At 52.7% G+C, this 55677-nt stretch carries 63 protein-coding genes (2 of these 63 only partly in view); 35 read left to right on the top strand and 28 right to left on the bottom strand.

Features of this window, described 5'->3' with window-relative positions:
* The 6 genes in view from FZX13_RS05425 to FZX13_RS05400 are tightly spaced (at most 4 nt apart) and all read right to left on the bottom strand, a layout consistent with a single transcriptional unit that may run on beyond the window.
* Nucleotides 1-283: the 5' portion of a hypothetical protein gene (locus FZX13_RS05425; protein ID WP_226408009.1), read on the bottom strand. The gene continues 281 nt to the left of window position 1, outside the view; the window shows 283 of its 564 coding nt (coding positions 1-283); the start codon lies at nt 281-283; its stop codon lies off the left edge, out of view.
* Nucleotides 262-984, bottom strand: coding sequence for a TIGR02466 family protein (locus FZX13_RS05420; protein WP_226408007.1), 723 nt, complete (start codon nt 982-984; stop codon nt 262-264). The genes FZX13_RS05425 and FZX13_RS05420 overlap by 22 nt, the downstream gene beginning before the upstream one ends.
* Nucleotides 971-3082: an ATP-binding cassette domain-containing protein gene (locus FZX13_RS05415; protein WP_226408005.1), complete on the bottom strand. Its 2112-nt coding sequence runs from the start codon at nt 3080-3082 to the stop codon at nt 971-973. The genes FZX13_RS05420 and FZX13_RS05415 overlap by 14 nt, the downstream gene beginning before the upstream one ends.
* Nucleotides 3079-5298 (bottom strand): peptidase domain-containing ABC transporter, encoded by a 2220-nt coding sequence (locus FZX13_RS05410; RefSeq protein ID WP_226408002.1) that lies wholly within the window; start codon nt 5296-5298, stop codon nt 3079-3081. Before FZX13_RS05410 ends, FZX13_RS05415 begins: the two co-directional genes overlap by 4 nt.
* Entirely contained in the window at nt 5299-6639 is a 1341-nt protein-coding gene (locus FZX13_RS05405) for a hypothetical protein (RefSeq protein WP_226407988.1), read from the bottom strand.
* A 4-nt stretch (nt 6640-6643) separates the two neighbouring features.
* The gene (locus tag FZX13_RS05400) at nt 6644-8140 is read right to left on the bottom strand and encodes a TolC family protein (protein WP_226407986.1); all 1497 of its coding nucleotides are present in this window, start codon (nt 8138-8140) and stop codon (nt 6644-6646) included.
* Nucleotides 8141-8228: 88 nt separating this feature from the next.
* On the opposite strand from FZX13_RS05400, the gene FZX13_RS05395 reads away from it, so the two are divergent.
* Nucleotides 8229-9173, top strand: coding sequence for a hypothetical protein (locus FZX13_RS05395; protein ID WP_226407984.1), 945 nt, complete (start codon nt 8229-8231; stop codon nt 9171-9173).
* On the top strand, nt 9170-12256 hold the full coding sequence (locus FZX13_RS05390) for a DUF4135 domain-containing protein (RefSeq protein ID WP_226407982.1): 3087 nt from the start codon (nt 9170-9172) through the stop codon (nt 12254-12256). Before FZX13_RS05395 ends, FZX13_RS05390 begins: the two co-directional genes overlap by 4 nt.
* A gap of 45 nt (nt 12257-12301) precedes the next feature.
* On the opposite strand, the gene FZX13_RS05385 is transcribed toward FZX13_RS05390, so the two are convergent.
* Both FZX13_RS05385 and FZX13_RS05380 read right to left on the bottom strand, forming a co-directional pair.
* Nucleotides 12302-12547: a Nif11-like leader peptide family natural product precursor gene (locus FZX13_RS05385; RefSeq protein WP_226407980.1), complete on the bottom strand. Its 246-nt coding sequence runs from the start codon at nt 12545-12547 to the stop codon at nt 12302-12304.
* Nucleotides 12548-12970: 423 nt separating this feature from the next.
* The gene (locus FZX13_RS05380) at nt 12971-13606 is read right to left on the bottom strand and encodes a putative 2OG-Fe(II) oxygenase (RefSeq protein ID WP_226407978.1); all 636 of its coding nucleotides are present in this window, start codon (nt 13604-13606) and stop codon (nt 12971-12973) included.
* 80 nt (nt 13607-13686) lie between these two features.
* Between FZX13_RS05380 and FZX13_RS12945 the strand changes: the two genes are divergently transcribed.
* A complete protein-coding gene (locus FZX13_RS12945; protein WP_370630780.1) occupies nt 13687-14277 on the top strand; it encodes an aspartyl/asparaginyl beta-hydroxylase domain-containing protein in 591 nt (196 codons plus the stop codon).
* A gap of 10 nt (nt 14278-14287) precedes the next feature.
* On the opposite strand, the gene FZX13_RS05370 is transcribed toward FZX13_RS12945, so the two are convergent.
* Nucleotides 14288-14983, bottom strand: a complete 696-nt coding sequence (locus FZX13_RS05370; protein ID WP_226407976.1) for a phytanoyl-CoA dioxygenase family protein — start codon at nt 14981-14983, stop codon at nt 14288-14290.
* Between the two features lie 173 nt (nt 14984-15156).
* Here FZX13_RS05370 and FZX13_RS05365 point away from each other — a divergent pair, with 173 nt between their 5' ends.
* Nucleotides 15157-15879: a sulfotransferase gene (locus tag FZX13_RS05365; protein ID WP_370630779.1), complete on the top strand. Its 723-nt coding sequence runs from the start codon at nt 15157-15159 to the stop codon at nt 15877-15879.
* A gap of 1180 nt (nt 15880-17059) precedes the next feature.
* Here FZX13_RS05365 and FZX13_RS05360 read toward each other — a convergent pair.
* The 3 genes from FZX13_RS05360 to FZX13_RS05350 form a co-directional block, all read right to left on the bottom strand.
* A complete protein-coding gene (locus FZX13_RS05360; protein ID WP_226407974.1) occupies nt 17060-17362 on the bottom strand; it encodes a hypothetical protein in 303 nt (100 codons plus the stop codon).
* Nucleotides 17363-17557: 195 nt separating this feature from the next.
* Complete coding sequence (locus tag FZX13_RS05355) at nt 17558-17827, bottom strand: hypothetical protein (protein ID WP_226407972.1); 270 nt, start codon at nt 17825-17827, stop codon at nt 17558-17560.
* A 25-nt stretch (nt 17828-17852) separates the two neighbouring features.
* On the bottom strand, nt 17853-18314 hold the full coding sequence (locus tag FZX13_RS05350) for a L,D-transpeptidase (RefSeq protein WP_115025387.1): 462 nt from the start codon (nt 18312-18314) through the stop codon (nt 17853-17855).
* Nucleotides 18315-18399: 85 nt separating this feature from the next.
* On the opposite strand from FZX13_RS05350, the gene FZX13_RS05345 reads away from it, so the two are divergent.
* Nucleotides 18400-19563 (top strand): hypothetical protein, encoded by a 1164-nt coding sequence (locus FZX13_RS05345; RefSeq protein WP_226407960.1) that lies wholly within the window; start codon nt 18400-18402, stop codon nt 19561-19563.
* 1 nt (nt 19564) lies between these two features.
* On the opposite strand, the gene FZX13_RS05340 is transcribed toward FZX13_RS05345, so the two are convergent.
* Nucleotides 19565-20038, bottom strand: a complete 474-nt coding sequence (locus FZX13_RS05340; RefSeq protein ID WP_115095309.1) for a CBS domain-containing protein — start codon at nt 20036-20038, stop codon at nt 19565-19567.
* A 31-nt stretch (nt 20039-20069) separates the two neighbouring features.
* Here FZX13_RS05340 and FZX13_RS05335 point away from each other — a divergent pair, with 31 nt between their 5' ends.
* Complete coding sequence (locus FZX13_RS05335; RefSeq protein WP_115025251.1) at nt 20070-20606, top strand: CDP-alcohol phosphatidyltransferase family protein; 537 nt, start codon at nt 20070-20072, stop codon at nt 20604-20606.
* Here FZX13_RS05335 and FZX13_RS05330 read toward each other — a convergent pair.
* Entirely contained in the window at nt 20575-21495 is a 921-nt protein-coding gene (locus FZX13_RS05330) for an NAD-dependent epimerase/dehydratase family protein (protein WP_226408287.1), read from the bottom strand. The genes FZX13_RS05335 and FZX13_RS05330 overlap by 32 nt on opposite strands.
* A 71-nt stretch (nt 21496-21566) precedes the next feature.
* Between FZX13_RS05330 and hisA the strand changes: the two genes are divergently transcribed.
* The 15 genes from hisA to FZX13_RS05255 all read left to right on the top strand — a co-directional run bounded on the left by hisA (nt 21567) and on the right by FZX13_RS05255 (nt 34296).
* On the top strand, nt 21567-22334 hold the full coding sequence (gene hisA / locus FZX13_RS05325) for a 1-(5-phosphoribosyl)-5-[(5-phosphoribosylamino)methylideneamino]imidazole-4-carboxamide isomerase (protein ID WP_115025385.1): 768 nt from the start codon (nt 21567-21569) through the stop codon (nt 22332-22334).
* Between the two features lie 128 nt (nt 22335-22462).
* Nucleotides 22463-22831, top strand: coding sequence for a Fur family transcriptional regulator (locus FZX13_RS05320; RefSeq protein ID WP_226408286.1), 369 nt, complete (start codon nt 22463-22465; stop codon nt 22829-22831).
* Between the two features lie 67 nt (nt 22832-22898).
* Entirely contained in the window at nt 22899-24497 is a 1599-nt protein-coding gene (locus FZX13_RS05315; RefSeq protein ID WP_226408284.1) for a DUF3685 domain-containing protein, read from the top strand.
* Between the two features lie 15 nt (nt 24498-24512).
* Nucleotides 24513-25079, top strand: coding sequence for a thylakoid membrane photosystem I accumulation factor (locus FZX13_RS05310; protein ID WP_226407948.1), 567 nt, complete (start codon nt 24513-24515; stop codon nt 25077-25079).
* A 64-nt stretch (nt 25080-25143) separates the two neighbouring features.
* Entirely contained in the window at nt 25144-26304 is a 1161-nt protein-coding gene (locus FZX13_RS05305) for a F420-0:Gamma-glutamyl ligase (protein ID WP_226407946.1), read from the top strand.
* 38 nt (nt 26305-26342) lie between these two features.
* On the top strand, nt 26343-27374 hold the full coding sequence (locus FZX13_RS05300; RefSeq protein WP_226407944.1) for a hypothetical protein: 1032 nt from the start codon (nt 26343-26345) through the stop codon (nt 27372-27374).
* Nucleotides 27374-27850, top strand: a complete 477-nt coding sequence (ruvX, locus tag FZX13_RS05295; RefSeq protein ID WP_226407942.1) for a Holliday junction resolvase RuvX — start codon at nt 27374-27376, stop codon at nt 27848-27850. The genes FZX13_RS05300 and ruvX overlap by 1 nt, the downstream gene beginning before the upstream one ends.
* Nucleotides 27851-27870: 20 nt before the next feature.
* Nucleotides 27871-28425: a DUF3727 domain-containing protein gene (locus FZX13_RS05290; RefSeq protein ID WP_115025245.1), complete on the top strand. Its 555-nt coding sequence runs from the start codon at nt 27871-27873 to the stop codon at nt 28423-28425.
* Nucleotides 28413-28934, top strand: a complete 522-nt coding sequence (locus tag FZX13_RS05285) for a YqeG family HAD IIIA-type phosphatase (protein ID WP_226407940.1) — start codon at nt 28413-28415, stop codon at nt 28932-28934. Before FZX13_RS05290 ends, FZX13_RS05285 begins: the two co-directional genes overlap by 13 nt.
* Nucleotides 28931-30004, top strand: a complete 1074-nt coding sequence (gene proB / locus FZX13_RS05280; RefSeq protein ID WP_226407939.1) for a glutamate 5-kinase — start codon at nt 28931-28933, stop codon at nt 30002-30004. Before FZX13_RS05285 ends, proB begins: the two co-directional genes overlap by 4 nt.
* Nucleotides 30005-30039: 35 nt before the next feature.
* Complete coding sequence (gene lpxD, locus FZX13_RS05275; RefSeq protein ID WP_226407937.1) at nt 30040-31083, top strand: UDP-3-O-(3-hydroxymyristoyl)glucosamine N-acyltransferase; 1044 nt, start codon at nt 30040-30042, stop codon at nt 31081-31083.
* 32 nt (nt 31084-31115) lie between these two features.
* On the top strand, nt 31116-32189 hold the full coding sequence (gene leuB / locus FZX13_RS05270) for a 3-isopropylmalate dehydrogenase (RefSeq protein ID WP_226407935.1): 1074 nt from the start codon (nt 31116-31118) through the stop codon (nt 32187-32189).
* Nucleotides 32190-32253: 64 nt separating this feature from the next.
* Nucleotides 32254-33156 (top strand): phosphoribulokinase, encoded by a 903-nt coding sequence (locus FZX13_RS05265; protein ID WP_115025240.1) that lies wholly within the window; start codon nt 32254-32256, stop codon nt 33154-33156.
* A 67-nt stretch (nt 33157-33223) separates the two neighbouring features.
* On the top strand, nt 33224-33511 hold the full coding sequence (locus FZX13_RS05260; RefSeq protein WP_166017371.1) for a hypothetical protein: 288 nt from the start codon (nt 33224-33226) through the stop codon (nt 33509-33511).
* Nucleotides 33499-34296 carry an A24 family peptidase gene (locus tag FZX13_RS05255; protein WP_226407933.1) on the top strand — a complete coding sequence of 266 codons (798 nt, stop codon included), beginning with the start codon at nt 33499-33501 and terminating at the stop codon, nt 34294-34296. The genes FZX13_RS05260 and FZX13_RS05255 overlap by 13 nt, the downstream gene beginning before the upstream one ends.
* A gap of 12 nt (nt 34297-34308) precedes the next feature.
* On the opposite strand, the gene FZX13_RS05250 is transcribed toward FZX13_RS05255, so the two are convergent.
* Nucleotides 34309-34851, bottom strand: coding sequence for a ferritin (locus FZX13_RS05250; protein WP_226407932.1), 543 nt, complete (start codon nt 34849-34851; stop codon nt 34309-34311).
* Between the two features lie 186 nt (nt 34852-35037).
* Between FZX13_RS05250 and accD the strand changes: the two genes are divergently transcribed.
* From accD to FZX13_RS05235, 3 genes are read left to right on the top strand one after another with little or no spacing between them, the layout of a single operon-like run.
* Nucleotides 35038-35919 carry an acetyl-CoA carboxylase, carboxyltransferase subunit beta gene (gene accD / locus FZX13_RS05245; RefSeq protein WP_115025236.1) on the top strand — a complete coding sequence of 294 codons (882 nt, stop codon included), beginning with the start codon at nt 35038-35040 and terminating at the stop codon, nt 35917-35919.
* The gene (locus FZX13_RS05240) at nt 35916-36287 is read left to right on the top strand and encodes a hypothetical protein (protein ID WP_226407930.1); all 372 of its coding nucleotides are present in this window, start codon (nt 35916-35918) and stop codon (nt 36285-36287) included. Before accD ends, FZX13_RS05240 begins: the two co-directional genes overlap by 4 nt.
* Nucleotide 36288: 1 nt before the next feature.
* A complete protein-coding gene (locus FZX13_RS05235) occupies nt 36289-37368 on the top strand; it encodes a Gfo/Idh/MocA family protein (RefSeq protein WP_226407928.1) in 1080 nt (359 codons plus the stop codon).
* A gap of 143 nt (nt 37369-37511) precedes the next feature.
* Here FZX13_RS05235 and FZX13_RS05230 read toward each other — a convergent pair whose 3' ends face one another.
* Entirely contained in the window at nt 37512-37811 is a 300-nt protein-coding gene (locus FZX13_RS05230) for a hypothetical protein (protein ID WP_226408346.1), read from the bottom strand.
* Here FZX13_RS05230 and FZX13_RS05225 point away from each other — a divergent pair.
* From FZX13_RS05225 to fba, 3 genes are all read left to right on the top strand, one after another.
* Nucleotides 37729-38478, top strand: a complete 750-nt coding sequence (locus tag FZX13_RS05225) for a histidine phosphatase family protein (RefSeq protein WP_226407917.1) — start codon at nt 37729-37731, stop codon at nt 38476-38478. The two genes, FZX13_RS05230 and FZX13_RS05225, sit on opposite strands and share 83 nt — an antisense overlap.
* A gap of 297 nt (nt 38479-38775) precedes the next feature.
* Nucleotides 38776-39843, top strand: a complete 1068-nt coding sequence (locus FZX13_RS05220; RefSeq protein WP_115025232.1) for a class I fructose-bisphosphate aldolase — start codon at nt 38776-38778, stop codon at nt 39841-39843.
* Between the two features lie 126 nt (nt 39844-39969).
* Complete coding sequence (gene fba, locus FZX13_RS05215; protein ID WP_115025231.1) at nt 39970-41043, top strand: class II fructose-bisphosphate aldolase; 1074 nt, start codon at nt 39970-39972, stop codon at nt 41041-41043.
* Between the two features lie 67 nt (nt 41044-41110).
* Here fba and FZX13_RS05210 read toward each other — a convergent pair whose 3' ends face one another.
* Genes FZX13_RS05210 through purS form a run of 4 tightly spaced genes read right to left on the bottom strand, consistent with a single transcriptional unit; the run spans nt 41111 to nt 44175 of the window.
* The gene (locus FZX13_RS05210; protein ID WP_226407915.1) at nt 41111-42298 is read right to left on the bottom strand and encodes a CARDB domain-containing protein; all 1188 of its coding nucleotides are present in this window, start codon (nt 42296-42298) and stop codon (nt 41111-41113) included.
* A gap of 4 nt (nt 42299-42302) precedes the next feature.
* Nucleotides 42303-43268, bottom strand: coding sequence for an LD-carboxypeptidase (locus FZX13_RS05205; RefSeq protein ID WP_226407913.1), 966 nt, complete (start codon nt 43266-43268; stop codon nt 42303-42305).
* Nucleotides 43268-43924 carry a phosphoribosylformylglycinamidine synthase subunit PurQ gene (gene purQ, locus FZX13_RS05200; RefSeq protein WP_226407911.1) on the bottom strand — a complete coding sequence of 219 codons (657 nt, stop codon included), beginning with the start codon at nt 43922-43924 and terminating at the stop codon, nt 43268-43270. Before purQ ends, FZX13_RS05205 begins: the two co-directional genes overlap by 1 nt.
* Nucleotides 43921-44175 (bottom strand): phosphoribosylformylglycinamidine synthase subunit PurS, encoded by a 255-nt coding sequence (gene purS / locus FZX13_RS05195; RefSeq protein WP_115095360.1) that lies wholly within the window; start codon nt 44173-44175, stop codon nt 43921-43923. The genes purQ and purS overlap by 4 nt, the downstream gene beginning before the upstream one ends.
* Before the next feature lie 55 nt (nt 44176-44230).
* Here purS and FZX13_RS05190 point away from each other — a divergent pair, with 55 nt between their 5' ends.
* Nucleotides 44231-44635 carry a hypothetical protein gene (locus FZX13_RS05190; protein WP_226407909.1) on the top strand — a complete coding sequence of 135 codons (405 nt, stop codon included), beginning with the start codon at nt 44231-44233 and terminating at the stop codon, nt 44633-44635.
* Between the two features lie 160 nt (nt 44636-44795).
* On the opposite strand, the gene FZX13_RS05185 is transcribed toward FZX13_RS05190, so the two are convergent.
* The 4 genes from FZX13_RS05185 to FZX13_RS05170 are packed head-to-tail and all read right to left on the bottom strand — an operon-like array spanning nt 44796 to nt 46973.
* Nucleotides 44796-44948 carry a hypothetical protein gene (locus FZX13_RS05185; RefSeq protein WP_226407907.1) on the bottom strand — a complete coding sequence of 51 codons (153 nt, stop codon included), beginning with the start codon at nt 44946-44948 and terminating at the stop codon, nt 44796-44798.
* A complete protein-coding gene (locus FZX13_RS05180; RefSeq protein ID WP_370630778.1) occupies nt 44948-46042 on the bottom strand; it encodes a mechanosensitive ion channel family protein in 1095 nt (364 codons plus the stop codon). The genes FZX13_RS05185 and FZX13_RS05180 overlap by 1 nt, the downstream gene beginning before the upstream one ends.
* Nucleotides 46039-46656 carry a DUF938 domain-containing protein gene (locus tag FZX13_RS05175; RefSeq protein WP_226407905.1) on the bottom strand — a complete coding sequence of 206 codons (618 nt, stop codon included), beginning with the start codon at nt 46654-46656 and terminating at the stop codon, nt 46039-46041. Before FZX13_RS05175 ends, FZX13_RS05180 begins: the two co-directional genes overlap by 4 nt.
* Before the next feature lie 2 nt (nt 46657-46658).
* Entirely contained in the window at nt 46659-46973 is a 315-nt protein-coding gene (locus tag FZX13_RS05170) for a helix-turn-helix transcriptional regulator (protein ID WP_226408280.1), read from the bottom strand.
* A 63-nt stretch (nt 46974-47036) separates the two neighbouring features.
* On the opposite strand from FZX13_RS05170, the gene FZX13_RS05165 reads away from it, so the two are divergent.
* The 5 genes from FZX13_RS05165 (at nt 47037) to FZX13_RS05145 (ending at nt 50901) form a co-directional block, all read left to right on the top strand.
* A complete protein-coding gene (locus FZX13_RS05165; protein ID WP_226407903.1) occupies nt 47037-48059 on the top strand; it encodes an ArsJ-associated glyceraldehyde-3-phosphate dehydrogenase in 1023 nt (340 codons plus the stop codon).
* The gene (gene arsJ, locus FZX13_RS05160; RefSeq protein WP_115025224.1) at nt 48056-49309 is read left to right on the top strand and encodes an organoarsenical effux MFS transporter ArsJ; all 1254 of its coding nucleotides are present in this window, start codon (nt 48056-48058) and stop codon (nt 49307-49309) included. Before FZX13_RS05165 ends, arsJ begins: the two co-directional genes overlap by 4 nt.
* On the top strand, nt 49306-49803 hold the full coding sequence (locus FZX13_RS05155; RefSeq protein WP_226407901.1) for a thermonuclease family protein: 498 nt from the start codon (nt 49306-49308) through the stop codon (nt 49801-49803). Before arsJ ends, FZX13_RS05155 begins: the two co-directional genes overlap by 4 nt.
* A gap of 89 nt (nt 49804-49892) precedes the next feature.
* Nucleotides 49893-50114 carry a hypothetical protein gene (locus FZX13_RS05150; RefSeq protein ID WP_226408278.1) on the top strand — a complete coding sequence of 74 codons (222 nt, stop codon included), beginning with the start codon at nt 49893-49895 and terminating at the stop codon, nt 50112-50114.
* 49 nt (nt 50115-50163) lie between these two features.
* Entirely contained in the window at nt 50164-50901 is a 738-nt protein-coding gene (locus tag FZX13_RS05145) for a hypothetical protein (RefSeq protein WP_226407899.1), read from the top strand.
* Between the two features lie 187 nt (nt 50902-51088).
* On the opposite strand, the gene FZX13_RS05140 is transcribed toward FZX13_RS05145, so the two are convergent.
* Nucleotides 51089-51301, bottom strand: a complete 213-nt coding sequence (locus FZX13_RS05140) for a hypothetical protein (protein WP_170951270.1) — start codon at nt 51299-51301, stop codon at nt 51089-51091.
* 207 nt (nt 51302-51508) lie between these two features.
* On the opposite strand from FZX13_RS05140, the gene FZX13_RS05135 reads away from it, so the two are divergent.
* Nucleotides 51509-51811, top strand: coding sequence for a hypothetical protein (locus FZX13_RS05135; protein ID WP_226407897.1), 303 nt, complete (start codon nt 51509-51511; stop codon nt 51809-51811).
* Nucleotides 51812-52099: 288 nt separating this feature from the next.
* Here the strand turns inward: FZX13_RS05135 and ppk2 are convergent, their stop codons facing one another.
* From ppk2 to FZX13_RS05120, 3 genes are all read right to left on the bottom strand, one after another.
* On the bottom strand, nt 52100-53014 hold the full coding sequence (ppk2, locus tag FZX13_RS05130) for a polyphosphate kinase 2 (RefSeq protein ID WP_370630792.1): 915 nt from the start codon (nt 53012-53014) through the stop codon (nt 52100-52102).
* Between the two features lie 92 nt (nt 53015-53106).
* Nucleotides 53107-54432, bottom strand: coding sequence for an ATP-binding protein (locus tag FZX13_RS05125; protein ID WP_226407895.1), 1326 nt, complete (start codon nt 54430-54432; stop codon nt 53107-53109).
* Nucleotides 54410-55135: a response regulator gene (locus FZX13_RS05120; protein ID WP_170951268.1), complete on the bottom strand. Its 726-nt coding sequence runs from the start codon at nt 55133-55135 to the stop codon at nt 54410-54412. Before FZX13_RS05120 ends, FZX13_RS05125 begins: the two co-directional genes overlap by 23 nt.
* 136 nt (nt 55136-55271) lie before the next feature.
* Between FZX13_RS05120 and FZX13_RS05115 the strand changes: the two genes are divergently transcribed.
* Nucleotides 55272-55677, top strand: partial view of an EF-hand domain-containing protein gene (locus FZX13_RS05115; protein ID WP_226407893.1) — the 5' portion only. It continues 59 nt past the right edge of the window; 406 of the gene's 465 nt are visible here — the first part of the coding sequence; the start codon lies at nt 55272-55274; its stop codon lies beyond the right edge, outside the window.

The following is a 55677-nucleotide window of genomic DNA, read 5'->3' as shown; positions in this document are numbered from 1 at the left end:
GGGCTGAACGTCTACCTGCATCAATATGTATAGGCCATTGACTTGTTTCTTTCTTTCCCCCATCAATTGAAAAAATACTTACTTCTGAATTGAAAAATGGATAATTTCTGTGCAAGCTCGCCAGTTCATTGATACTTTCTACTTTTAAATAGTTGTTGGGCTGACCCCCATTTTGCAATAATAGTTTGGAATATATAGACTTGAAATCTATATTTGCGAGCTCATCATGATTTTCTAGCACATAATAGGTTGTCAAAATGATCAAGTTTGAAATGCCCGCCAATGATTAATTGATGGAGGAAGATTTTCAATTTGACCAGATCCTAAATCTGTTGAAGCTGTTAACGTAAAGTCAAAGGAGAAGGAAACTCTTTGTTTTTTACCTGTGTATTTTCGTACTTCATGCTTTATGGATGAAGGAAAAATAACAAGCAAGCCTGTGTATGGCTTAATACCATTCACGCAGAATTTATTTTTCCAAAAGTCAACACCTGTAGAATTTGAAGGAAGACCCAAATCAATGGGCGAATAAAAGATAAGTTCTCCACCACTTCCTTCTGGAACATCAAAATAATATACAGCGGAAAGATCCGAATTTGAGTGATGATGGGAATCAACACTTGTACCACTCTTAAGAAAGACAGGCCATGATTTTTGATGATAGACTTGTAATTTATCGGACATCTTTGAAAAGGAACGTAGATACTCAAGGACGGATATTTCAATCTCTTTGATTAATTCTTCGAATATATCTAGATTATGCATTGCCCCCATTCCCTCTACATCTCCCGTATAACTGGATGTAGTGCTGCTCTTAAAGTATCCATCTTGCATTTCTTCGAAGCTAGAAATGATTACTGATCGCGTTTCTTGTGACATTAAAATATCACGCTGGTAAATATTAATAGAAAAGAGTTGAAACGAATGCCCTTTCTTTTTTTGACAAAGCTCATCCGTGAGCCTTTTGAAATTAATTTTGGCCACTGATTTCTGCTTTTCCCCCCTTAATTTTATAAATTATATCAGCACTTCTGATTGTTGAAAGTCTATGAGCAACGCTTATTAGAGTAACTTTCTGGTCTATTAGATTACCAAGTAATGCTTCTTGCTGTCTTGGGTCCAATGCACTAGTGGCCTCGTCAAGGAGCAATATCTTAGGCCGACTGATTAAGGCTCTTGCGATGCATAGTCTTTGTTGCTGTCCTCCAGATAGCGATGATCCTCCGTTGGCAAGCACCGTGTGAAGTTTCATCGGCATTGCATGGACTTCATCTGCAATCTTGGCTTGCTCTAAAGCATGCCATACTTGATCTTCGCTGTATTCCAATCCACCACACATATTTTTGAAAATTGAGGCGGGGAAGAGTGTTAAATCTTGCATAACGACCCCAATATCGCGTCGGTAGCTTCTGATATTTATTTTTTTGATATCGACATGATCAATTAAAATCCTTCCTTCTGTTGGTTCTTCTAACCCAAGCAACAACCTGATTAAAGTCGATTTACCACATCCACTCTTGCCCGTAATGGCTGTGTATTTTCCCATCTCGAATTTGACTGATAAGTCATTAAATATATTTGAAAATCCTTCCTTATATCTGTAAGCGATTCCATCGAAAACTATAGCATCTTGGAGGTTATGTACTGTACTTGATTGCGAATAACCATCGTCGATTGCTGATGCGAACAATGGCTTTGCTCGATGCCATTGCACATATACTTCCGACAGAGATGACCCAAAAAGCAATGTGATCTGACTTATACCGGTCAGCAACCCTTCAAATGCCACTAAAAAGGTGATATAGGATCCAGTTATCTGAGTTAATTCGCTGGATAAAACTTGAGATGGATATAGATTTAACCTGAAATATATATAAAAGAAAAGCACAGATAGTGATAGCGATCTTGAAAAAGAAACGACATATGTTGCGGCATCTTCCCATGACTGAGACTTAAGATTGATGACTGCGAGCTCTTTAATCTCTGTCAACCATTTATAGATTAAGTTAAGTTCTCGCCCTGCAGATTTAAAGGGCGTTATGTTTAGAACTGCCTGGAGTGCAAAGTTGAGAGTATCAGCCTCTTGTTGATAGACTTGTAGTTGTAACTTGAATTTTTGATATATGATTAACGCAAGGCTTCCAATCAACAAACCAACAACCGGTAGACACAAAAGCGTAGCTATTGGAGCGCTTATCAGCATCACTATTAAATACAATACAGTAAAAATTGATGCTAAGAATGATTGAAGTACCGCTGCGGTCAGGATATTTCGTATTTTTGTGATGGCGTCAACACGTGAATTCAAGTCTCCCGTATTAAACTGGCTAATTAATGTTAGAGGCAATTTAACCAGGCGATCCCATAAAGCAACTTGAAGACTTAGGTCTGTGATTGTCTCTAACTTGATTAGCAATAAGTTCTGGATAAAGATGGAGAAGGAAGATATTCCAAGCACTAGTAAAAAACCTAGCGAGCAATTGAGAAGTAAACCTACTTCTGAATAAGGAATAATAACGTCAGTTAGTGGCCCCGTAAATAATGGTAGAAGCAAATACAAGCAGGTTGTAAATAGAGCGACAAACATCAACAATATTATTCTTCTGACTTGACCATTGAATGTGAACGTAAAAATCTCGAATATGTTTAAATTGGCATCTTTCAGGCTGCCGTACAGCTCAAATGCATTACTTATCTTTTGTCTTGCTGCTTCTATGTCCGATATGTAGCAATTGTTTTTGGCTGAATAGAATACCATCCTCTCTTCGCGCTCGAAGATGCAAATATAATCATTGTCGGTACAACCAATAGTAGATGGTATTGTTGTTTTGAAATCATAGCTTTCTAAGTTGACCTCTCTGTAAGTAAGATTGTTATTATCTAGAAAGTTTTTCAGTGGCTCACTTCTATTTACTTTGAATTTTGCATAATCTATGTGGTCCACTCCTTTAGACCTTAAGATTGTTGATACTGCTCTGACTGCCATAGACAAATAATTTTCTCCAGCCTGTTCAATATCAAATTTATTCGCAAGAGGCAATACTTTGCTAGATAGGTTCGGAGCTTCGCTTTGATATTTCATGACTGGATATCCTCCATTTTCAAAAGTTGAGCAAATTCGCTATCGGGTTTTTTCTTCAATTCATCCGGTGTCCCATTTTCGATAATCAAGCCTGACTTCAGGACGAAGACTCGATTGCTCATGACGGCAGATCGCAATCGATGAGCAGCTGACACGATTCCAATATCAAGCTGCCAAAGTTGATTTAACAATCTCTCTTCACTGGCTGCATCCAGCGAAGCTGTGGCTTCATCCAGCAGCAACCATTTCGGCTTTCTAATTAGTGCCCTTGTCAACTCCACCAGTTGTTTTTGACCGCCGCTAATATTGGAAGCACCATCTTTAATTACGTAATCCAATCCACCTGGCATGATGTTTATGAGTTCGTCCAAGCCAGTAATAGCAGCTGCTTCATGAATCTGCTGATCTTGAATGTTTTCAGAATTAAAAAGTGTAATATTATCCCTCAGGCTTGCATTAAATAGGTTCGAATGCTGTGTTACATAAGAGATATCATCTCGTAATTCGAATGCTGATTTTCCGCCCCATTTTTGCCCATCAATAACTAGCCTTCCATCTGTGTTCTCTAATAGACCGGATAGTAATTTCATCAAAGTACTTTTACCTGATCCACTTGGCCCAACAAAAGCTATCTTTTCAGTTGCATCTACAGTAAAATTAATGTCACTTAGTATATTTGGCAATGACTCTGCGTATCTAAATCCCAAATGATCCGCTTCAATTCTTGAATGATTGCTGGTTAATTTCCTGTCATTTGGCTTTCTATTTGCTTCGTCAATCTGTTGTTCTGATATTTGATTAATACATGTATTTGGATCATCACTATTTGCAATCAGGTCATTGTATCGTCCTAATGCTCCATCAAGAACCTGCAGCTTGCTATTGAACATGGATAAATCAGCCAATGGTGTAGTTACAATTGACACTAAGAATTGAATAGCCAGTAGACTTCCAACAGTCATGTTGTCGTATTTAATAACAAGTAGTGCTCCTACAGTGAATATACTAATGTTGATAACAAAAACTGAAAGTCTTGATATTATCGTTGACTGTGCTATTAACTTTGAAAGATTCTGCGTCTGCTCGATAGACTCAGTGTAAGAATTCAACCATCGTTCGAGAAAATCAAATTCGGCACCACATGCTTTCAATACCTGTATATTCGATATTCCTTGAAGAGTAATTGCAGTGGCTTGAGCTTTTACTATTGAATAGGTTACGTTTGCATCTAGACGGCTTCTCAGCATATATCTGAGCACAATGTAATTAATTATAATTATTCCGAGAAATATCATAGCAAGAATTGGGCTTGCCAGAGCAACAACCAGAATGACTAATAACGAATTGATAATTGATCCGATAAAATCTAATATGTTTCGGCAGATCATATTACTGATATCGAAGCAAAACATTGCTCTTTGGCTCAATTCACCCGCGAACCTTGTGTCATAAAATAGCAATGGAACAGATAATAGCTTTTGGGTCAGCTCATATCCGCTCTTCATCACCATCTTAAATTCAATTCTTCTTAGCACTAATGTGTTAAGTATCTGTATCAATACCAATGCTATTGCAGCAAGAATAATCATCCAAGATGTCCCAAGTGCAAGATCGATTGCACCATTGAGAAGAACATTGTCGACAAAATATGAAATTCCGCCTGCTATAAAAAGCATTGGAAGAAGTGTCGTTACTTTTAAGAAAGAAAAAATTGCAGTCTCGGCTTTTAAACTTCTTAAAAAGTCTGTGACCAACAATAAATTATTCTTTTCTTCTCCGTCTGCAATAAATTCCTTATCTGGAGTCAATTCAATGATGACGTTGCTAAAGCAGGCTTGAAAGAAACTCTCTTTCACACGATACCTACCATGAGCGGGATCACTAACGTAAGCAAATCCCTTATCGAATCCTTCTAGCACCATGAAGTGGGACTGCTTCCAAAAAATAATGCATGGATAGTTAGCAATTTCTTTTGCGACAAACAAATTTCCCTTAAATATCTTTGTGTTTAAGCCATTTTTTTCAGCCCCTTTTTTGATTAATTCAGCTGTAGCCCCATCCCGCGTGACGCACGTCTGAATCCTTAATAACTCCATTGAGACATACTTCCCAAAGTATTTGAGAATTGTGCACAATGAAGCAGCACCGCACTCAATACCTTCAAATTGGATTGTGCATTTTGTCTTAACTTTGTTTCTACTTAGTGTTGTATTCATCTACTTCCCCTGCTCGGACTTTGGTCTTGCTTCTTTAGGAGGAGCAGGTGTTAAGCCAAGGATATTCCGTAGGCCTGGCACAATCATCTCTATAGGAGTGATGGTACCAGTTATGACTTCCATATCAACTTTATCCCCGATTTCTATCGTCGGTGGTTTCTCACCTGGTGAAGCATTTGTCCATGTGTAGTTTCCATCTTTATTTTCTAAAAGTTCAACCTTGACCATCGTCGGCGATACAAAATTATATTCCAAGAATTCACTAAATCCGCTTAGACCGAGATAGGACTCGGCTTGCTTTGAGACAACAGATAAATTATCCCTTTGTACGACTCTTGCTTCTATTCCTCCATAGATTGTTCGAGGATAACCAGGAAGACTAATAAGCCCTCTATCATTTGTTTGCAAGGTGGATACATCTTTTGCGTTAAAGAATATAGGTATTTCCCGTGGCTTTGAGTTCGCATTCTTACTGTAACTTAGAACTAGATTTCCTGGAGATAAATAGTCTAATCTTGGAATTGATACCTGCTGTACAAAGATTGTTTCATTTGAATATAACAATGAGCTATTAACAAAATCATAAAATCTTGTCACAACTTGGCTATTTGCTTTGTCCAGATTTGTTTTGATCGACTGCAGTTCAGCATCTAATGATACTAGCTGAGTTTTAATTTCATCAGTGGCTTCCCTGTTCTCCAGCCCTACTAGCTTAGAGATTATCTTCGAACTCGATAAATGATCGAGATTAACTTGTAATTCAATTCGCTGATTTAACTGCTCGGTTAAATCATTTTTTAGTAGCTCATTTTTAGTCCTTTGCGCTTTATATTGTATATTTAATGCATCTCTATCTCCGATTGCAGATATTAATGCTGCTTTTTTGCTGCTTGATTCAGCATATGCCACCAATTGATATGGCTGTACTTCAATCGGAAATTCTTTGTTAAATGGTTTCTCTGCTGTTGTTATGGCATTACTCTTGGTTTCTATGTTGGCTAGTAATTCAAGCATATTCTCTGCAGTTTCCATTACATATTCTACATTAACTTTTGGTGCCAATGACTTCTCAATTTTCTGCAGTAACTTATTAAACTGTACAGCAGAATTTTGATTTTGTGCATTTTTTTCTAAAAACAGATATACTTTTCCGTAATCACTAGTTATAAAGCTAGACGTATTTCCAATTGCATAATATACGCCTTGACCAGTTACACGAATAGGCACTTTTGTGACTGTGGCCCATATTGCCAATGATATTGCAAACACAACTGATGAAATACCTGCAATCCTCCATGGAACAGTGAGGATATCTAGTTGTGTGTTTTCTGATCTAGGCATACGTCTAATTCTCTACTAGTAGTCTATCCAACCAGGCCTCGTCTGGCAACTGTGATGTGTAACGGTATAAATTTGCCAGCGCAATGTTGGTTAATCGAACTGCACCAATCCATTGCACGAGTGATTCGTAATGCAGATTATATGCTTGGACCAAAGTCGTTATGTCTTCAAGACCATATTGTGATCTTAATTTTAGCGCAGCTAGATTTCTCGAGGATGTAGTCATTGCTTTTTTTGCAATATCTATTGTATTTAAGCCTGTTTGATACTGGTAGTAATTTGATTTTGTTAATCCAATAAATGATATCTCTGCAGACTTCGCACTCTCTTTGAGTGACTCCCCTAGCATCCTCTTACTCCTGCTGTTAAAAAAAGAGGCGCCTCCATCAAATTTCCAATTAAACCCTATTCCGGCATAGTAACCTTTTTCATAGCTGTCGTAGCTATTTTCTGAAATGCTTGGATTTTTTATTGGAGCATCGTTGATTCCCCATGAGCTGCCATAGTACCAATTCAGATATAAATATATTTTTGGTATATATTTATTTTGCTCAGAGACTGCTGCCCATTCCATTGATTCCGCCTCATCGATATATGCTTTAGCAAGCTCATTATTTTCTTTTGACAATTCAATTGATTCATCCAGGTTATAACTGTATCCTTTTGGCTCTTTAAGAACTTCCTTGGGATAAACTAATTTGGAGCTTCCAATCCCAATCAAGGATGCTATCTGTGATGCGTATTTATCTAGCTCTCCCTCTGCTTTCAACTTTGAGTTTACGATATTGAGCAGTTGTGTCTGTGATTGCAGTAGTTTTGATATGTCGCTATAACCAATACTTACTTGTTCCTTCACGCCCTTTTCAGATTCTCTTACAGCAGCAATGAGCGGCTTTAATTCCTTTATTGTTTCTTGTTCTGCTTGAGCATTGATATAAGCGATTGTAATTTCTGCGATTAATTTTCTCGTGGAAAGTTTTAAAAGGTTCTCCTTTTGTTTGATCAATTCCCATTCGCTTTTAATCAATGGCGTCCTTGTTGCATCTACTATATTCCAATTGACATATAATTCTAAGCTTATATCTTGTTCTAATGAGAATAAATTGTATTCATTGAGTGAGGAATTACTCACGTAACCAGACTCTCCAGATAAAGCCGAATTTGGTTGAGTTACGATCAATTTTTGAGATGTTTTCTCATACGCTTGTGATAAAAAGGGCTCTCCCTCGAACTCCATTGTTGGCATCCATAGTGTCTTTGCTGCGTAAAATTTTTGTTTTTGTGCATTTATTTCAAACACCGATTGACGAATAATTGGATTTTTTGAAATTGCTGATTCTATGCACTCATCCAGGCTTATATATGAAATTCTCTCTTTAGGACTTTTCGCTTTGAGTTGATTGTCATCATATACTTCCGATGTTACCTCTAATGTTTTTAACTCGGTCAGACCTCTATATTCTTCGGCTCTTAATGGTTGATATTGCGCCGTGAGTACCAACAAAACTACAGCGAATTTAGTCCTTATTACCATATTGCTTAAGAACTTTTAACCAATGTAGCTCTTATATTATGGTTTCTCACGTCTGTTGCTTTTCTTCACGGCCATTGCTTCTATGTCTTCTCACCATCACATTACCCTTATTGATCCCAAAACCGATGGTCTCGAATATCTTTTTCCTTCCTCCTTAATTCATGCTTCTGCTCATACGACCAATCAACACAGTTACTTCGCGGCCATAGGTGCGATACCTTATGGGGCTTTTTGCTTTAATTATTCTCCTCCGCTGCTAGATACTGATTTACATATAGTCAATATACCTTTTCTTTCTGTTGCTTTTGCTTCACTATCAGGTTCAGTTTTAGAGCTTATTCTTGAATTTATCTCTTCCACTTTATCAATCGATAATCATTTGACTCTTTTTAACTTGTCTGTTTCGGATACTTTGAACGACGCTCTTGATTTTCGCGCTTTTAACTATACGCTTACAAAAAGCCGCTCAATCATTGAAGTGCGCTTGGATTTTAACAATTCAATTGATCACTGGCGCTTTTTGTGGAAACTATTTCAAAGAAATTATCAACAGCTTGAACAACAATATACATTTTCACTCACCACGGTCGCCTCTTGTCTTACACCTGATGCTGCAGAGTTATCCTCTTCATTGCTTCCTGATTGGGCCCATCCATTTAATCCAGGTTTTTTTTCACCTGCGGACAGTCCACTTAATTTAGTTCTTAAACTCTCCAATACACCGTTCGCATGGCTAAATTCGAGCTTAATAGATGATGTACTGCTATTCGAGAACCTGTGGTGTTTCCCCCATGAAAAATCCTCGTTATTTGCCTACAGTCTTCTTTATGCACTTTTCACTCGATTGAACGATTTTGATCTTTCCAGGCAGTTCCACAGTTGTATATTCAGCTATCGCGATGAGAACAAGGGTATGGCCAAGCTTTCAAAACGACTTCAGCCTTTTGTTACCAATACAACTACCATTCATCAGCTTAGTTTCAGGTACCTTGTTTCATGAATACTCAACTTTGGTATACCACTCGAAAACAAGTACTTAAATGTTCTACAGTTTTGTGTTGTCATCAACGTTTTGATGACTATCTTGCTCGCTCCTATTCTGCATTTGATAATTGTTCTTCGTACATCTCAAATCTTAGTCTTGATTTCCAAGACTCATCACATAAAGCAATCTCTGCACCGTACCCATTTACTAAGTATTCCCTAGCTTTTTTTAAGTCTACTTGCGAGATATCCAGAATTCCCTCCTATACTGATTCTGAGGTTGCATTCCATGATTTACTTCATCCTATTTGCACGCAATTAACATCTTCTTTCTTTAATCAGTATCATAGTAGCGCTTGGTTTTCAGAATATATTAAAATTGCCACCAAGGAACTTGTTACTGATCTATCGGAATGTTTATCACCTTCCTTATTCGATCTGTTCTCTGAATTTATTCCATTTGGTTTGCGGATTCAACGTTTTTATCAACATTCTTCAAATTCTTCTTCGCCTAGAAATCACTTTAACCTCTTTATTGAGAAGACTCTTTCTAACTGTTTTGCTGACTTAATAAAATCCTTTCCTGTTTCTATTTATTTGATAGGTCAGACTATTTATGCATGGCATCATCGCCATTATGAGCTTTTGGATCGTCTTCAGTTGCATTGTCAGCATCTCTTGGGTTCACCTTTCTCTAATCTGACGTCCCTTAGTTTTTCAGCAGATTTAAGTGGAGACAATCATAATTTCCACAGAAGAAGTTATGTCTTAGCTTTCTCGTTTCATTCAGATCGTATCGATCGAATTTGCTATAAACCACGGCCTCTTGATAATGACGTGTTCTTTTTTGAGGTCTGTGACCAATTTCTATCCAAATATATTGACTATCAACTCATTCTTCCTAGAGTCCATAATTTTGGTTCCTATGGCTTCACTGAGTATATTCCAAATTCTAAATCGTCGATGACTGATACCCATGACAGTTTAAGACGTGATGGTATTTGGCTTTTCATATTATGGTTATTTGGATTTACCGATTGCACGTTTGAAAATTTCATATTTGATGGCTCTCAACATGTCTTGATCGATTTTGAAACAGCATTTACTGGTTTCTTTTCTCCTCTCAAGACTCCTCTGTTATCTACATTCTTTTCTCCACGTGCTTTTCTTGCATTATCCTCTACTCGTACGACCTTATTACCACGCTGGGATTTATCCGTTGACGACCGCATTGGTATCGATGTAAGTTGTTTTGGTAATCGTCTAAATTCTTCGCTACTTAATACTCCACTTTGGTTTAACACTAACAACGACTATATGATTTATTATAGCAATTACATTGGCGAACTTGATATTACTTATGCTAATGATCTTTCCGATTCATTTATTCCAGCTCAAACCCGTTCGGATCTAATTATAGAAGGCTTTAGATATGCATCCTCTATTTTGCCTGGCCATTATAATTATCTTCTCGATTTAATTCAGGATAATTCATCTCTTAGCTCTCGTTTTATCTTTCGTGATACAGCTGCATACGCGCGCTTACTTCTAGATATTTTTTCTCCGTCCTCGCTCTCTTCCCCCTCCCATTTTTTACATTCGATCGACAAACTTGATCGAATTTTGCTTGACCATCCTTCTAGTGACTTTGTCCGTTGGATTGTTCCTGCTGAAAAATTACAACTATTCAATCTTGATATTCCATATTTTTCAACCGACATTAATGCAAACTCTCTTTCATGTTGTTTTGGTGATTTTCATGATTTTTCCTGTATCTTTAATAGTGGCTTATCGTTCGTTTCGCTAATAACGAAGTCTTCCTCGATCATTGACCTTCAACCACTTTTGATTGACTCCTCTCTTCATTCATCGTTTAGCAATCAACAATTTCATGTTTTATATTCACCATATGTGTCGACCTTCTGTAATTCTAATCTAGACTTCTTGTCTATCTGGTCGACTACTCTCAAATCATCATTCCTCCATTTCACTGATGTCGAGTCACCTTTTCTTCTGATCATTCAGTCTGGTCTTTCTCGCAAAGATGTCCAAATTGAAACTTTACGTCCTAATTTTCTTTCAGGTACTCTTGGTATCTATTATGCCGCCCTTGTATACTTTTTTCTTCATCCTCAGCCCCCTTCAACTATTGAAATTGAGGAGATTCGTCATCTGTATGGTAATTCTCTAGCTTCTTACCTTCCTCTTCCTTCCCTCAATTCGTCTAATTGTGGTTTAGGCGATCTTGCAGGTTTTTATTATGGCCTAAACCTTGTATCAAAGTTGGACGACGAACATATCCCTTACTCTTTTACTCCACTTGTCGACTCTATCAACCAATTTCAATCTCAGATAGCTCCTGATACTTTAAAATCCGATTTATTTTCTGGCATATCTGGTTTACTCGTGGCGTCCCTCTCTTGTCCTTCAGATTCGAATGACACTCATCTATTTAAGCTTTTGGATCTTTTATTGTCTTTCCAAACGTCTGACGGGTTTTTCCTCTCTCAGAGATCATCCTCTCAATATCTTCCACTTGGCATAGCTCATGGTATTCATGGTACCTTAATTTCACTTTTGCATTTTTATACTTTTAGACCATCTCTCGACTTAGCTAATTCCATTCATCGCCTTGTCTCTGCTTACAATTTAATCAACCTGGATCTTGATTATTCTTTCAATAGAAATTGCAGTTGGTGCTCTGGTCTCTCTGGTCATTTGATTGTTTTATCTTATCTTTCTCAAGTTTTCCCGGAATATCGGTTTAAAGGTGACCGAATACTCTCCACCCTTATGAGTTCTTGTCGTCTTGATGACAAAGCTGACCTATATTTTTGTTGTGGCTTGTCAGGCGTTTATGCTTCACTCCTTTACACCTCACTTCAGCACACAAATAGTTTGCCCCCCTCCTTTGACTCCTGGTTTTCCGGGCTTAATGATCATATCATCAACTCTTTTTCAACACGTTTGTCACTTTCAAGTTATGAGCTTATGAAGCCGTCGTTGTTAGATGGATTTTCTATCTTTCCACTCTTGGCATCAAATTCTATCAATCATCTCAATTTACTTGAGTCAATATTGTTATTTAAAAGTTGGTAATAAAAAGCCCCCATTTCTGGGGGACTAGATTTATTGTACTTCCAGTTAGTTTTTACAACAGGAGGAACTTTTGTTCGAATCGTTTTTACCACCTGCAACTGAACTGAGTTGCTCTTCTGACATCTCAGACATCCGACTTTTGTACGCCTGAATCAATTCTGCCTCTGTAATGCTGAAGCCTGATTCTGCTGCGACTTTGACAGCATCAGCAGCACTCGTTGCGCTGTTGACTTTGTTTCTCAGCTCTTCATTTTCTGAAAGAGCCTTGAAGAAATCATCAATGGCAGCCATGAAAATTTTGTATCTCACCATACCCTAGTCCTCAAATTAGTCTTTTTAGCTATCCTTCAAACTATTTTTATGATTATTGCTTGTCTACTGTTCTTGGTGTATTTAAATTCTAATTTTTTGTACAGCCTCACATCTATTTTAAACGTTTTCCCTCCTGAAACTGTACTGAGTTCCTTTTCTGACATTTGAGCCATGCGACTTCTATATGCCTGAATTACTCCAGCCTGCGTAATATTAACCCCTGCTTGAGCGGCTATTTTATAGCGTCGTTCGCACTCGTTGCACTATTATTAATATTCTCCCTCAGCCCCTCATTTTCTATAATAGCTTGTAAGAAGTCTTTAATGGTAGTCCTGTATTTTGAAAGCTTATTATCTTTTAGTCACTTCTTTCTTTCCCCCAATTTTATGACATTTTCGATTTTTACTCTCTTGTTTGTTTTACTTGCTCTCTCTCTTTCATCACTTCGATCATTGTATTGAAGGGCCTTTCAGGGTCAGTTGGTTTTTCTAACCACAGATTTGCAGCGATGCTTATTCGTGTTTTACCTTTCATCCAGCCCTCTACATAATGTGGCATCCTAGATTCAAACACTACCAAACTGTTTTTTCTAGGCCTTATTATTTCCGGTGTACCTAATTCTTTGCTCTTGCTGTTTCCACTATAAACGTCTTGTAATGCCCTCTTCGTGGCATTTTTGTATAGAACTAATTCTCCTCCTTCATCTGGGACTTCTAGGTAGTACACACTTGATAAGATTGGGTGTTTTATCAGTCCAGTTAGTTTTCTTAGTTCTTCATCACAGTCGTAATGTAATCCATGTTTTTTATCGATATTCACCCATATTTCTAGACCCGATTTTCTAGCAATCTTGACTTTGTAATTCGCCCTTATCGTCTCGTATATCCTCATCGCTATTTTGCCCATTGTTGTCTTATTCTCTTGCTCTAGATTTTTTATCTCAAGCCATAATGGATTTCTTTTCACTTTCCAGCCTTGAATTGCTTCTCCAGCTATTTCGCGCATCTCTTTTTCTGTAAATATTTTTTCGGCAACCATTGGGAATCTCATTTCCTTATATTAACTTTGCATTTCATCCTCGTTGGTATTTGTATGCTTTCGACATATGCTAGCGTCTTTTGTTTTCCTCCACTTACTTGGTCTCGTGTGCTGAGTATGCAGCCCAACTATTACGTCAAGAACTTCTGGCTGATCCCTCTTCTTTTAAATCGTATCGGTGGGATTCTGATTTTGCCCATGACCCGAATTGGTCTGTTGTTCCTCTCTATATGAATTACCAGTGGTGTTCTCAGGAAATGCATACCTTTACCCATCCGTTATCACCTTTCGGCAAGGGTTTGTTTGTGGAAAACCTTAATGCAACTGCTTTTGATCGATTTCCCAATGTTTTGTCTAGTCTTAACGAATTCATTAATACAAACCTGGTCAATTATATTGGCGTATCCTTACTGCCTCCTAACACTGTGCTTCATCCCCACAAGCATTCAAATCCCGGCAATCTTAAACTTCATTCCTGCGTTTTATCGCCAAGTTCTTGTGGGCTTTCTTACTCTGATGACTCACAAAGCTACCGACATGACTGGTCTTCGTCAGTTTCATCAGTTTATTTTGATGATAACTTCCTCCACTCTGCTTGGAATAACTCTTCTTCTAATCGATATATCTTGATCTTGGATTTCAATAAAACTCTTTTATCTTCATCTACCTAACCTTTTGCTTTCAATTTTCTGCCGGTTGAATTCTATGTTTACCTGACATATTTGTGTCCAAAAAATAACCTGGCTCTTTTAAGTCTCCTTGTCCGAATGAAGCGTATATAACTGGTCTTATTTCACAGGTCGATGTGTTGCTCCCTCCTCGGTGTATTATTCTGCTGTCGATAAATGTCAAGGACTTTGCTGGTACCTCTATTGTATTAATGTTCTCTACTTTTATTTCTTCTAGCCACTTTATATTTTTATGTGAGCCCTTAACTACTTGCAGTGCTCCACTCTCTTTTTTTGTTTTGTACAGATTCATGAATCCTGTTATCAAAACAGCATTTATCTCAGTGCTATCTCTATGCCAGCATTGTGCTTTGCATCCTGGAAAGCTTGTCAATGACGCAAATTCTCTTAGTTTTTGATTCTCAGGATTATTGTAATCTGCTCCCACTATTAATTCCGCATATTCTTTGATCCTTGTTATTGCCTTTAATGCCTCTGGTGTTTCTTGCATAAGCGTTTGCATTCTCAATTTCTTTTCCCATGTATCAACTCTATTTCTGTTCATGCCCTCGAGTATCTCTTCCATCAATTCTTCTTCATTTATTTCGCTCATTCCTTCTTCTATGCAGAGAACTCCATCCCTCTCGAAGCTATCCCTAAGTTTCTTTCTTTCGGCTTTTGTTATTTTCCTTTTGCTATGGCTGAGCACTTCATTTTTTTAACTCTTTTCATTTTACTATCTATTTTTATTTTGACAACCTCTTTTGAAGCCTGTTGTTTTCCTCGTCCAAATTTAAGCCTTTGTTTCGTGAGATACATCTCCATTTTTTCTTATTAATTTACCCTTAAATTTGCCGCCTATGTTGGTTGTTTTTGGTATTAATGGGTATTCCGTATTTTGTTGTTTATATGCTCCACAATTGGTCTAAGTGTTTTTGTATTGGCTCCTATAAGACTGGAACAACGAGTTTGCAGGCTGTGATGTCTGGCCTCGGTTTCTCTACAACTTCCAATACATTAGATACCTTTCGTGCTTCTCGTGATGCATTTAAAGGTAACTATCAACTGCTACGGACCGTTGTCGATAGGTTTGATTATATGGGTGATTCACCTTTTTGTTTGGGTTCCATTTATATCGTGCTAGACGCGCTCTTTCCTGCAAGCAAGTTTATCCTTACGGTTAGGGACGAAGAATCCTGGTTTCGTTCCTTTCGTTCTTTTCACAAATCCCGACTGTCTTCGCAGAATCTTAACGCATCCCGTGATGCCCTTTCTAGATGGGATTTTGGGTATCCTGGTTTTGCTGAAGATGTTTTGGAGTATGAATTTTTGAACAAACCCGATTATGATCGTTACCCTCCTGTTTCCAAGGCTTTTTGGTCTGGTTTTTCGTCTCGGGCTACCTTTGTTGAAAGATACCGTCATAGGAATTCTTCTATATTGAATTATTTCGCGAACCGACCTGAAGACCTGCTTGTCTTGGATCTTTCTAAAGAGAAAACAACTCGCAATATCCTTCTTTTTTTGGGCCTTCCCTTGATGCTCGAGACTGCAATGCCTCATCTGAATCAATTGCAAGCCTCTTTTAATTCTCTATCTAACTGATTTTACGGATAACTCCGACTCATATCCTTGTAGTCCAGGATATGGAAAAGCATCCTCTCCTCTTTGGGGCGGAGTGTTTCTCCTTCCAATCGAACTAGCTTTTGCTCTCTTGCCTTGATCGCGGTTTGCCACCTTCCTTTACTTCATTTGGATGAAAACCATGATCATTCCCTCGGTGGTATAAATTTGAATGGTTCATCCGAACCTTTTTGAAGATTGAGATTAAAGGTCTTTTTGCTTTCGCTTTAATGATTTTAATTAATTGTTCAAGCAGGTTCGCCTTCATGCTTATTCTCTATCTGATAATGAATATATAGAGCCTTGAACTTATATGTTCAGAGTGTTTTTGATTGTTCAGCTCTCAAGGATTTAGAGGTTTCTGTGATGAAGTTCTGCCCCCTTTAGCCTTAGCGTACGCTTGGATTTTTTGTTTTTTAGATGCCACCAGTTGCGCTCAGGTTAATCATCTTGGCGACGAGCAAAACCCAGGCAACCGATTGCAGCCACTTGGTTTTTGCAGTTCCCATGGCTTAATCGAGTGGGTTGTCCCATAGCGTCGGCTTGCCAAACTTCTGAAGCCGAGAGTTGGCATCCAGCTCCTTGCCGGTAAGCATGAGTGCATCACTTGGTTCCAAATGAAACGGGTCCAGCGTTCTGCTTTCTTCCCTTGATGTTTTGTCTCGAACTTGATCGGCGGGATATCACCTGCATCGTCGTCAAAGCGTGAGATCAGCGATACGGGTGTAATCACATCAACATCTCCGAGGAAGCGACCTTCGCCTTCTGGCTCGACAGGCTCAGTACCCAAAGAATTGGTGCAAACTCTTGGCAACGACCTGGTAGAGAGGGAGATGGGCCGGGTATCTAAAGAGAGGTAAAGCCTGGTTGCTTTAGTAGTAGTGCGCTACAGACTTCAACTTGTACGGTGCAGAGACCGTGCGCTGGAGGGTCGGGGGTGGTGCCTCGGCCTTTTTCTTTGGTCAGCCTGCCGAGGTTGGTCCAGAGGGCTCCACCACGATTGAGTGACATGGCACAACAAAGCCAGTTAATGCGCTGGGGTGATTGATGTGTGACCACGTCATGTGGTCACGTCGGAACTATGCCTCAAGACTCCTTGCACTGCCTTAGCTCCTACTGGGAGAACTTGTCGCAGCATCACTCTCCAAAGATCCTTACAGCTTCAAGTATTGGCTATACGGCGGCATCCAAGACCTTGAGGAGACAGTTTTGACCGAGCTGCTTTTGCGTTGGTATCTGGGGATGAGCCTTTCGTCAGATCGGGGCATAAAGCTTCCTGGAACAATCCTCCTCTCAGCTGAATTGCCTTGACGGCGATTGCCAATTCACACAGCTCTTTCTTGTTGTTTTTGCTTGGATGAGTGTTGAGCTTGAATTTGAACATCTCCTGGCCTTCCTTTTTCCAAGAGGCAAGTATTGCATTAGGCTCATTTGTCGCTTCTGGGTGATTTCTTTGGCTGCTCACAGTCAGGAATGAAGATTTTTTGTTGTTATGACGTCGATGGTTTTTGGGAGTTTGCTTTCGTATTCAAATAGTGTTTGAGAAGGTATTCCTGGAGCGCGCATAGACCAGGTTTGTTTCTGAATGCTTCGCAGAGTCCATTTTATTTCGCGGTCAATGTTGTGCCCTTTGTTTCTCCTCTTCGATCATCAAAAACGATCAGCGCTTGAACACGCCGTTGCAATCTCCAGGGGCGGGTTTCACAAAGCAGTGACCCTCTGGTGACCAATATCCAAGGGCCGGAAACGAAAGGCCTTGGGCCCGTGCTTCGGCGTTGACACCAGCAACACCTCGCGCCTGGATCAGCACGTTTCCGTCGCCATCGACAAGGTCAAGGAAGTCATTCTCTTTGGTTTCCTCCGTCGGGTTGGCATGCCCATACAGGGGAACAACCACAACCACACAAGCAATCAGTAGGAAGCGCAGCATCGAACTTGAAGGGGAATAAAGGAGATCAGTTGCTGGTGACGACCACAGGTGTGCCCACCTTGATCCGGTTGTACACCTGAATCACGTCGGTGTTCAGCATGCGGATGCAGCCAAGGCTGACTGCGGCTCTTAATTTCACCCAGTTGGGCCATGCGGTGCCGTGGATGGCGTATTCGCCTGTCCCGATCTGTACGTAAGCCACGTAGCGCACTCCCACGGGGTTCTTCGGACCGGGAGCAATGACCTTGCCTTTCTTGTGATAGACGGGCTGCGGGTCCATTTTGGTGACCGAATAGCTTCCCGCTGGAGTCGGTGATTCCGGTGCGCCGATCGCCACGGGGTATTTGCCAATCACCTTGCCGTCATCAAGGAGGGTGAGATATCGGTCTTTGAGGCTGATCTGGATGGAGGTTTCGGCTTGCGCCGGAACCACGGCCATCGCGCCAAGGCCCAACGCCGCCGTCAGGAGGAGTGAACGAAGCTGCATCGGTTTGCGCAACAGGCGATCGCAGGCATTTTGACCTATTCGAAAGGGGCTAGCGTCATCTCGTCGCTTTGCCCGTGTCTGAACGATGACCCGCTGCTCCTCAATCAGCCGTGTCTTGGCCGCTGGGGCCGCTGCTGTTGTGTCTGCCCTCGCGTTCAACATGCCCTCCAGGGCTGGCTTCACGGCCGAGCAGCTGGCCGGTTTTGAAGTCACCCATCTGCGTGGTGTGGTCAATGCCGTGCTGCCGAAGCAGAAGGTGATCGAGGTGATCGATCCAGAGGGTCATAAGGAAATCGTCACGGTCGGAATCGACATGGCGCCGCTTCTCCTTCGCAAGGGAGATCGCGTGGATGTTTCCGTGTTGGACGGCCTGGTGGTTGATCTAAATCTCAGCAAAGAAACAACGCTGAGCTTCAATCGCGAAGACATCTACATGCCAATGGACATGGGTCCCTTGAAGAAAGGCATGCGGGTGGCCCTGGCTTCAGGTACAGCAAGGGTGTTGAAGGTGTCGGCGACCGACCGCAGCCTGAGCCTGATGGGACCGCTCGGCGGCATCCACAACCTGGATGTTGTGATGCCCAGTGGCAGTGATCTCTTCCCTGCGCTTAAGGCAGGCGATCTGGTCGATTTCCGCTTGATTCAGCCCGTGGCCGTGGGCATTGATCGGGTCTCTTCACCCGTTCAAAAGGCAGGGTCGTCACAGAAACAACCCTTGTTGAGTGCCGTTCCTGCTCGCACCACCAGCTTGAAGGCCGAGCTGCTGGAGGCATTTGAGCTCTCGCAGGTGAAGGGAAAGCTGTTGCAGTTCAAGCCTGGCCAGAGGGTGATGGAAGTGCAGAGCCCCTACGGGCACAACCTATTGATCACCATGGGTGGTGAGCTCAAAACAGCCGGTCTCAGCAACGGTGATGAGGTCATCATCGACATCCTCGACGGGCTGGTGGTGGATCTGCGTAAAAGCTCAGTGAATACCCTCACGTTCACACGCCAAGACGTGATCTTGTCTGAGGATTTTGGTGAGGTGCGCAAAGGCGCCCGGGTGGCGATGGCAACCGGCACCGCTGAAGTTGTGAAAATCTCCGAACAAGACCATGAACTCAGCCTGAGGGGGCCTTTCGGAGGGGTCCACAACCTTGATGTTCGCAATGGGCTCAATGGCGATCCGCTCGCCCAGCTCAAGGTGGGTGACTTCGTCAGTTTCCGTTCGATTCAACCCATTGCGATCGGGATTCGGCCGGCCCTCTGATTCAGCCCGCGTTATGGGAGGCGAGGGCACGCACCACATCGCCTCGGGTGATCACGCCGACGGGACGTTGGTTCCCATCCAGGACGAACAGGCGTTGCGTTCCCCGTTCATGGAGCTGGGATGCTGCCTTTGGGAGCGCTAGGTCGGTCCCACAGCTATGGGAGTCCTTGCGCATGAGATCGCTCACGCTCGTGCCGAGGACTTGGTGCACTTGCTTGTCCCAATTCAGGGGATTGCGCAGGTAGATCACGCTGTCCAGCAGCATGACGTAAGGGCCGGCATCAACGCCACTCTCCCGAACCATCAGATCCTGCTCTGTCAGTTCGCCGATCAGACGCCCTTCCGTATCCACCACCGGCAAACCGCTGACGTGGTGGTCACTGATCATTTGGACAGCCTGCTGCAATGGGGTCTCGGGCGTGACAGTCAGAACGGGCTGCGTCATCACATCAGCCACCGTGAGCTGCAGGACCATGATCGGAGTTGAGCTATCCGCATTCTGAGCGTTGTCTCTGCCTTTGCGTTCGATCGCCAACGGACTCACCGTGGCGCGAGCGGTTGCCGGTCTACCTCTCGTTATCGCGTTGCAGCTGGGCTGGCAGGGCTGGGCCTGGTGGTTGCTGCTGCTGGCGGGTCTCAGTGATGCGGCCGATGGCTGGCTCGCGCGCCGGGCTGGGGGTGGAAGCAGCTGGGGTGCGCGTCTGGACCCCCTGACCGACAAAGTGCTGATCGCGGCTCCGTTGCTCTGGTTGGCGTCGTCCGCGGTGCTCCCGCTCTGGGCCGTCTGGTTGCTGCTTGCCCGTGAATTACTGATCTCGGGATGGCGAGCCCAGGCCAGTGATGGGGCGCCTGCATCGTTGTCGGGAAAAGCTAAGACGATTCTTCAGTTCGTCAGCCTGTTGTTGATGCTCTGGCCCTCGGGCTGGATCGGTTCTCCCTGGCTGCCGAGCCTGGGCTGGTGGCTGTTCTGGCCATCCCTCGCCCTGGCTCTGAGTTCAGCTCTCGCCTACATCACTCCCCGATCAGCGCCACGTCAGAACTGAAGTCCGGCTCAGCGGTTGGGTTCAGGGCATAGTCATTGGTGTAGCTGTCGGCCAGGCCCTTGGCCAGGTCAAAGCTTGGTTGCCAGGCCAGTTCGCGTTCGACCCGAGTGATGTCGGTGAGGAAGTGATTGAGCCGTAAAGGGAAGGCCTTTCGGGCCTTCGGGTCGAGCTCGCTGGGATTGAAACTGCGTAGGTCGAGGCCGTCGGGATCACGACCGCAAGCCACCGCTGCTGAGCGAATCAGGCCTCGGAAGGTGATGCCCTGCTTATCGGAACAGTTGTAGATGCGGTTGGCTGCAGCATCCACCTCGATGCAACGGGCCATCGCTTCAGCCAGATCCTCTACATGACCAAGTTGGGTGATGGTGCTGCCGTCGCCGGGGAGCGGAATCGGTCGGTTGTGAACGATGCGATCGAAAAACCAGCGTTCGACGGGGTTGTAGTTGCCAGGGCCGTAGATGTAGGTCGGCCGGAAGCTGGTGAAGGCAATGCCTTCACGCCGCAGCCAGGCTTCGGTGTCGGCCTTGCCGGCATGACGGCTCTGCGGGTCGGTGGGGCTGGACTCATCCAAGGGCCACTGGTCGGAGTCGGCGTAGACCCCGGCCGAACTCACGTAAACGAAGCGATGGCTTGGGGCCCCGGTGATGTCCACAACCCGGCTGCTGTCTTCTTGCTTGCGGCCGGAACTGTCGACGATCACATCGAAGCTGCGGCCCTGAAGCGCACTCAATCCTTCATCGCTGCTGCGGTCGCCACGGAGGTGTTCCACGCCGGCCGGGACAGGGTTCTTGCCGCGGGTGAACAGGGTGAGTGCATGGCCCTGGGCCTGCAGGCGGGTTACCAGGGGCCTGCCCACGAAGCGGGTTCCCCCCATCACCAGGATCTTCATGCACTTGGGCCCGAAAAGCGCAGCCATTGAAGCGTGGCGCTGCAGGATGGTGGGTCTCTGGTCCGACCCCGATGGAGATCATCCCCGCCATTGATTTGCTCGATGGAGCCTGCGTCCGGCTTCACCAAGGGGATTACGACCAAGTGACGCGCTTCAGTGAGGATCCCGTCGCTCAGGCCCTCAGCTGGCAGAGCCAGGGGGCGACACGGCTGCACCTGGTGGATCTCGATGGCGCCAAACGGGGTGAGCCGATCAATGACGCAGCGGTGCGGGCCATCACCGCCGCCCTCGACATTCCTGTTCAGCTCGGTGGTGGCGTGCGCTCACTCGAACGCGCCGAAGAGTTGATCGCCTGTGGCCTGGACCGGGTGATCCTCGGCACGGTGGCCATCGAACAGCCGGAGTTGGTCCAGGAGTTGGCCCAACGCCATCCCGGCCGCATCGTGGTCGGCATCGATGCCAATGACGGCCGGGTGGCGACCCGCGGATGGATCGAGCAGAGCGATGTTCTGGCCACCGATCTGGCTCAACAGTTCAGTGCTGCCGGCATTGCCGCGATCATCACCACCGACATCGCCACCGATGGAACCCTCGCCGGCCCCAACCTGGATGCCTTGAGAACCATGGCGCAATGCAGCGCTGTTCCTGTGATCGCCTCGGGTGGCATCGGTTGCATGGCTGACCTCCTGGCGCTCTTGCCGCTCGAGCCCCTCGGTGTTTCCGGGGTAATCGTTGGGCGAGCTTTGTATGACGGCCGTGTCGCCCTAGGCGAGGCCATCGCCGCGATCGGGGCTGCCAGGCTTCAGGACGTCACCGCAGTGGCTGCAGACATCGCCTGAGCTGGTCTTGGGCCTTATGGTTGATGGAACAGGCACCTTTTGTGGTAAAAGCAGCCGCCACTCAGACCAGCACGCTGTCCCCTCCGGGCAGCTTGCAGCAGGTGTTTGAGCAATGCCGACGGCTGGGAATGCGCCTCAGCCGCCAAAGACGCATGGTGCTGGACCTGCTCTGGAGTGAAAAAAGCCACCTCAGTGCTCGAGATATTTTTGAACAACTGAATCTGAGGGGTCGCAGCATCGGCCATACCTCGGTGTATCAGAACCTCGAAGCCCTGCAGTCGGCAGGCGTGATCGAGTGTCTGGATCGTGCGAGTGGTCGCTTGTACGGCTATAGGAGCGATCCCCACAGCCATCTCACCTGTTTGGACAGCGGTTCGATCGAAGATATCGATGTCGTTCTCCCGCCAGATTTGTTGCGTCAGATCGAACAGCGCACCGGCTTTCATATCGAGTCGTACACGCTGCAATTGAACGGCAGGCGCGCACTGGAGGATTGAGCAGAAGCTCGTTACCTTGAGCCCAACTGCTTGGGTTCAGCGCTTGGCCTCTCCTTCACCGGTGCGGATGTTGCTGCTCGCTCCGGATCTGCTCGGAGAGTCGCTGGCGCTAAAACTCACGTCCGCCCATGACGATTGGGAGGTTGTTCTTCGTCCAGAGCGACTGACGGGGTCTCCGGCCTTGGTGATTTGGTCGATCGACCGCGTGGCCTCGTTGGCGGCGATTCAACAGGAGCTGTTCGCATTGCAGGAGCGCTGGCAACCGGCCCCGGTTCTGCTGCTGTTGCCTAGCGAGATCCGGTTGTCGCGGGAGCAGCTGCTGGGGCTGCCAGCGGCCGGCTTGCTTCAAAATGCCGATTCGCAGAGCCTGCAGAACTCGATTGAAATCCTGCTGCAGGGGGGGCGGGATATTCGTCTTGAGGCCCCTTCGGAGGGGAGGCGCCAAGACCAGACCATGGGCCTTGGCCAGTGGCTGTTGGTGAGTGGGTTGCAGCAGGTGAGCCGTGAGCTCGAGTTGGTGGAAGTCATGCTGAATCCGCCCCCGCAGCAGGCGTTGCTCTTCGCGTTGCTGACGGGTCGTCGTCGCGAACTTCAGTTCGCCAAAGGGCTGCTGATCTGGCTCTGGGGGCCACTCCAGCTCGGTCTCGAGGATGCAGAACCCCTGACCTCAACGGCGTCATCTTCCCCTGGATCACCGACGACCACGGCGATCAGTCTCAGAGAACGCAATGCCGTTGCTGTCTGGGATGCCATCCGCGATCGCATTGATGGCTCGGTTCAGGCTGGACTGACCAATTCCACCGGTCGTCTCCTAGCGATTGAGGGATTGCATCCAGAGCGGCGCCGGGAGTTGCTGCTGGCCTTGCTGCAACAGCTCGATCAGGTTTTGCAGCGTCTGCGCACCCGCCAGGACGGTACGGCGATGGCGCAGGCCTGGGATGCCCTGCAGCCGGAGTTACGCCAGCAAGCGCTCACCGCCCTGGCGGGCAGCTATGTCCAGATCCCCTGCAATGGGGAGCTGCAACCGGTCGTGGCGTCACTGCTGAGCCGTGCTGATCTCACCGGGGCGGATGGAGAGATGCCTGATCCAACTGGGATGCTGGCTCCGCTGGTGGCAGATCAACCGATGCTGGTGAACGGGTTGCTGTTGCCGGCTGATGACCCCAGGGCATTCCTGCAGCTCGAAACGCTGGTTAGCAATTGGCTGGTCAGAACGGCTGAACTGATTGGGGCAGAACTCCTCGATGCTTGTGGTGACTGGCCTGAGCTGCGTCGTTATCTCCTGCGCGATCCCCTCCTGGCGACCCGAGAACTCGATCGCCTCAGAAATCGTTTGAACACTCAGCTGCGTTGGGCCGACTGGGTCGAGCGCCCGATCCAGCTTTATGAGAGTCAGCGCACCTTGTTTCAGCTTCGGGCTGGTCGCATCGAACCGCTGCTGCTGACGGAGCCCCGTGACAACGAGTTGAATCAGCTCGGTTGGTGGCAGCGACAGGTGGCGTTGCTGTTGGAGGCCAGGGATGCCCTCGCACCGCAGGTGCAGGCCGTGGTGCGTCGAATTGGCGATCTTGCCGTGATCCTTCTAACCCAGGTGCTGGGCCGGGCGATCGGACTTGTTGGGCGTGGCATTGCCCAGGGAATGGGTCGTAGCCTCGGCCGCAGTTAGGGCTCCGGGTCCACAATGGCGATCCGCTGCTTCGGCTTGATGCTTGCTTTGGTGCGCTGTCTGATCACCGTGTCGATCGCGCTGCTGCTCCATGTCGCCCCAGCGTCCGCTGTGTTGAACAGCGACAGCTATGACGGCAACATCTATGCCCTTTATGCCGGTAACGGCTCTTTGGTTCCTCCTCCCAACACCCTGGAGGACTCCCTCGAGGAGGGGCGGACAGCTGTGATCGTTTATTACCTCGACGACAGCGCCGTCAGCAAACGCTTCGCCCCGGTGGTGTCGGAGCTGCAACGGCTTTGGGGACGCAACATCGATTTGCTGCCTCTCCCAACCGACCCGCTTCAGGGACGAGAAGCGCTTGGGGCGGGTGACCCCGCCACCTACTGGTCCGGAGCCATTCCTCAAGTGGTCGTGATTGGCACGGATGGCCGGGTTGTCTTCGATCAGAACGGCCAGGTCCCTCTGGGGGTGATCAATAAAGCCATCAGCGCATCCACCGGACTTCCGGCTCCTGATTTGGGCCGGATTAATCAGGAAGGCAGTTTCAACGAAGTGAACATCGAAGTCACGGCGGACTGAGACGCCCACAGCCACGCCGCCTACGCTGCCGGCCAGTTGTCCCGGTCGTTGAGCCGGATCCGCTGTGTCGTTGCTGTTTGCTCCGCTTGGCCTTGGACTTTGTGTGGCCTGGCTTGAGCTCCGTCATCGTCTCCGGCCAGCGTCTCCGTTGCGGATGACTCCCCTCGACTGGCGCGTGGACGAACTGGGCGGCCGTCTCCGCGTTGAAGGTGTGCTGGAGATCAGCAACCCCCATCCACGCATGGAGGTTTTTGTGCCGGAACTGCGGGTCGAACCCGTGCTTCTGGGCTCGTCAGACCCCGCCGGTCTGCAGGTCAAAACGCGGATCATTGCCGACCATCCCGATGAGGAGACCCGGGAAGATGGCTACTGGCCGGCTTACATCGTCAAGGGCCGTAAGAGCACACGCGCCAAGGTCTCGATCGAGATCACCGGTCCTTCTCCCTCCGCTCGGGTCGACAGCCTCTGGGTTGATGCTCACTGGCTGAATTACGGACCATTTGGTCGGTTGCAGCGCCGTCAGGGTGTGCTGGTTCCACTTCGGCGTCCTGAACCACTGCAGCCCGATCAAGCCCGCTTCAGAGAAGGAGAGGGGTGCCGTGTACTGCCGCTGCGAACCCACTTGCTCGGTCCGTTGGATGATGCCATTGCGGTCTTGCGCACCTATGCCGCTGACCTGATTCAGCCCGGTGACATCCTCACCATCGGGGAGACCCCCGTTGCGGTGATCCAGGGGCGCTACCGCCACCCCAGTGAAGTCGAGCCTGGAATGGTCGCGCGTCTGGCTTGCCGGGTGTTCCACCCCACCAGCAGCCTGGCGACAGCTTGCGGGATGCAGACGTTGATCGATCTGGTGGGGCCGACCCGGGTTCTTGCCGCCTTGCTGGGGGGGCTGTTGATGAAGCTGGTTGGTATTTCCGGAGGGTTCTATCGCCTTGCTGGTGATCAGGCCCGTTTGATTGATGACATCACAGGAACCACCCCCCCTTATGACCAAACCATTGTTCTCGGTCCATCCCGTGCCGAGCAGTTCTGTCGTGATGCCTCTGCCGAGCTCGGTGTTGACGTCGCCATCGTGGACGTCAACGACCTCGGCCGCGTGAAGGTTCTGGCCTCCAGTCCAGGTTGTGACGAGGGATTGCTGGGTAGGGCCCTGCGTCCCAATCCCGCTGGCAATGCCAATGAGCGCACCCCACTGGTGTTGGTGCGGCCAGGGCTGGAATGAGCGATACATTGTGATCAGTTGGGGTTGGAGGGTGTCCGGTGACAGAGCCCAAGACAACCCCGATTCGCATTGAGCCCCTTAATCCGGCCCATCTGGCGCGGTGGGTTCAAGATGCGCCGGTTGAGCAGCTGTCGCGTTTTCAGGGCTTTTTGATCGGTGAATGGCTCTCTTCAGTGGAGCAACGCTTCCCTGATCTGCTCCCCAGTCGCTCGCCGCGTTGCTTGCTGGCCCTCGATGGTGACCGCCCAGTGGCCAGCGTTGTTGCCCGGCCGTTCAACCGTCGTGGAAGCTGCTGGATCCTCCAATTGCCGGAGCTGCTTGGCCCGGTTGATGATCACAGTCATCGGATGGTCCAGCAGGCCCTGCTTCAGCAGGCCCTGCAGTCCTGGACGGCCCAGATCTGCAGCTGGGTGATCCGCTGTCCGGCCACCGATGCCAATGCCATCGCCCTGCTGCGGGAGCTTGGTTTTCAACCGCTTCGCCCGTATCAGTGCTGGTGTCCACCTGGCGGCGAGGTTGAGTCAATGGGCAGCGATCAGCTGCCTGCGGGTCTGCGTTGGGCGGCACTGAACCGCCGCACCGCCCAGTTGCTGTGGCCGATTGAGCAGGGCGGTAGCCACAGCCACCTGCGTCAGATCACCGACCGCCATTGGCTGGATCTGCTGGACAGGAACGGACCCGGCTGCGGCGTGCTCATGGCCGGAGACGCTGTTCTGGCGGGCTGCATTCGACTCCCGGATGCAGGAGAGGCCGGTCTTGTGGAGCTGATGCGGGACATGGCCTGGGATCCACGGCTGGATCAGGCCCTTCCCAGCGTCTTGAACGGGATCCTTCAACGCGGCCGCCCCCGCGGGCTGCTCACGGCGTTTGACGATGCACCCCTCAGCAAGATTCTGGAGGCGGAGGGTTGGACCCGCGGTGATGAGCAGCTGCTGCTCGGACGCAGCATGTGGCGTCGTCAGTCACCCCAGCGCAACCTGCAACTGACGCGATCGCTGGATCAGGTGCTGGGTCGTCTGCGGCCCCAAGGCACACCCCTTCCCACACCAAGCCTTGGCGATCGGCGTTGATGCGTCCGCGACCCTGTTCGATCCTCAGCCTGGATGTGGGCCGGCGGCGCATCGGTCTGGCCGGTTGCGATGCTCTCGGCATCAGCGTGACGCCCCTCGCTGCCCTGCGTCGAGGTCGGTTTGATGCCGATCTGATCGTTCTGCGTGCCCACTGCCGTGAACGTTCGGTGCAGGGCCTCGTGATCGGATTGCCCCTGGATGCTGCGGGCCAGCCCACGGCCCAGGCGGAACACTGTCGGCGCTACGGCCTCCGACTGGCCACTGCCCTCGACCTGCCCGTGGCTTGGGTGAATGAGCACAGCAGCACCTGGGCGGCCGGGGAACAATTCGGGCTAACGGGGGACCGCAGCGGACGTCTGGACAGTGCTGCCGCTGCCCTGCTGCTGGAGCAATGGCTTGCCGAGGGTCCGGAGCTCAAACCGGCCCAACAGAGTGCTTCAAGGTCGAGCGCCGGGGCGGCCGATGGTGGATCCTGAGCCCAGTCAGAGTCGCGTCGATGTCTGAGTCGGGACCCGGAAAGAGCAGCGATCACCCCACCCTGCTGGTCCGCGATCGCGAGGGCCATGACCTGCTGTGTTTCCTGGAACATCTGATTCCCCTCGAGGGGCAGGACTACGCCTTGCTGTCTCCGGTTGACACGCCGGTTTCCCTGTTTCGGCTCAATGACGATGCTGAGCCGGTGCCGATCACGGAAGTCGCCAGCAGTGAGCCGATTCTTTCGGTGGCTGATGTGGTGCTCCAGGAGCACGACCTGGTCTTGGTGCGATCGGCGATCACCCTCACGGTGAGTGGTGAATTGGATGAGCCGGATCAAGATGATCTCGATGAGCTGGAAGAGGACGACGACGTTGACGAGGACGCCGAGACCTTTGAGCTGTTGGTGAGCTTCATGGTCGAAGCGGAGGAATACGGCCTCTACATTCCGCTCGACCCGTTCCTTGTTCTGGTGCGGATGGTGGACGGTCAGGCGGTGCTGCTGAGCGACGATGAGCTGGACCGTGTTCAACCTTTGATTGAGGCGGAACTGGAGGAGCGTGAATGGCCGGATTAACGGGACAGCACTGGTTGACTCCTGATTGGGATCCACGGCTCACCATTGCCCAGCTCTCGCTGCCCCATCTCACTGCCCATGGTCTGCGGGCCGCGGTTATTGATGTCGACCGCACCCTTCTGCCCGGTCGTGATGTGACCCTGCCAGGCCCAGTACACGACTGGTTGGTCGATGCAGGCCGCCGCATGCAATTGCACTTGTTCAGTAACAATCCCTCCCGCGATCGGATCGCCGCAGTGGCCGATCAGCTGGGGGTCAGCTTCACCTCCGGGGCTGGAAAGCCGCGCCGTGGAGCACTGCGCTTCGTTGTTCGCGATCTCGCGGTGCCACCGACCACGATCGCAATGATCGGTGACCGCCTGTTCACAGATGTGCTCTGCGGCAACCGCATGGGGCTCTACACGGTGTTGGTCCGACCCGTTCGGGATGACGGCAAGCCCTGTCGCCATGACCGTGTACAGCGGCTTGAACGCGCCTTGGCGCGTTGGATGGGGGCGCCTTCAGCATGACCCTGTGGGTCGTGAAAATCGGCACCAGCCTCCTGAGGGGTGAGACCGCTGCAACCATTGAGGGCTACGCCCGTTGCTTCGCAGCGGCCATGGCCCGTGGGGATCAAGTGGTGCTGGTCACCAGTGGTGCCGTCGGGCTGGGATGCCAGAAGCTGGCCATGTCCAGTCGACCGGACACGGTTGTGGCTTTGCAGGCTGCTGCGGCCATCGGCCAGGGCGCGCTGATGGCTCTTTATGAACGCGCCATGGCCCGTCATGGTTGTTCGGTGGCGCAGGTGCTGCTGACCCGCTCCGATCTGGCGGATCGACGTCGTTATCAGAATGCTTCGGGCACCTTGAGGCAGTTGCTGAGCTGGGGGGTGCTGCCGGTGATCAACGAGAACGATGCCTTGTCGACGGCGGAGTTGCGTTTCGGCGATAACGACACCTTGTCGGCCCTGGTCGCCGCAGCCGTTGAAGCGCAGCAACTGATCTTGCTGACGGATGTTGATCGGCTGTACTCCTCGGATCCCCGGGTCGATGCCGACGCCGAGCCGATCTCGGATGTTCGCCACCCCAGGGATTTGGACCAATTGGAACAGGGGGCTGGGGATGGTGGTCGCTGGGGTACGGGGGGCATGACGACCAAGCTGGCGGCAGCCCGAATCGCCACCGCCAGTGGCATCACGGTGCAGCTCGCCGATGGCCGCAATCCTTCCCGCTTGGAGGCCTTGCTGCAGGGGGAACGAGGTGGAACGGTGTTCCATCCCCACCCCGAACCCCTGGGCAATCGACGCAGTTGGCTGGCCCACGTGCTCCGGCCTGAGGGTGAACTGCAGCTGGATGCGGGGGCCTGTGATGCGCTGAAACACCGTGGCGCTTCTTTGCTGCTGGTGGGTGTGACGGCGGTGCGGGGCGACTTCGCCGCCAATCAACCCGTTCAGTTGCTGGACCCCCAGGGCCAGGACGTCGGCCGCGGCCTCTGTTCGATGGACAGCGACCAGCTGCGGGCCGTCATGAACGCCCCATCGCTGGGGGAGTCTTCCCCGGTGGTGGTGCATCGCGATGCTCTGGTGCTGCGCAGTCGTTAACCACGACTACGATCCGCGCGACTGTCGTGGCGGCCATGCGTTTCAGCACCCTGATCAAGGTTCTGCAGACCGGTGATGCAGGCTTGCGCTGGAGCCAGCACGGATTGGATCCATGGCTGGAGGGTGCCGCTTCGCTCGACCAGGCCTCGTCCTCGCAACTCAGCTTCCTGGAGAAGGGCAACGCCTTAACTGCTGCGCTTGGCGCCAGTGGAGCGGGCGCTCTCTTGCTGCCCGACCAACAGGACCTGATTGATCTTGCTTCCGAGCATGGCATTGCCTTTGCCGTCTTTGCTGACCCCCGTCTGGCCTTTGCTGAAGCCCTCGACCAGTTGCATCCCCGTCGCCGGCCGTTGGCGGAGATTCATCCCTCGGCGGTCATTGATGAACGGGCGGTGGTGGGGCCAGGTAGTGCTGTAGGGCCGCGGGTCTGCATCGGCGAGGGGAGTCGTGTCGGCTCCGATTGCATCCTTCATCCCGGTGTTGTGATCTACGACGATGTGGTGGTGGGTGATGGCTGTGAGCTGCACGCCAATGCGGTGCTACACCCTGGAAGCCGTCTCGGAAAGCGATGCGTGGTGAATTCCAACGCCGTTGTCGGGTCCGAGGGCTTCGGCTTCGTTCCGACGGCGAAGGGATGGCGAAAAATGCCGCAGACCGGTCAGGTGGTTCTCGAGGATGGCGTTGAGGTGGGTTGTGGAAGCACCATCGACCGTCCATCGGTGGGGGAGACCCGGATTGGTGCCGGCACCAAGATCGACAACCTCGTCCAGATCGGCCACGGCGTCACGACAGGCCCTGGCTGTGCCTTCGCCTCCCAGGTTGGAATTGCTGGAGGAGCCCGGATCGGTCAGGGGGTGATCCTGGCGGGCCAGGTGGGTGTCGCCAATCGAGCCGTGGTGGGCGACCGTGCCATTGCCAGCTCCAAGAGCGGCATCCACGGTGAGGTGGCACCCGGTGAGGTGGTGAGCGGTTACCCCGCGATTCCGAATCGTCTCTGGTTGCGTTGCTCTGCCGCCTTCAGCAAGCTGCCGGAGATGGCGAAGACCTTGCGCGAGCTCAAACGCGACTCCCCTCAGTAACCTCAGCGGTCGACCTGCCGCACCGCACCGTCATGGCTCAGCACCGCGTTGTTCTTCTGCCAGGTGATGGGATCGGCCCGGAGATCACCGCTGTCGCCCGACAGCTGCTGGAGGTCGTCAGTGAGCGCCATGGCTTTGCGCTGAGCTTCGAGGAACAGCCCATCGGCGGCAGCGCCATTGATGCCACCGGTGAGCCACTTCCCGCCAGCACCCTGGACGCCTGCCGGTCAGCGGATGCTGTCTTGCTGGCAGCCATCGGCAGCCCTCGTTTCGACAGTCTTCCCCGCGAAAAGCGTCCGGAAACCGGTCTGCTCGGTTTGCGATCCGGCATGGAGCTTTTCGCCAATCTTCGCCCGGTCAAAATTGTTCCGGCCCTCATTGATGCCAGCAGCCTCAAGCGGGAGGTGATTGAGGGTGTGGATCTGATGGTGGTGCGTGAACTCACTGGTGGGATTTACTTCGGTCAGCCCAAGGGACGCATCGAGACCGAGGGAGAGGAGCGTGGCTTCAACACCATGACCTATTCCGCCTCGGAAGTGGATCGGATCGCAAAGGTGGCCTTTGAGATCGCCCAAGAGCGGCGTGGACGGCTGTGCTCGGTGGACAAGGCGAACGTTCTCGACGTGAGCCAGCTCTGGCGTGATCGTGTGGATGCCCTGGCGCCCGCTTACGCCAGTGTTGATGTGAGCCACATGTACGTGGACAACGCAGCGATGCAGTTAGTGCGTGATCCCCGTCAGTTCGATGTGCTGCTCACGGGAAACCTCTTCGGCGACATTCTCAGCGACGAGGCGGCGATGCTCACCGGCTCGATCGGCATGCTGCCTTCGGCCTCCCTCGGCAGCGCAGGGCCTGGACTGTTTGAGCCTGTGCACGGTTCGGCCCCGGATATCGCTGGTCAGGACAAGGCCAACCCGATGGCCATGGTGCTCTCGGCGGCGATGATGCTGCGCACAGGTTTGAAGCAGAGTGCTGCTGCCGATGACCTCGAAGCCGCTGTTGATGCCGTTCTGGCCGGCGGATTTCGTACCGGTGATTTGATGGCAGAAGGCTGCACACAACTGGGTTGTCGCGCAATGGGTGAGGAATTGCTCAAAGCTCTTTGAACTTCGGATTGGTGTAATTGGGCCCTGATCTGGCAAGATCGCCGGGCCTCTAGTCCCCGCGTCGATGTCGAAGCGTCATCCGGTTGTCGCTGTTACTGGTTCTTCCGGAGCTGGAACCAGCACCGTCAAACGCGCCTTCGAGCACATCTTTGCGAGGGAGGGCATTACCCCTGCAGTGGTGGAAGGCGACAGCTACCACCGCTACGAGCGGATGCCCATGAAAAAGGCCATGGCGGATGCCCTGGCCAAGGGTGAAAACTTCTCTCATTTCGGCCCTGAGGCCAACTTGTTCGACAAGCTTGAGGAGCTATTCCGCACCTATGGCGAGACCGGTGCCGGTCAGAAGCGCTACTACCTCCACAGCCCCGAAGAAGCTGCCGAACACAACGCCCGTCTCGGCGTCAACCTCGAGCCGGGTCAGTTCACGCCTTGGGAAGACATCCCCTCAGGCACTGATGTGTTGTTCTACGAAGGCCTTCACGGTGGCGTGAAGGGAGAGGGATACGACGTTTCGGCCCTGGCTGACCTGCTGGTGGGCGTGGTGCCGATCACCAACCTCGAGTGGATTCAGAAGATCCACCGTGACAATGCTGAGCGCGGCTATTCCGCTGAAGCGATCGTTGACACAATCCTGCGCCGGATGCCGGATTACATCAACCACATCTGCCCACAGTTCAGTCAGACCGACATCAACTTCCAGAGGGTTCCCACGGTGGACACCTCCAACCCCTTCATCTGCCGGAACATTCCGACGCCTGATGAAAGCTTCGTGATCATTCACTTCCGCAAGGGTGCTCGCGAGAAGTGGGGAATCGACTTTGGCTATCTGCTGAGCATGATCCACGATTCCTTCATGTCCAGCCCCACCAGCATCGTGGTGAACGGCGGCAAGATGGGCTTTGCAATGGAACTGATTCTCACTCCGATCATTCACCGCATGATCGAGGAGAAGAAGAAGGTCAGCTGATCGCTTCTCGATACAACATTCATCTCTACAATGAGCCCATCTGAGTGATCAGGTGGGCTCTATTTCTTTGTCAACGCCCTCCTTCGAAATTCGTGGAGCTTCGGGTGTTCCGTCGGCTCCACGCTGGGATCGCATTGACAGCCGTTCGCTGATTGCCCAAGCCCGTCGGGTCTACTTCGCTTATCTCTCCAACACGCCTGCCGGGCATGAGCCTCTTGGGGTTGTTGTTGATTCGCAGCAGCCCGACGGTCGGGTGGTCTTCGAGACGCCCGTCCTGCTGCCGGATGAAGAGTTCATCGCGATCGATCTGATCCGTGGCCGCACGAGCCGTGGCCGGACCCGATGGAAGGGTTGATTTTGCTTTGGATCGTTTTGCTTGGCGCCTGCGTCGGCAGCTTCACCAACGTGGTGGTGTGGCGCTTGCCCCGTCAGGAATCGGTGGTGTTTCCCGGCAGCCATTGCCCCAAATGTGGCCATTCCATCCGCTGGTATGACAATCTCCCGGTGCTCGGTTGGCTTCTGCTGAGAGGGCGCTGTCGCGACTGTCATGCCCGGATTAGCTGGCGCTATCCAGCGGTGGAGGCCTTGAGTGCCGGCTTATGGATGACAGCTGTATTGGTGTGGCCTGGTGCTGGTGCCGGGCTCCCCGATCTCTGGCTCCCCTGGGCTGGTCTTCCTCTCATCGCCCTGCTGCTGCCTCTGGTGTTGATCGATCTGGACCACCTTTGGTTGCCGGAGCCCCTGTGTCGCTGGGGTGTGGTGCTGGGGTTGTTCGTCAGCAGCGTTGGTGGGGTCTCCGTTCTTGCCACCCATCTGATCGCAGCTGTACTGGCTTTGCTGCTGTTGGAAGGTCTCAGTGCCCTGGCCGAAAGGCTTTTGGGTCAACCTGCGCTGGGCCTGGGTGATGCCAAGTTGGCTGCGCTGGGTGGGGCATGGCTGGGACTTGGGGGTATCGCAGCCGCAATGGCCATTGCGATTGCGGCGGGTGCCGCTGTTGGGGGTGCCGCTCGTTTGAGTGGGCATCTTGGCCCTAGGGAACCCTTCCCCTTCGGTCCGTTTATTGCTCTCGGCATCTGGTTGGTCTGGCTGACGGGCCCGCTGTGGTGGTGGAGTGAATGGGTGATGCTGCTGGGTGGCTGAACCAATCTGGGCTCAAGCTCCTGCGCTACTTCCCTGGGAATCAAAGGCTCTGCCTGCTTTCACATTGGCCAGCAGCGTTCCATCGAGGAATTGTTGATCCAGAAGAATCAGCGCTGCGCTGTTCGAATCGGCCAGGCGCAACCGTTTGATCACAAAACGAGCTTCTGATTCTTCCTGGAGTTGTTCTTCGATAAACCAATCCAGCATGGCTGTCGCGGTGCGATCTCCTTGCTTCTCCGAGAGGCTGTAGATGTCGTTGATCGAGCGTGTGACGTCTTTCTCCATGCTGTAAACCATGTCGAAGAGTGCTTCGACGGAATCCCAATCCCGTTGCGGTGACTCAATCGTCGGCAATTGGACCTCGCAATCACTGTCCACCAGATACGAGATCAGCTTGGAGGCATGTCCACGCTCTTCAACGCTTTTGTTCAGCATGTAGCTGGAAAAACCGATCAGATCTTTTTCCCGCAGCCAGATCGACATAGCCAGGTAAGTGTGGCTGGCTTGGAATTCAAGGGATAAGTGGGTATTGATGGCAGCTGTGTGGGAGCTCATGCCTGACGTTGCTCAATCTCGTTATCGGCAGGCTAAAGACAGCATCTGTCGGGTTCAAAAACGAAAAAACATTGCCCCAGAACATGGATCACGTTCTGGGGCTGCAGAGCGTGGTTCGCTCTGTTGTGAGCCATCTGGAAGGTCTTCCCCCGGGCAGCTTTTAATGGAGAGAGCTGACAGCCCTGTGTGTCTCTGTTCGATTGGTTTGCTGATCGCCGCAAGGGTCAGTTCGTCGCCAACGTCAAGCAGGAACCCGATGAAGGCGATGGTCTGTGGAGCAAATGTCCTGAGTGCGGTCAGGTCGTCTATCTCAAAGACCTGAAGCTGAATGCAAGTGTTTGCGCTAACTGCGGCTACCACCACCGGATCGACAGTGCTGAACGCATTGCACTGATTGCCGATCCCGACAGCTTCCAAGTGCTGAATGCTGATTTGGCACCGGTGGATCCACTGGGATTCAAAGATCGGCGCGCCTATGCCGACCGACTGCGGGAAAGTCAGGCCTCGACTGGGCTGCGGGATGGCGTGGTGACGGGGCTGTGCAGGGTTGAAGGCATTCCCATGGGGTTGGCGGCGATGGATTTTCGCTTCATGGGTGGGTCGATGGGCTCCGTGGTCGGGGAAAAAATCACCCGTCTGATCGAGGAGTCCACAGCCCGAAAGCTGCCGCTTCTGATCGTCTGTGCGTCCGGCGGTGCCCGGATGCAGGAGGGGATGCTCAGCCTGATGCAGATGGCGAAGATCTCCGGAGCCCTGGAACGCCACCGCGAAGCCGAGCTGCTCTACATGCCCTTGCTCACCCACCCCACCACCGGGGGGGTGACGGCCAGTTTCGCCATGTTGGGAGACCTGATCCTTGCGGAGCCGAAAGCGCTGATTGGCTTTGCTGGGCGTCGCGTGATTGAGCAGACCCTGCGCGAGAAGTTGCCGGACAATTTTCAGACGGCTGAATATCTGCAGGAGCACGGATTCGTGGACACGATCGTTCCACGCACCCAGCTGCGCTCCACCCTGGCCAATCTGCTGCGCTTGCATGGCTGCAAACCGATGGAGCTCACCAGCGCATGATCAGGTTCGGACTTGCCCTAATTCTGGGTTTGATCTGCTGGGCCGCACCCGTCTTGGCCGCTCCTGTCGAATGGATCGAGGTTCCATCCACCGACGCTGGCCAGCAGTGGTGGGATCGCGGCAGTGTCCGCATCGATCGGGATGGCTTCCGAACGGTGCTGAGTCGCTTCACACCAGCGGCAACTGACGATGGCAAACAGCCTGCTGGGGAGCTTTATGTGATGCAACTGGACTGTGCGCAAGGTCTCTTTCGCGACAAGCAGGTGAATGGTTTGCCGCGGTTTCGTGCCCAATGGCAGCCTGCCGGGGACGACGGGTTGATCACCTCTGTGATTGAGGCTGTCTGCACCGAACCCCTCTCCAGCTGAGATGCCTCCACAACCCATTGGTGTTGCTATTGCCGGTCTCGGCTTTGGTGAGAAGGTGCACCTACCGGCGCTTGCCGCAGCTCCCGATCTGAAGGCGGTCGCCCTCTGGCACCCACGTCAGGAGCGGCTGGATGCCGCCACGGCCGTGCATGGGCTGAAGGGATACAGCGACTGGGACGCTCTGCTTGCCGATCCTGCAGTCGAAGGCGTTGTGATTGCCACACCGCCTGCACCGCGCTTCGAGTTGGCTCGTCGAGCCCTTGAGGCCGGTAAGCATCTTCTGTTGGAGAAGCCCATCGCCTTGCATGCCGATCAAGCCCGGGAGCTTCAGCGGCTCGCGATGGCAGGGGCTCTATCGGTTGGTGTTGATTACGAATATCGAGCCGTCCCCTTGTTCATGCAGGCGGAGCGTCTGCTTCGGGCCGGTGCTGTTGGTACTCCCTGGCTGGTGAAACTCGACTGGTTGATGGGCAGCCGTTCCGATCCCCGGCGCAGCTGGAATTGGTATTCCCAGGCCGATCAAGGCGGTGGTGTGATTGGCGCTTTGGGAACCCATGCCTTCGACATGCTCGCCTGGTTGGTTGGTCCCCTGGGGGCTGTTCAAGCCTTGAACAGCGTTTCGATTGCGCAGAGACCTCATCCCAATGGGGGCTTGGCCTCTGTTGATGCACCGGATGTGTCATTGATTCAGGCCAATCTGCAATGGCAAGGCCGACCGGACGTGCCGGTGCCAGCCCAGGTCAGCTTGAGTTCGGTGTCCCGCTGCGGACGTGGGTACTGCCTCGACATCACTGGATCAGACGGGTCCCTGGTGCTCAGCAGCAGCAATCAGAAAGACTATGTGCACGGATTCGAACTTCAGCACGCACCGTTGGGTGAGGGCCTAAGAGAGGTTCCTCTAGATGCGGACCTCGCGTTTAAACAAACCTGGAGTGATGGTCGGATTGCGCCCGTTGCCAGAGTGTTGGGTTGGTGGGCTGACAGCATTCGCAGCGGCAATCCGATGATTCCTGGCTTGGCTGAAGGAGTGGTGAGCCGCGATGTATGCGATCAGGTTGAAGCATCGCTTTCTCACACTTGATCGCTTCAAATGATGCAATCTCTTGGCCTAATTTATAGACCTGCACTTAACTCACGTGTGTTTGTTCATCAGTTCAGATTGAAAAACTGATGTTGCTTGAACCGACTCGACGGTTCTAGTGGATTACACCTTGGAACTGATGGCTACAGCGCCAGTCCTTGCCGCTGCTGGGAAGGAGATCTTGGCTGTTGATGAATCCAAGCGAGACGCTTGATAAGCGTCTCGCTCCCATCGGGGAGGGCTTGGACAGCCAGCAACCCGCTTGATTTCAATCCTGTATCAACGGAGACGCCTTGGCGTGTCTTTGAAAATGTCTCGCATTTTTTTAATCGCTTTAATAAATACATAGCTCTTTGATCAATGCTTAAAAAAGTAACTTGCATTGCTGCTCTTCTCCTGATGGCGGCATGCTCCTCTGGATCGGTCGTCGAGGATTCATCCAAGGAACAACCTGATGTGAAAACCAGTGAGGTTGAAGCCTATGAGCAAAATGACACCACCCTCTCTGGAGAACAGAACAACAATGATTTCGTCAACAAAGTTGAGGGCAAAGATCTCGCCAGTGCTCTCAGGGGTGGCGGTTATGTCATCTACATCCGTCATGCCAAAACCACGAAGGACTGGGGCGATCAGGTCAGTCCTGAGCTGAATCTTTTGGATTGCACCACTCAGAGACGCTTGAGTGATGAAGGCAAGGCTGATGCTAAAAGAATTGGTGAAGGCATCAAGGCTGCAGGTATTCCTGTAGGAGATGTCATCTCAAGTAATTACTGCCGTGCGTACAACACAGCTGAGTTGGCTTTCGGCACCTACACCAAGAACTCAAATCTGAATTTCTTGCCTTGTGTTGAGTGCACTCCTGAGGATTACAAAGAGTATGCGAAGCGCGTTGCTCCCTTGATGTCCGCGACGCCTGAAGCCGGGGAAAATACATTCCTCGTTGGACATGATGACCCTTTCCAAGGTGTGACGATGCCGATCGTTCCAACCAATGGAATTTATCCCGCACCCATGGGCGTCGCATACGTTGCAAAGCCTCTCGGTGATGGCAGCTTCGAATTAGTTGCCAAAATTCTGCCCAATCAGTGGCAAGCCCTCTCTCAGCTGTGAATCGGTCTGCTCAAGATTGAGGCTTGGTTCAAAAAAAAGCTGGCTCTTTTCAGAGTCAGCCTTTTTTGTTGAAGAGGAGCATTGAACGAGGATCGATCCAAAAGGGTGAGGCGTCCAGCAATACTGCGCATCTGAAGCCAGAAATCGCACAACCCATGCGCACAACTGATCCAATCTCGCACGCCCTCAAAAACCAAAAAATACAAATAGCTCGTAGCAAATATTACTCAAATGCGTAATCAGAGAGGCCAGGTTGTCCTTTGAGGCCCCGAGACTCCCTCAATTCCGATAAGTCAAATGGCACTTTCTGATTATTCCTCCGAACTGATTGCAACCGCACAATCCCTCGCCTCACCTGGCAAAGGAATTCTTGCTGTTGATGAGTCCACCAAGACCATCGGCAAACGTCTTGGCTCCATCGGAGTGGAGAACACCGAAGCCAATCGACAGGCCTATCGGGGGATGCTTTTCACCACAGCGGGGCTCGGAGATTTCATCAGCGGAGCCATTCTTTACGAAGAGACCCTCTTCCAAAACCATGCTGACGGTGAGTCCATGGTGAACAAGCTGGGCAAGCTCGGAATTATTCCCGGCATCAAAGTCGATATGGGCCTGAGGCCTCTGGGCGGTGCCAACGCCGTCGAGACGCTCTGCACTGGTCTTGATGGGTTGGTCGAGCGTGCTGCTGACTATTACGCCCAGGGCGCTCGCTTCGCCAAGTGGCGTGCTGTGCTGCAAATCACGGCAGATGGCTGCCCTTCAGCCCTCTCTGTTCGCGAAAATGCTTGGGGTTTGGCCCGCTATGCCCGCTCGGTTCAGGAATCCGGCCTTGTTCCCATCGTGGAGCCCGAAATCCTGATGGATGGCAACCACAGCATCGAAACCACCGCTCGAATTCAGGAACACGTCATTCAGGAGGTGTATCACGCTTGCTACGCCAACGGTGTCTTGCTTGAAGGAACCCTGCTGAAGCCCTCGATGACGGTTCAGGGCGCGGACTGCCCAGACAAGGCAGACCCTGCAAAAGTCGCGGCCATGACGGTGCGAACCCTCGAGCGCAGTGTCCCTGCCAGTGTTCCCGGCATTGTGTTCCTGTCCGGAGGCTTGAGTGAGGAAGCTGCTTCGGTGTACTTGAACCACATGAACAGCATTGAGCGCAAGGCCAAGTGGAACCTCGGCTTCTCCTATGGCCGTGCTCTGCAGCACTCTTGCCTCAAAGGTTGGGCTGGTACTAACACCGAAGCTGGCCAGAAAGCACTGTCTGCAAGGGCCCAAGCCAACTCTGAGGCCTCACTCGGCAAATACGTGGCTGGCTCTCAGCCTTCGTCGGATGAACAGTTGTTTGTCGCCGGTTACACCTACTGATACTGAATCGAATTTCACCAAGCCCTGTCGTTTGTTTGGATGGGCTTGGTGACAATTTGAACACAAATAGGTAAAGTCGTCGCCCGGCGGAGTCTTTCCGTCAAGGTTCCGTATCAGATTTTTCCTATGGCGCTCGTTCCGCTTCGGCTTTTGCTCGACCATGCCGCCGAAAACGGCTATGGCATCCCTGCGTTCAACGTGAACAATCTCGAGCAGGTCCAGGCCATCATGGAAGCGGCTGACGAGACCGACAGCCCCGTGATCCTCCAGGCGTCCCGCGGTGCCCGCAGCTACGCCGGCGAAATTTTCCTTCGTCACCTGATCCTGGCCGCGACCGAGACCTATCCCCACATCCCTGTGGTGATGCACCAGGACCACGGCAACGCTCCTGACACCTGCTATTCCGCTGCCATCAACGGTTTCACCTCCGTGATGATGGACGGATCCCTTGAAGCCGACGCCAAGACTCCCGCCAGCTACGACTACAACGTCAACGTCACCAAGCAGGTGGTTGACTTCGCCCACTCCGTCGGTGTGAGCGTTGAGGGTGAGCTGGGTTGTCTGGGCTCCCTGGAAACAGGTAAGGGTGAAGCCGAAGACGGCCACGGTTTCGAGGGAGAGCTGTCCAAAGACATGCTGCTCACCGATCCTGCTGAGGCAGCTGACTTCGTCGCTAAGACCAAGTGTGATGCTCTGGCTATCGCTATCGGTACCAGCCACGGCGCTTACAAGTTCACCCGCAAGCCCACGGGTGAAGTGCTGGCCATCAGCCGCATCGCTGAGATCCACAAAGCCATCCCCAACACCCACCTGGTGATGCATGGCTCCTCCTCCGTTCCCCAGGAATGGCTGGAGATGATCAACAAGCACGGTGGTTCCATCCCCGAGACCTACGGCGTTCCCGTCGAAGAGATCCAGGAGGGCATCCGCAATGGTGTGCGCAAGGTGAACATCGACACCGACAACCGTCTGGCCTTCACCGCCGCTGTGCGTGAGGCAGCTATGGCTGACCCTGCCAACTTCGATCCCCGCCACTTCAACAAGCCGGCGCGGAAGTACATGAAGCAGGTCTGCCTCGACCGCTACCAGCAGTTCTGGGCTGCCGGCAATGCCAGCAAGATCCAGCAGCAGAGCATCACCCACTTCGCCGGCCTGTACGCCAAGGGTGCTCTCGATCCCAAGGCTGCTGTCGCCGCCTGATTCAGAGATCAATCTCCCGCAGGGGCCCTTCGGGGCCCCTTTTTTTGTGGATGATTGATGCCAGAGCTCATGGAATCTGGACTTCCAAGTCCAATCGATTGTTGTTCCTATGGTTCTCCGCTTCGATCACAATCTCCTCAGGATCTGCGATCACTGTGATCAGCTGCTTGCCGCTTGGGAGGGATAACGACAAGGTGAATTCCTCATCGTCACCTGCACTTAACCAGGGGATCCTGATGTAACGACGACTGCTGTAGCGGTCATTAATCACAACGGCCACGCCAACGTCGCTCACGTCCATTTCCCCTGCATTCACAACACGAAAACGAATCATTCCGTTGTCGAAGCTCAAGTCTTCAACGGCCATATCGCTTCCAAGGGCACTGAAGCTCTGGAGTGGATACAGCCAAAGGCGTTCCAATTGTTTGAGTCTGGTTGAAGCATGTTCATGATGAAGATGTCCTCCATAGGCCAGATCAGTGCTGCATCCATGGAGATGCAAGTGGGCGCCTGGCTGAGGAACGGTGACGCGCCCCAGCTCCGGTTCGGTGTCAAAAAAACCACAGCAATCCCACTGCATCGCGCGTCCCAGATAGCGGATTGGATCGTTGGTTTTCTCCGTAGGTTGCGGCGCCAGTCGGTAGTGCTGAAGCATGTCGTAGATGCTTTGACCTGCGGTTGATGATCCCGCTTCACTTGCGGCGACTTTTATGTTGCGCCGCTGCTGACCCATGCAGAGCTTGGAGGCCACGGTGATCACGAGTTCATGCCAGTGGGTCAACATCCGCACTCCGTAGATGGGAGCCGACTCAAGGGTTCCGGAGCGTTGTCCCTGGGCGACTGCTTCTGCTACCAGTCTTTGCAGAGGCGCTTCCTCCGTGGGTCCGAGCGATTCAATCGCCACAGGGCGACGCAGGGTGGATGCATCCCTTGTGAAGCACACATATGGGAAGTGACCACTCCCATCGCCAGGAGAGAGTTTGATGATGCTGCCGTCATGGGCAACGCAACGCCAGATGGCTGATGTCGATGCGCTGTCCTGCAGAAAGGTCAGCTCTCCGTTGTCAATGCTGGTCGTGGTCCCAAGCCCAAGCACGTCGCCCTGCAGGGGAATCCGCTCCAGCGGCAAATGTTCGCGGACATCACCCAGGATCAGATCGGACACCGTGTTCGCGATGGTGAGGTCGGCCACGAGGGTCAGCTGCTTTGGTCCATCGCTAGCGGCAAAGCCACCGAAGGACCAGCGTTTTGCCAACAGATCAGGGAATCAGGCTGAGAAGGCCCCGCTGGCCATCCAGTTGTGCTTGTGATCCCAGAGGTAAAGCCTCGTTGGGGCGACCATGGCCCACCGGCAAATTGAGCACTAGGGGAATGCCAAGATCGCCCAGGCGTTCCTCAAGGATCTCCTCCATGGTGAAATCACCGGGGAGGATGTCCTCTTTTGCCCAGCTGAAGCGACCGCAGGCCACCCCCGCCAAGTGCTGCAAAAGGCCAGCGCTGCGCCATTGGGTCAGCATGCGGTCCACCCGGTAGGGCGCTTCTCCAACGTCTTCCAGCACCAAAATGGCCCCCTTCAGGGAGGGAAGCCAGCGCGTTCCGATCAGATGGGTCGCCACGGTCAGATTGGTGACAACCAAGGGGCCGCGAGCTATCCCCCGCCGTCTTGGCTCTCCCTGCAGAGGTTCCACCGGACGTCCACGGAGCAGATCCACCGTCCGTTGCCACTGCGCATCTGTGCCGCCGCTGGATCCATGGATGCCCCCAGGCAGGCCGGCGGCCCATTGGGCCAGCAGCAGGGAGCTGGTGTCAGAAAACCCAAGGCTCCATTTTGGATGTCTTGGAAAGCGGAATCCGGCTTCGAGCACGCGGGCGGCCCCCCAGCCACCTCCAACGGTCAGCACAGCATCAACTGTTGGATCATTCCAGGCAGCCGTCAGATCGCTGCTCCGCTCCCGGTCGGTTCCGGAGAAATAGCGCCATTGACGGGTGACTGCTGCTGGGATCTCCAGATGCCAGTGCTGTTCATCACAGCGCTCGAGCAAGAGTTTCAGATCGGTGTCTGGATCCATCCATGTGCCGGGGTTCACGGCGCGGATGCGTGCTCCAGGTTTCAGCGGTGCCAACCTCCGCTGGCCGCTCATGGCCCGGGGGGAGAGCAGGGCCGTGACGACAGTGGATGCAATGGTGGATGCCCCTGAGATCAACAGCGTCCGGCGGCTCTGCATCAGCCCAGCAGGGCTTCCAGCATGCGTCTGCCGTCGGTGCCTCCAGTCGCAGGATCACAGGCCCGTTCCGGGTGGGGCATCAAGCCCAAAACGTTGCCGCTGGTGTTGGTGATGCCGGCGATGTCTGCGACTGATCCATTGGGATTGTTGTCGTAGCTGAGGGCAATGGCGTCTTCGTCCTGAAGCTGTTTCAACGTGTCATCACTGCACTGATAACGGCCTTCCCCGTGGGCGATCGGCAAGGTCAGCGTTCCGCCCCCGTCGCTGTACCCCTGCATCCAGGCCGAGCGCTGACTCACAACCTTGAGGGGCGCGTTCTCACAGATGAAGTGCAGATCCCGGTTTCTGGTCAGTGCTCCGGGCAGCAGCCCAAGTTCCGTCAGTACCTGGAATCCGTTGCAGATCCCGAGCACGCGACCGCCTCGGGCTGCAAAGTCAATCAGCGATTGCAGGGCTGGTGCGAAGCGTGCAATGGCACCGCAACGCAGATAGTCGCCGTAACTAAACCCTCCAGGCAGAACGATGGCGTCAAAGCTGCTCAGGTCGGTCTCTTCATGCCAGACCCGGCGTGTGCTCAGGCCCAGGCATCCCTCCGTTGCCCATTGCACATCCCGATCACAGTTTGAGCCGGGAAAAACGATGACCCCGATGCTCATGAGTGGTTCAACTCCAGAGTCCAGTCCTCGATCACGGGGTTGGCCAGCAGTCGATCACTGAGCAATTCCAACTTGCGGCGGGCCTCCGCTTCATCGGGGGCCTCTATCTCCATTTCCACGGCTTTTCCGATCCGCAATTTGCTGAGGCCTTCCACCCCAAGACGTTCAGCGGCACCACGCGCGGCTTCTCCGGCTGGATCGAGCACAGAGGGGCGCAGACGCACAAGGACGCGGGCTTGAAAACGCGGCACGATCAGCAACTGGTCTGATCGAATCCTGACAGACACCAAACCCTGAAGAGATCTGGTGCCCCCCACGGGCGTGACTGTCGCCCGTTCGCATGGTGAGGAGGAGTCCTGTCGCCAGCGTGCTGCCCAGCGAGTGTCTCTGTTTCACATCAAGCTCTGGACAGGTGCTCTACTGATGATCGGTAGTTCAGTCGGCGGCACGTCCGTTGCAGCGGCATCGATGCGCTGCCGGATCGGACAGCAGGCCTGGAGTCCATGCCGCATGGTCGCCGCAACTCCTGGACAGCGCTGGGTGTTGACCTGGGATCAGCAGCGCGTCGAATTCGTCCATGACGGAACTGGTCAGATGATGATGCGGGTCGGTCAGAACCAGGCGTGGCTGCAGGTGCAACCCTCCTGGACGGCGGATCGCAGTCTCTGTTGGGGCGCTGTCTGCGCCCATGGGGCCATCCCTCTGGAATGAATCGTGGTGATAGACCTGTGGAGAGGGCAGATTCCCGATGGCTGTTTTTTCTCTCCCCTGTTCCAGCTGCGGAACACCTGTTGAGATTCCAGGCCGTTATGGCTTCAAGTTGAAAAATGCAGGGATTTCGAACACGGTTTGCACCAGCTGTCGTCAGGAATCATTTCTGGCGTCGCGGCGCGACAACATCTCCCACCAGATCACTCTCGGAACCAGTGCGGATCAGCGTCGCTTGATTCCTTTCACGGCTGCTGTGGCTGCGTTGGCCTTGTTGATTGGGGGTGTTGTCTGGCGTTCGGCAGCCCCGACCCATCAAGACGCTTTGCCAGTGAGTGAATCTCCCTCTAAGTAGAGCGTTTGGCTTGGGAAGGCAAATTCAATGCCTGCTCGGGCAAAAGCATCCATGATTGCGAGGTTGATCGCTTGCTGATCATTTAATGCAACGGAGAAATCTCGGGTGTCGATGTAATAAACAAGCTCAAAATTCAGACTTGAATCAGCAAATTCGGTGAAGTGACAGCGATTGAATGTGCTGTGCTCCTGAGAATCGATGATGGTTTGAATCATGGTTGGGATGGCCTTCATCTGATCGACAGTTGTGTCGTAGGTGACGCCAATCGAATAGATCATGCGGCGTTGCGCCATTTCGGCGAAATTAAGGATGGTTGAGCCTGTGAGGGTTGAGTTGCTCATCACCACTTGTTCGCCACGCAGGCTTCTCAGATGGGTGGAGCGAACACCGATTCTTTCCACTGTTGCTGACGTTGAGCCCACCGAGATGAATTGACCAACGGTGAATGGCTTATCCAGAAGAATCATCATGTAGGCAAACAATTCTTGGGCCGGTTCTTTCAAGGCCAAGCCAATGCCGATACCGCCGGCGCTTAATAAGCCCCAGATCACGGTCATCTTGACACCGAGGCTCTGCAGCAGCACCAGGGTGCCGATGCCCCAGATCACTGCTCTTAGTAATGGGAGAAGACTTTGAAGTAAATGCTCAAGATCTTCTGCACCTGAACGTCGGGCGACCCCCGTCAGAAAGCGAGCGCCGACACGGTTGACAAACCTGATCAGAACGATTGTTCCAACAAGTCTTAGTGCTGTGTCGTAGGCACGCTCAACGTTGATGGGCAGGCCAAGTCCTTTTTGCGTGAGGATCAGGACGACGACAATTCCAAACGGAATGATTGAATCCGCAAGGGCATTGAGGACAAAGTCGTCGAAGTTGGTTTTGCTTCTCTTGGTGAAGCGAGGAAAGATTTTCCTGCACAGAAAGGACAGGACCAGGGTGGCAGCGATGCCGATCAGGATTTTTACCAAGAGCTCACCAAGACCCATGCCTTCCGCCGTTGTTAAGGCTGAATTGTGGTGTGCCTGGTGGGAGCTGGCAAGAACCTCTTCACTCAACGGCGGCGAAGCACCAGAGTCAGGTTGTTGGCGGGCATGGGCACCACGTCGTCGATTTTGAAACCAGCGTTTGCGGCAAGAGACGTGACCAAGCTCACCTCTCGCAACCCCCACTGGTTGTTCCGCTCCCTTAGCGATCTGTCGAAGGCGGCATTGCTCGCGCTCGTGTGGGCGCCATTGCGCATGAAGGGGCCGTAGATGATCAGTGGGGCCCCGCTGGGCAGCAGCACGGCAGATTCTTCGAGCACCGCATTGGTGCAGTTGGCTGGACTGATGTGCAGCAGGTTGATGCAAACCACAGCGCTCAGTGACGCTCCAATGGTTTGGGGGAGGGGCCAGGGTCGTTCCTCAACATCAAGATTGAGGGCTGCTGGCATGACATTGCTCAGGCCTTGGTGGCGGATCCAGGCGTCGATGCTGGCGCGATGGTCTGGATCAGGATCGCTGGCCTGCCAGAGCAGATTCGTGAACCGCTGCTGAAAGCAGACGGCATGTTCTCCACTCCCACTGGCCAGCTCCAGCACAGCTCCTGCAGCGGGCAGCAGCTGGCTCAGCAGATCCCCGATGGGCCTGCGATTGCGTTCCGTTGCCGGAAAAAAAAGCCGTTGGTCCATCGTTATTCCTGACAGGGGACAGCGTCTTGGCTGCAGTGGAGGCGCAGATCGGCTAGCCAGGCCTCCAGCGCTGCGAGGGCATTCGGTTGCAGCCGGTAGTAAATCCAGCGACCGCTTTGCCGATCGCTCAGTAGCCCTGCTTCGCGAAGCACCCTGAGGTGAAAGGAGAGTTTGGACTGGGGGAGATTGAGATCCCCCGTTAAATCACAGACGCATCGTTCCCCCAGTGCCAGTGCATGAATCACCTTGAGGCGGATGGGGTCGGCCAGTGCCTTGAGCATCTGCCTCGACTGCTCGACATTGAGGGTGTTCTGCATCACAGGAGCAGCATCCACCGATCTGTTTGGATCAACATAATTTGATTGATCAGTGGGGTTGCTATGCGCATCGGTATCAACGGGTTTGGACGGATTGGTCGTCTGGTGTTTCGGGCTCTCTGGGGTCGGCCTGGTATTGAACTGGTGCATGTCAATGATCCCGCTGGTGACGCTGCAACGGCGGCTCACCTGCTGGAGTTCGATTCCGTCCATGGTCGTTGGGATCGGGGGATCGCCAGCAGTGCCGATGGTTTCACTGTGGAGGGATCCGAGCTCACCTGGTCCAGCGAAAGCGATCCCACGGCTGTGCCCTGGATCGATCGGGGTGTGGAGATGGTGCTGGAGGCCAGTGGCAAGATCAAGACGCCGGAGACCCTCAACCCCTACTTCGAGCAGGTGGGCCTGAAGCGTGTGGTGGTGGCCTGTCCGGTGAAGGGTGTTGTTGCCGGTGAGGAGGCGCTCAACATTGTTTATGGCATTAATCATCAGCTGTATGAGCCGGCGCGGCACAAATTGGTGACGGCCGCCTCCTGCACCACCAACTGCCTGGCGCCGGTGGTGAAGGTGGTGCACGAAAACTTTGGGATCGAGCACGGACTGATCACCACCATTCATGACATCACCAACACCCAGGTGCCGATCGACTCCTTCAAAAGTGATCTGCGCCGGGCACGTTCCGGACTGACCTCACTGATCCCCACCACCACCGGGTCGGCCAAGGCGATCGCCATGATCTTCCCCGAGCTCATGGGCAAGCTCAATGGCCATGCCGTGCGCGTTCCCCTGCTGAATGGTTCCCTCACCGACGCGGTGTTCGAGCTCAAGCAGAACGTCACGGTGGAGCAGGTGAACGCTGCCTTCAAGGCTGCGGCGGATGGTCCGCTGCAGGGAATCCTCGGCTACGAGGAACGCCCGTTGGTGTCTTGCGACTACACCAACGACGCCCGCAGTTCGATTGTCGATGCCTTGTCGACGATGGTGGTGGATGACAACCAGCTGAAAGTGTTCGCCTGGTACGACAACGAATGGGGCTACAGCTGCCGCATGGCCGACCTCACCTGTCATCTGGTGGAACACGAGGCATGAAGCTCTCCCCCCTGCAGCAATACGGCATCGTCACCGCCAACTATTGGGCCTTCACGCTCACCGATGGTGCCCTGCGGATGTTGGTGGTGTTCCATTTCCACCAGCTCGGCTACACCACCCTCGAGATTGCCGCACTGTTCCTCTTTTATGAGTTCTTCGGGGTGGTCACCAACCTGTACGGCGGTTGGATTGGTGCCCGCTATGGGCTTCGGCTCACCCTCTGGATGGGCACCCTGCTCCAGATCCTTGCACTGCTGATGCTGATCCCCGTCACAGCTGGGTGGCCGAAGCTGTTGAGCGTGGTTTACGTGATGGTGGCTCAGGCGATCAGTGGCATCGCCAAAGATCTCAACAAGATGAGCGCCAAAAGTGCCATCAAGACTGTGGTGCCCGAAACCCCAGAGGATGAACAGCAGGGGCAACAAAAGCTGTTCAAATGGGTGGCGATCCTGACGGGATCGAAGAATGCTCTCAAGGGTGTGGGCTTTTTTCTGGGTGGGGTGTTGCTCACCGCTTTTGGCTTCAACGCCGCCGTGGGCTGGATGGCCGCGGGCCTTGCCCTCGCCTTCCTGCTGACCCTGGTGCTGCCTGGGGAGATCGGAAAGATGAAGTCAAAACCGGCGTTTGCCGCCCTGTTCTCCAAATCCCAGGGCATCAATGTGCTGTCTCTGGCGCGCTTCTTTCTGTTCGGTGCCCGCGATGTCTGGTTCGTGGTGGCCTTACCGGTGTTTCTGGAGGCTTCCTTGGGGTGGAGCTTCTGGGAGATCGGTGGCTTTCTTGGCCTTTGGGTGATCGGTTACGGCATCGTCCAGGGAACAGCTCCTGGTCTACGAAAACTCTGGGGTCAGACCGCTCCGCCTGGCGTGTCCGCCGTGCAGTTCTGGAGTGCGCTTTTGACGGCGATCCCGGCTCTGATTGCTGTTGCGCTTTGGCGAGAGGTTGATGTGGCGGTTGCTATCACCGCCGGCCTTGCCGCCTTCGGGGTGGTGTTCGCCATGAATTCGTCCATCCACTCCTACATGGTGCTGGCCTACACCGATGCGGAGAGTGTCAGCCTCAACGTGGGCTTTTATTACATGGCCAATGCAGCCGGGCGCCTGGTGGGAACCATGCTCTCTGGAGCGGTGTTCATGCTCGGGAAGACGGAGGCCGCTGGCATGCAGGCCTGCCTCTGGGCATCGTCACTGCTGGTGTTGTTGTCATGGGTCAGCAGCCTCAGACTGCCGGCTGTGCGAAATGCCCCAGGATGAAGAGGATTGCTGCAGCACTGTTGATGGCTTTGGCTCTGCCGCTTTCGAGTCGCGCAGAGTTGCAGCCGGTTCGGGTGTTGAGCATCAGCAACGCGCAGCAGCTGCTGGTTGAGTTGGATGGTCAGGGGAGAGCGGTTCGGCTGGCTTGTCTCCAGGCTCCGCGACGGAGTCAGACGCCATGGGCAACGCGTGCATCGGTGGCCATCAGTGCCTTGGTGAAGGTCGGAGACCAAGCTTTGTTTGAGCTCCGCTCACGCGATGTGTACGGACGCCTGGTGGGACGCCTCCTGATCGATGGGGAAGATCTCGGTGCTGCCTTGATTCGTCAAGGTGCGGTTGTTGCCTGGGATGGCTTGGTGGGACGTTGTGATGATCTCGATTATTCCGTTCTTGAAACGGAGGCGGCCTCTGCAGAGCTTGGGGTCTGGTCAGCGCAACCTCCGCTCGAGCGCCCTTGGGATGTGATGGAACGGGAAGGTGGTGGTGAACCCTGAATTTCTGCTGAATATCGCTGCATTGGTAGGGATTCAGACACCCGAATGCCAGGATTTTCTGCTGAATGGAATCATTCGCTTCCGATCTGATGCGCGATGAGCCTGGCAGCCCTGATTGTCGTTTGGTGATCGACGCCAAGCGATCCCTGGAAGATGTGCTGCGTTTGATCTCTGATCTGCCCCACACCGATCACATGCGGCGGCAGCTGCTGTCGGTGTACAACCAGTTGGAGGGCATGCACGACTTAAAACGGAGTGGTGGTGCCACTGTGTCGTTTCGCTCTGCCGATTGGAGCTCTTCTGCGAAGTGATGCTGTTTCGGCCGCTGCTGATCAGACTTTGAGCAACTGATTCCGTTCAGTGGTCTGGGGGGTCGCTTTTTTCTGTGTGCTGGCCATCGGCAGTTGTCATTGGCTGGCCAGTTTGGTCGTCTCGCGTCCAGAGCAGCATCAGCAACGCTGGGCGTCGGTTGGAGGTGGGGCTGGCTTGGCCTATGTGTTTCTCCATCTGCTGCCGGAGTTGGCAACGGGGGGATCTGAACTTTCCGACGCTCGGGGTCTCATCGATTACGTGCCGACACCTCTGGTGGAGGCTTTGCTGTTCCTGGTTGCCCTCTTGGGCGTCCTGGTGGTTTTCAGTCTGAACGTGGTGATGAAGCAAAGGCAAGATGCACCTCCTTTTGCGGTGTGGTTGCAGCTCTTCAGCTTTGCGGCGATCAACTATCTCTATGCCTATTCCCTGCCATCACTTATCACAACCGGGATTGGTTATGGCGTCTTGTTCACTGTTGCGATCAGCGCCCACGTTCTGTTGACGGACCGCTACGCCGCGGCGCACCATCCTCAGCGATTTCGCCGTCGGAATCGTTGGATTGGAAGCGCCGCTCTTGTTGTGGGGCTTCTGCACGCCTTGGTGTTTCATCCGGTGGATGCGCTCACCCTGGCCATGGCGACGGCATTCTTGGGAGGAGGGCTTTTGATGGCGGTGTTTCGCGATGAATTGCCTGACGCGCGGCAGGCTCGTCTCCCCTGGCTCTTGGTGGGATGTGGCGGCATGGGAGGGCTGCTGCTGCTCCAACTCCTTCGCCATGGCCATTGATGCGCGTCACCGATAAGGTCAGGTGTCGCCTTCGCTTCCCTTAGAGATGTTTGAAAACGACCGCCGTCCCGCTTGGCTGAACTGGGTGTTTCTCGGGATGTTTCTCTGGTCGTCTTGGCAGCTCTTTGGTTTTTGGTCCCAGCGGCTCAGCGGTTGAGCGTTTGAAACTTGGATTGATGCGGTGCTCTTAGACAAGGGCGCCGGTCAGACGCAGGGTTCCCCACAGGTCGAAGACACAGAAAATTAGTCCGATCACGATGATGTCCCAGGCCTTATGACGCAGGGCCCAAGGAGCGAGAAACAATTCAGCAATCCCGTGGAGTGCCGTGCCCATCGCGATGTGCTCAAGCACCAGCAGGCCATGGGCCAACAGGAACAACGCACTGGCGATGCATCGCATTAGGACTTGCCAGGAACCGAGCAAAACCCGCAGGACTGGATGGTCCGACACCTTAAAGCGTGCTGACGTCTCGACTCAAGCCCAGTGAGCACTTCGGGTGAAGCCTGCTCATTTGCTATCAGCACTTAATTCTGTGATGTTATTTCTCCTGGGTTGAGGCAACACTTTTGATCGCTAAATTTCAGCTATCTCTCTTCAAGTTCCTCGATGCGTCTTCAATACTGGATGGGAGAGCAACTTAGAAAGCACAAAGAGTTGCTCTATAACCTCGGAGCGATTTCGTCCTATGCATCCATGCTGACATTCTTTTGGCATGGGATCGGCATGATTCTTGCAAAGGAGCATCCAAAACACACCTTGGTTGTGTACGCCGGGTTGACGTTATTTTCGATTTTGGTGATGGCACCCTATAAGTGGGATAAGAAATGGATGCGTATCAAGACATCGGTTGGAATGTTGGTGTTTGGTTTGTCGCTGCTAATCTATTTGTTCTGCTTCATTGTTTATTGACGAGGCTTTAGGTATTCGCATCAGATTGGTGTATCCCGAGTTGTAGTTCGGTTTTGTTCGATTGCAGTTTCTTTTGCAGTTGCTTTGTCTCAGTGAGATCGGGTTGAGCTCCCATTGGTTTCCCAGGTTGGCTGTCCTGATGGGGGTGATTCAGGGTTTGGTGAAGCCACTCAGGTGCACAGAGGCGGTCGACATGCGACGATCCCTGTGCACCCTAATGCTGCTTTATAAAAAGAGTATTGATTTGGTTGAATATTTTTTAGCTCCGCTTTTGCGCAGGAGAGCCCTTCAGCCTTTGTAGGGATAGTGGTTGGGAACAAAGAACTGTTCGTTGAAGGGAGGTCGCTTATAGCCGCCTTGCTTTGGACGTTTTGGCATCTTGATCGGTTCTGGTGTCATGTCTTCATAGGGCACCTTGCTGAGAATGTGGCTTAGGCAATTCAGGCGAGCGCGACGTTTGTCATTGGCTTCCACGGTGAACCAAGGTGCTTCTGGAATATGCGTCTTGGAAAACATGATGTCTTTCGCTTTGGAGTACTCCACCCAGCGATTGCGCGACTCGATGTCCATAGGACTCATTTTCCAGCGCCGCTCTTCGTTATCAATGCGTTCCTGGAAACGCTTCTCCTGCTCATCATCATTGATGGAGAACCAGTATTTCAGCAGCAGAATTCCGTCCTGCACCAGCATTTGCTCAAACCGGGGGCAGGACACATAGAACTGCTCGACCTGTTCGGCGCTTGCAAAGCCCATGACCTTTTCCACCCCGGCCCGGTTGTACCAGCTGCGATCGAAGACGACGATTTCTCCAGCACCGGGGAAGTGCTCGACGTAGCGCTGGAAATACCATTGGCTTTTCTGATGCTCTGACGGGGTACCCAGGGCAACCACCCGACAGCCCCTTGGGTTCAATGGTTCCGTCAGACGTTTGATCGATCCTCCCTTGCCTGCGGCATCCCGTCCTTCAAACAGGATGATCATGCGAAAGCCCGTGGCTTTCACCCAGTACTGCATCTTGACCAGTTCCGTCTGGAGTTTGGCCAGCTCCTTTTCGTAGATCTTTTTGCTCAGCCGTTTGTGCTTGTTGGAAAAGCCCTCTTGTAGCTCCACCATGAGTTCCTGAGGATGGTCGATATCGCCATCGCTGTAGTGATCTATGGCCTCGAGTACGCCTGTGAAGTCATGTTCTTTTGACTGGCGCATGCTGGAGATGGATCTTTCTTCTGTTTTGGCAGGAACGCCGTCAGCGGGCACGATCCGGGCCGATTTTTTACGGAATTACGGTACTTTTCGTCTCATCCTCGGGGGAGGTTGATGATGACGCCAAATCGTCCTGGGTCACCGTTCCCTTGCCGGAAATTGATCTTTCCCTCATGGGTGCGGACCACATGATTCACGATGGCCAGCCCTAGGCCGCAATGGCCTTGACGTCCCCGTGCCGAATCCAGGCGTTGAAAGGGTTGCAGAGCACGTTCCCAATCACTGCTGGGTATCCCCTGGCCCTGGTCCCAGACTTCAATCGCTACCTCTGATCCCGTCTTTCGTAGGCGAACGACAACTGGTGTGGTGCCATAACTGAATGCATTGTCGACCAGGTTGCTCACGGCGCGCCCCAGGGCAATCGGTCGAATTCGCGCGCTGATGGAACTGAGTTGGAGTTGCAGCTGGTTACTGGGCTGTCCAGCAACCGTTTCAGCCAGCCACTGATCCAGCGGACAGACGACATACTCCTCGCGTTCACCGCCTCCGGCGTACAACAGAAACTGGCCTGTGATCCGCTCGAGTGCATCCAGATCGCTTTGGCAGCGCGTTCGCTCATCTGCGTTCAGCTCCGGCATCGACAGACGGAACTGCAGCCGCGTCAAAGGTGCCCGCAGATCGTGGGCGATGCCCGCCAGCATGGTGACGCGCTCCCTCTGAGCTTCCGCGAGCCGACGCACCATGGCGTTGAAGCGTCGCGAGATTCGACGAACCTCTGGAGCCCCCTGCTCCGGGATTGGATCGCGGTCGTTGTCCTCCCCCACGCGGGAGACCGCGTCCTCGAGCTTTCGAAGGGGACGGGCGACATCAAGGAGTAGGTAGAGCACCCCAGTGATCACGACAGCACTCACCAGGGCCAGCAGCAGGAGCATCGGTTGCGGCGGCCAGGCGCGTGCCATCGGGAGGGGTGTGCGCAGCCAGACCGGTTCCAGCGGAGAAAACAGCTCAATCCAAACCTCGGGCGTTCCAGACCTGTTGGGGGCTGGTCGGAGCTCAGGGCAGTGCGTCAAGCGAGAGCAGAGCACCTGTTGCAGTTCCTGGCGCCGCTGGGCCATTCCCTGCGTCTCTTTGGTTGGTCTCGATGGTTGTTGGCTGACCAGCAGTTCCAGACCGGTGAGCTCGCTGATCAGTGCGGGGGGATAGCGCTCCAGGGTCAATTCGGTGAGGCGCACGTTCAACGCCAGATCTCGACCCAGCTGCAGGGTTTGGATGCGTTCCAGTTGCCGCCCGAACAGCACCTGCAGCACCAGTAGGGCCAGCATCCAACTGGCCAGAAGCGTCGTACCCCAGACACCGAAGCGGGCTAGTCCACTTGTTATCACCCGTTGGCTGGGCATCTCAGCGGGATCTCGGCGTGCCATCCGGGACAAAGACATAGCCATATCCCCAAACCGTCTGCACGTAGCGGGGCCGGCTTGGATCCGGTTCCACCAACTTGCGCACCCGTGACACCTGAACGTCCATGCTGCGGCTATCGGTGTCGCTGCCGGGACCTCGGGCGAGTTCGATCAGGCGCTCCCTGGAGAGGGGCCGATGCGGGTGGCGAACAAAGGCGGCCAGAAGACTGAACTCACCACTGGTGATCACAACCGGTTGATTGTTCTTCAGCAACGTTCGCGCGGAGAGATCCAGCTGGTTGTCGCCAAAACCGACGCACTCTCCACCTTCCACCGGTGTTCCTGCAGGCAATGCGTTGCGCCGTCGCAACACGGCTTCGATCCGGGCCGTGAGTTCCCGAGGTAAGAAGGGTTTGGCGATGTAATCATCTGCGCCCTGCTCGAGGCCGATGATCCGATCAACTCCGTCGGCACGGGCGGTGAGCATCACCACAGGGAGATCATCTCCGGCATCCCGCAGTCTTCGCAGCGCCGTCAGGCCATCATCGCCAGGCAGCATCAGATCAAACACCACCAGGTCTGGGCGTTGGCACTCCAAACGCGCCTCGAATTGCTTTACATCGCAGAGACTGCGCACGTCGTATCCCTGATCCATCAGGTACGTGCCGACCATCTTTCTCAGTTCCGGGTCGTCATCCACCACCCAGATCATGGTGTCCTTGGCCATGTCCATCAGCGGTTGGGCTGATGGTATGTAGTGGCGAAGCCTCTGTCCCTTTCCGGTAGGACCCAGTCACAGCTGATCAGGCGTCGGTCATCCATCAGTCATCGTCAGAGATGCCCAAGCTCCATAGGCTGGAGTCATGAATGCGCTGACCGCCATCCGTGTGCTCGGGCCGTTGGCATTCGTGGTGAGTCCCTTGGCGCTGCAGGCTGGCCCGGGCAATAAGACCATGCGTGTTTACAGCACCAGGATGGAAATATTGTTCATCCGCTTGGACGTCAACAGTGATGGTCGCCTGGATGCGTCTGAAGTGCAGGGACGCCGTGGGCTGAGCCGTCGGCTCAAACGCCAGAACAATCGTTCCTATCTTCTGCTGGAGGATCTACGTCTCCAGGATTCATCGCCCAGTGGGCCAAGGCTCAAGCAGCATTTCAGCCAGGCCGACCGCGACCGGAACCGTGGCTTGGATCGACGGGAAGCCAAACGCATCCCTTGGATCAGTCGCAACTTCAACGTTTTGGATCGTGATCGGGACGGAACCGTGA

Origin of the sequence: Synechococcus sp. MU1625, assembly GCF_020514205.1 — a bacterium.
In the GTDB taxonomy this organism is placed as follows: Bacteria; Cyanobacteriota; Cyanobacteriia; order PCC-6307; family Cyanobiaceae; genus Parasynechococcus.
Note: the sequence above shows the minus strand (reverse complement) of the source record. Positions and strands in the feature narration are given on the sequence as shown.

Coding starts and splice junctions, on each gene's coding strand:
- FZX13_RS05415 (WP_226408005.1), bottom strand. CDS start 3,082: ATGAAATATCAAAGCGAAGCTCCGAACCTATCTAGCAAAGTATTGCCT.
- FZX13_RS05410 (WP_226408002.1), bottom strand. CDS start 5,298: ATGAATACAACACTAAGTAGAAACAAAGTTAAGACAAAATGCACAATC.
- FZX13_RS05405 (WP_226407988.1), bottom strand. CDS start 6,639: ATGCCTAGATCAGAAAACACACAACTAGATATCCTCACTGTTCCATGG.
- FZX13_RS05390 (WP_226407982.1), top strand. CDS start 9,170: ATGAATACTCAACTTTGGTATACCACTCGAAAACAAGTACTTAAATGT.
- FZX13_RS05385 (WP_226407980.1), bottom strand. CDS start 12,547: ATGGCTGCCATTGATGATTTCTTCAAGGCTCTTTCAGAAAATGAAGAG.
- FZX13_RS05380 (WP_226407978.1), bottom strand. CDS start 13,606: ATGGTTGCCGAAAAAATATTTACAGAAAAAGAGATGCGCGAAATAGCT.
- FZX13_RS05365 (WP_370630779.1), top strand. CDS start 15,157: ATGGGTATTCCGTATTTTGTTGTTTATATGCTCCACAATTGGTCTAAG.
- FZX13_RS05355 (WP_226407972.1), bottom strand. CDS start 17,827: ATGCTGCGCTTCCTACTGATTGCTTGTGTGGTTGTGGTTGTTCCCCTG.
- FZX13_RS05350 (WP_115025387.1), bottom strand. CDS start 18,314: ATGCAGCTTCGTTCACTCCTCCTGACGGCGGCGTTGGGCCTTGGCGCG.
- FZX13_RS05345 (WP_226407960.1), top strand. CDS start 18,400: ATGACCCGCTGCTCCTCAATCAGCCGTGTCTTGGCCGCTGGGGCCGCT.
- FZX13_RS05340 (WP_115095309.1), bottom strand. CDS start 20,038: ATGGTCCTGCAGCTCACGGTGGCTGATGTGATGACGCAGCCCGTTCTG.
- FZX13_RS05330 (WP_226408287.1), bottom strand. CDS start 21,495: ATGAAGATCCTGGTGATGGGGGGAACCCGCTTCGTGGGCAGGCCCCTG.
- hisA (WP_115025385.1), top strand. CDS start 21,567: ATGGAGATCATCCCCGCCATTGATTTGCTCGATGGAGCCTGCGTCCGG.
- FZX13_RS05320 (WP_226408286.1), top strand. CDS start 22,463: ATGCGCCTCAGCCGCCAAAGACGCATGGTGCTGGACCTGCTCTGGAGT.
- FZX13_RS05315 (WP_226408284.1), top strand. CDS start 22,899: ATGTTGCTGCTCGCTCCGGATCTGCTCGGAGAGTCGCTGGCGCTAAAA.
- FZX13_RS05310 (WP_226407948.1), top strand. CDS start 24,513: ATGGCGATCCGCTGCTTCGGCTTGATGCTTGCTTTGGTGCGCTGTCTG.
- ruvX (WP_226407942.1), top strand. CDS start 27,374: ATGCGTCCGCGACCCTGTTCGATCCTCAGCCTGGATGTGGGCCGGCGG.
- FZX13_RS05290 (WP_115025245.1), top strand. CDS start 27,871: ATGTCTGAGTCGGGACCCGGAAAGAGCAGCGATCACCCCACCCTGCTG.
- FZX13_RS05285 (WP_226407940.1), top strand. CDS start 28,413: ATGGCCGGATTAACGGGACAGCACTGGTTGACTCCTGATTGGGATCCA.
- proB (WP_226407939.1), top strand. CDS start 28,931: ATGACCCTGTGGGTCGTGAAAATCGGCACCAGCCTCCTGAGGGGTGAG.
- lpxD (WP_226407937.1), top strand. CDS start 30,040: ATGCGTTTCAGCACCCTGATCAAGGTTCTGCAGACCGGTGATGCAGGC.
- leuB (WP_226407935.1), top strand. CDS start 31,116: ATGGCTCAGCACCGCGTTGTTCTTCTGCCAGGTGATGGGATCGGCCCG.
- FZX13_RS05265 (WP_115025240.1), top strand. CDS start 32,254: ATGTCGAAGCGTCATCCGGTTGTCGCTGTTACTGGTTCTTCCGGAGCT.
- FZX13_RS05255 (WP_226407933.1), top strand. CDS start 33,499: ATGGAAGGGTTGATTTTGCTTTGGATCGTTTTGCTTGGCGCCTGCGTC.
- FZX13_RS05250 (WP_226407932.1), bottom strand. CDS start 34,851: ATGAGCTCCCACACAGCTGCCATCAATACCCACTTATCCCTTGAATTC.
- FZX13_RS05240 (WP_226407930.1), top strand. CDS start 35,916: ATGATCAGGTTCGGACTTGCCCTAATTCTGGGTTTGATCTGCTGGGCC.
- FZX13_RS05235 (WP_226407928.1), top strand. CDS start 36,289: ATGCCTCCACAACCCATTGGTGTTGCTATTGCCGGTCTCGGCTTTGGT.
- FZX13_RS05225 (WP_226407917.1), top strand. CDS start 37,729: ATGCTTAAAAAAGTAACTTGCATTGCTGCTCTTCTCCTGATGGCGGCA.
- FZX13_RS05220 (WP_115025232.1), top strand. CDS start 38,776: ATGGCACTTTCTGATTATTCCTCCGAACTGATTGCAACCGCACAATCC.
- fba (WP_115025231.1), top strand. CDS start 39,970: ATGGCGCTCGTTCCGCTTCGGCTTTTGCTCGACCATGCCGCCGAAAAC.
- FZX13_RS05205 (WP_226407913.1), bottom strand. CDS start 43,268: ATGCAGAGCCGCCGGACGCTGTTGATCTCAGGGGCATCCACCATTGCA.
- purQ (WP_226407911.1), bottom strand. CDS start 43,924: ATGAGCATCGGGGTCATCGTTTTTCCCGGCTCAAACTGTGATCGGGAT.
- FZX13_RS05185 (WP_226407907.1), bottom strand. CDS start 44,948: ATGGGTCGGGGCTGCCGAACGCCAGACAACACCCCCAATCAACAAGGC.
- FZX13_RS05175 (WP_226407905.1), bottom strand. CDS start 46,656: ATGGACCAACGGCTTTTTTTTCCGGCAACGGAACGCAATCGCAGGCCC.
- FZX13_RS05170 (WP_226408280.1), bottom strand. CDS start 46,973: ATGCAGAACACCCTCAATGTCGAGCAGTCGAGGCAGATGCTCAAGGCA.
- FZX13_RS05165 (WP_226407903.1), top strand. CDS start 47,037: ATGCGCATCGGTATCAACGGGTTTGGACGGATTGGTCGTCTGGTGTTT.
- arsJ (WP_115025224.1), top strand. CDS start 48,056: ATGAAGCTCTCCCCCCTGCAGCAATACGGCATCGTCACCGCCAACTAT.
- FZX13_RS05155 (WP_226407901.1), top strand. CDS start 49,306: ATGAAGAGGATTGCTGCAGCACTGTTGATGGCTTTGGCTCTGCCGCTT.
- FZX13_RS05150 (WP_226408278.1), top strand. CDS start 49,893: ATGCGCGATGAGCCTGGCAGCCCTGATTGTCGTTTGGTGATCGACGCC.
- FZX13_RS05140 (WP_170951270.1), bottom strand. CDS start 51,301: ATGCGATGCATCGCCAGTGCGTTGTTCCTGTTGGCCCATGGCCTGCTG.
- FZX13_RS05135 (WP_226407897.1), top strand. CDS start 51,509: ATGCGTCTTCAATACTGGATGGGAGAGCAACTTAGAAAGCACAAAGAG.
- ppk2 (WP_370630792.1), bottom strand. CDS start 53,014: ATGCGCCAGTCAAAAGAACATGACTTCACAGGCGTACTCGAGGCCATA.
- FZX13_RS05125 (WP_226407895.1), bottom strand. CDS start 54,432: ATGGCACGCCGAGATCCCGCTGAGATGCCCAGCCAACGGGTGATAACA.
- FZX13_RS05120 (WP_170951268.1), bottom strand. CDS start 55,135: ATGGCCAAGGACACCATGATCTGGGTGGTGGATGACGACCCGGAACTG.